Genomic DNA, 57,671 nt, shown 5'->3' with positions numbered 1-57,671 from the left:
GCGTTAGCATTATTGACATCTCCCGAATCCGAGGTTTCCGAGAGTCGTTGAATGGAAGGGGAGTCATGAGAAGCGATCGCATTATTGACATCTCCCGAATCGGAAGTTTCTGGGAGTCTTTGAATGGAAGGGGAGTCATGAGAAGCGATCGCATTTACATCCACCGAATCGGAAGTTTCCGAGAGTCTCTGAATTGGAGATGAATCGGAAGTTTCCGAAAGTCGTTGAATGGAAGGGGAATCATTAGAGGCGATCGCATTATTGACATCTCCCGAATCCGAGGTTTCCGAGACTCGTTGAATTGAGGAGTCATGAAAAGCGTTAGCATTTACATCCACCGAATCGGAAGTTTCCGAGAGTCTCTGAATTGGAGATGAATCGGAAGTTTCCGAAAGTCGTTGAATGGAAGGGGAAACATCAGAGGCGATCGCATTATTGACATCTCCCGAATCCGAGGTTTCCGAGAGTCGTTGAATTGAGGAGTCATGAGAAGCGATCGCATTATTGACATCTCCCGAATCCGAGGTTTCCGAGAGTCGTTGAATGGAAGGGGAGTCATGAAAAGCGATCGCATTTACATCCACCGAATCGGAAGTTTCTGGGAGTCTCTGAATAGGAGATGAATCGGAAGTTTCCGAGAGTCGTTGAATGGAAGGGGAATCATTAGAGGCGATCGCATTATTAACATCTCCCGAATCCGAGGTTTCCGAGACTCGTTGAATGGAAGGGGAGTCATCAGAAGCGATCGCATTATTAACATCTCCCGAATCCGAGGTTTCCGAGAGTCGTTGAATTGAGGAGTCATGAGAAGCGTTAGCATTATTAACATCTCCCGAATCCGAGGTTTCCGAGAGTCGTTGAATTGAGGAGTCATGAAAAGCGTTAGCATTTACATCCACCGAATCGGAAGTTTCCGAGAGTCTCTGAATTGGAGATGAATCGGAAGTTTCCGAAAGTCGTTGAATGGAAGGGGAAACATCAGAGGCGATCGCATTATTGACATCTCCCGAATCCGAGGTTTCCGAGAGTCGTTGAATTGAGGAGTCATGAGAAGCGATCGCATTATTGACATCTCCCGAATCCGAGGTTTCCGAGAGTCGTTGAATGGAAGGGGAGTCATGAAAAGCGATCGCATTTACATCCACCGAATCGGAAGTTTCTGGGAGTCTCTGAATAGGAGATGAATCGGAAGTTTCCGAGAGTCGTTGAATGGAAGGGGAATCATTAGAGGCGATCGCATTATTAACATCTCCCGAATCCGAGGTTTCCGAGACTCGTTGAATGGAAGGGGAGTCATCAGAAGCGATCGCATTATTAACATCTCCCGAATCCGAGGTTTCCGAGAGTCGTTGAATTGAGGAGTCATGAGAAGCGTTAGCATTATTAACATCTCCCGAATCCGAGGTTTCCGAGAGTCGTTGAATTGAGGAGTCATGAGAAGCGATCGCATTTACATCCACCGAATCGGAAGTTTCCGAGAGTCTCTGAATTGGAGATGAATCGGAAGTTTCCGAAAGTCGTTGAATGGAAGGGGAGTCATGAGAAGCGATCGCATTTACATCCACCGAATCCGAGGTTTCCGAGAGTCGTTGAATTGAGGAGTCATGAAAAGCGTTAGCATTATTGACATCTCCCGAATCCGAGGTTTCCGAGAGTCGTTGAATGGAAGGGGAGTCATGAGAAGCGATCGCATTTACATCCACCGAATCGGAAGTTTCTGGGAGTCTCTGAATTGAGGAGTCATGAAAAGCGATCGCATTTACATCCACCGAATCGGAAGTTTCTGGGAGTCTCTGAATAGGAGATGAATCGGAAGTTTCCGAGAGTCGTTGAATGGAAGGGGAATCATTAGAGGCGATCGCATTTACATCCACCGAATCGGAAGTTTCTGGGAGTCTCTGAATTGAGGAGTCATGAAAAGCGTTAGCATTATTGACATCTCCCGAATCCGAGGTTTCCGAGACTCGTTGAATGGAAGGGGAGTCATGAGAAGCGATCGCATTATTGATATCCACCGAATCGGAAGTTTCTGGGAGTCGCTGAATTGGGGATATGTCGGAAATAGGTTCAGAATTTGAAGATTTGTATTGTCTTTGTATGGACTCAGGATGAGGGGATTTCGATCCTTCTGTGATTTTGGGGTATTTGGGAGGATAAAATTTGTTTGATTTTGGAGATATATTATCGCCTAATATGCTTCTAAATATGGTTGACTTTGATGGTGGTGATTTTTGATGATTAACTTTTTTTTGGTCTTGATTAAGATTGTCTAATTCCTCATATGGTGAATCTAATTCCCGGCTAATTTCAGGTGCTTCTGATGTAAAAATAGGAGATGTTTCTGTAGATTGCGGAATCGATGTTGTCTCTGCATTTGGGGTAAAATCGACAGAATTAAGTGGCTTTTCTTGGATAATATTTTGATTACCAAAGTTAGGCTTTGACTCTAAGAAAAAAGGACTATCCCACTCATCAAAACTTTGTAATTGTACTCCTTCACCCGCAAATAAAGATAAATCTAAAACTGATATGGAACGCGCACCGAGAGGTTGTAAAAATTTTTGACCTAATGGCGTAGGAGACATCAAAGGATTTTTTACCCCTAAATGTGGTTGTGAAGGGGTATCTTTGGATGTCACTTGATCGGGGTTTTTAGACATATAAATTAAGTCAATTTAACACTTGCTATTATATTTGATAATTGTGGTTTTAAAAGTATCCATGATTATCCCGCCTTCTATTAATTGCTGCACCTCCTGCACCTTGAGGTTTTATGTTCACTTTTAACCCTTCATAAGCTAGGGTTAATTCTTCGATCGCTACTGAACTTCCTTCAGCTTGAAATCCTGGTGCTTTCCAGGAAATGGGAATAGCGCCAATCAAAGTCCATGCTTGCATAATTTCCCCCGCTTGATTGAACATCAAAATATTGATATTCCGACGATTATATATGGGATTACTGATGGTAGTTAGCATCCAATCCCAGAAAATTGTGCTATTCGTCATTCCCCGCTTTAAGGTGATGTCGTCAAACTCTGCATGACCAATAAATACTCGCTGTTGGTCATTGACTCCACCTTCTAAATATGCTTCTTTTTGTAAGGTTACTCCGAAGCCAGAACATTCGGAAAATGAGGCGGAAATGGTACTTTCCATTTCTACATAAAAGCGATTGGTTGTGATATAATTATACCTGGATTCTAAGGTATTATTAGCATCTGTGGGTAGCATAATTTACCTGGATATTTGTTAACACAATTTAAACCGAAAATTAATGTCGTTCACGGATTAAATTGAGGTCAGAAATTAACATTTCGTAAACTCTTTGTTCAACTTGTTTTTTTAGCATCGGGTCGGCGCGAACTTTTTGGGCGATTTTATACATCAAATCTCCGGGATTATCGCACTGTATTTTCGTGGGTGCGACTAAGCCAATGGGGTGGCTAGGTTGTCCGGGTGGCCGGTGTGGTCTTGGGGGTTGATGGTTAGGTTTCATGATTCAGTGATTAAGGATTTGGGTTGAGATTTTGTAAAGGAACTAATCCGGTTTTGATCAGCAGATTTTGTGCTTCTTCTGTTTTGAGAATTTCGGCAAATTTCTGCCCGACTGGGGATAAGCTGTTATCAAAGGAATAAACAACAGCCAGAGAATAGGCTAAAGGATATTGTCCGGTTTGAAATTGCTCAACGGATGGATAGTAACTACCTTTATCATTGCACAAATCGGTTCCGGGTGTAATAGGTTGATTGTGATGTTGACTTATGGGTTGTACCGCTGGTCTTAACCCTTCGGCGATCGCCAGAGGGTAGACCGAACACTGTTGAAAAACCTGACTGAGTGGGCCAAAAGATAGGCTGCCAATTTCTCGTTCTTCAAAATCCTGAAGAACTCTTCTCATGGCTTGAAAAGTGGGGATTTGGCGAATTATATTGACATTGGTTTCAGTTGTGATAAAATTATCTGAGGGAGGGCTTTGCCACAGTCGCCGAAATTGGTCGATCGCTCGCTCAGTTTGTAGGACTCGTTCTTCAAAAATGCGGATCGCTTCTGCATCGGTGGGGATGTAAAGTTGCACCGGTAAATCCGGTCCTCCTAACTGTTTCCAGTTGTTAATTTCCCCGGTGTATAGTTGTCGCAATTGTTTAATTGATATTTGTCCGTTTAAATTATGAGGTAAGGAATTCTGGCGGCGCTGGTAACTAAAGGCGACAAACACGACCAAACCATCATAAGCAAAGGGAATAGCATTTAAATCTCTGTCTAAGTCTTGGATTAAACTGGTAATGGCAAAATCTGCCTCTTGGTTGCGAACTTTAGCCAGTGTTTTTTCCGTGGTCGGTTGGGGTTTATAAACCAATTTCATCTGGGGAATGCGCTGTTGTAATTCCTCCTCTAATGTTTTCCCTTTTTCTACTAAGTTGCGCTGTCGGATTGCATAATTCCAAACCCCATTTTCATTAGCGGTGTAGCTAAATCTTCCTTTGGGAATAGCAGCAATATCTTTGATGCAACAGGGAGAAAAACGGTGGTCAGCTAGGACCATAGATGGGCGATATAATAACCGCCAGATACCAATTACTCCTAAAAAAGCCAGTAGAAGCAGCAGCAAAATCCATAGCCGAGGAAAAGGGCGTTTTGTGTCTTCTTTTTCTAATGCGATCGCTTGATAATTGTGGTCAATTTCCGGTATTTGGGGGAGTGCTTCCCGGGCGGCTTTGGCGTTTTCAAAGGGTATATTGAATCCCAGGAGTCGCAATATAAACTGTTGCAGGGGGGGATAGGTTTCTGGCCAGTCTTCGGGGAATTGGTAACGGAAGGTTTGCCCTCGGGTATCGACGGGGGAGGTTAAATCATGTTGCCAATTTCCTTTTAAAAGGTCAAAGGCGATCGCACCTAAAGCCCTTAAATCGAGGCTAGGATCAGCCTGGCTAACCGTGGTTAACCCGGGCTGAAATGGCTTTTCTGTGAGGGTCAAATCGGCTATGTAGACGAGAAATTGGGGGCGATGAAACTGATGCTGTTCGATGGGTAAAATCAGAATCGTGTCCAGGCTGAGGTTCCCGTGGGCTACAAGTGAGTGAATTTGACCGGAGGGGAGGCGGTATTTCTGAGTGTGGAGGACTTCGAGGCTTTGCAAAACCTGATCAAGGAGGTGCCGCGCTTGTTGGGGGGTCATGGCACCAAATTGGCGGAGGTAGCTTCGCACGCTGGGATAGCTGTTGGAGAGGGAGTGGGTGACCGTGTAGCAGCGGGGTTGGTGGCGGTCGGCGATCGCTTCTGAGGGGACCAGCAGCCGAAAGTCCTGCACCCGACCATCAGCGGGGACTAATCCTGCCACATTTTCAAATACTGTTTTGGTCTGCTGTTCTTCCTGGGGGTTAAAGTGGCGTTGGGGGAGCAGATATTCTTTAATAATGACTGTTTTATTGTTGTTGGTTTGCACTGCTTGATAAAGGCGACCCAGACCCCGACTACCGATGAAATTGACGATGCGATATCGGCCTTGGTTGCCGATAATTTCCGATTTGGTGGGGAGTATCGCGGGAAATCCGCATTGTAGACAGGTTAAAGCCTGTGGTTCTGCTGCCGTGGAGGATGAGTTAGCCAGGGGGCAGAATAGGGGGTTGCCGTGGGTACAGCGATATTTAGGATAGGGGTTGAGGACACCGGGGCTGACTTCCGCAAGTTGTGGAGGGGTATCGAGGGTTTCGATGTCTGTGTCTTGGGGAATTTCTTCGCCTCGTTTCCGCCGTCGGAGGAGATCTCGGACATCTTCGCGAATGAAGGGTAAAAGCCGAACTACCCACAGGGGGAGAAATCGATAGACTGGAGCGAAGGCATTATAACCTACCCGTCGGACGCGGTGTTGGGCGGTAGCAATGGTGCTTTCTCTGATGGCTTTTGCGGTTCGGGTTTTCGGAATTGGGCGCTGAGGGGGTCTTACCATTACATAAAGGCTCCCAAGAAGCAGGTGTTAGGTAGTCAATTAGGGGGTGAGAAAATAGGGTATTTATTCAGCCTCAACTTGGGCGATCGCATCATCGGGGGATGTCCCATTGAGTACAGCAATAATACCTGGGAGGTATTGATCCATCATGGTCACGTTGGTATAAACGAGGGATTCTATTAAAGTCGGGGTGAGGCGATCGCCTTCTACATCGATACTGGTTTTATAACACACCTCCCCATCAGAATAGTCTAACTCGAAGTTGCCCAGAATTAAACCAGAATTAGCTTTTGTTAATAATTCAGCAATAGCCGATCGCTTTTCCGCAGGAATTGTCAGGGGACAAATCGAGTAAAACAGGAATTGTTGTTCTTCGTCTCTCGCCTGTGCGGAACAACTCCAACGGCCATTGTCGCCAATAAATGCCATTTCTAGGGTAGCCCCCTCCTCTAAGCTAACGTAGTCCCAATCATCTTGGTTAAAAAAGGCAGCCATGATTTGGGAAATGGGGGCAGAAATTGGGGATTCCGAGTCTCCAGTTGGCGGCGCGCCCAATTCCCGGCTAATTTCTTCGATGGCTTGGGTTCCGTTTAACAAAGCCGTTTGAATTTGCGTCCCTAACTGCTGAAAAGCGTCTTTTCCCGTAGCAACCAGTTGAGCGAGGGTGTCAGGATTTGCCCAATCCCAAAGGGTACGATAGGCGATCGTTTTGTCTAATTGTTCTTGTCGCACTCCCAAACAAAACCAGTTTTCCGTAAATTGGTGAGGTAGGGGTTCTGGTCCGGGTAGTTGTTGTAGGTGGTTGATGAGAGTAGCCGTCGTGGTTCCGTCCTGGGTGAGTTGAGGCAGCAAACCCGGTTTCAGCATCAATTCTAACGTTAAATTGGTGCAAGGGTCAAATTGGCGATCGATTAAGGGACTACAAACCTCTGGTTTCAAGTTAAACAATTGTTCCTGTTCAATCAATTGATAGGTATCAAAGGATACTTCTAGGGTGAGATAAAAATCAATATCCTCACCATCATGCTCTCTGAAAATACCATTTAAAGCCAGTATTTCAATGGTTGATTTTGAGGGCAAAACAAAGGTAAATATTTGCTTCAAGGAAATCTCTTTGTTCATGTTAATTATTAATTATTAATTATTAATTATTAAACCCAGCCTTTAACTTCACTATCCATCAAAGGTTTTTCCAATTTCATATATTCACTTTGGGCGGCAGCGAGTAGATGTTTCATCATTACCGGTTCCCCGGCATCAGCAGCCAGAAAAGCCGCATTAAGGGCGATATTGCGGATATTACCCCCAGAAACACTCAAGCGCGCCAATTTCTCAACCGTGAGCCCATCAGTGGGAGTTTCCGAGGGGAAGATACGCCGCCAGATTTCGGCGCGCTGTTTAGCATCAGGAAAGGGGAACTGGACCACAAAACGGATGCGACGGAGAAAAGCGGGGTCGAGGGCACCCTTCATGTTGGTGGTAAGAATAGCCAAACCTCGGTAGGCCTCCATGCGTTGCAGGAGATAACTAACCTCGATGTTAGCATGGCGATCGTGGGAGTCTTTGACCTCGCTGCGCTTACCAAATAGCGCATCAGCCTCATCGAATAGCAAAATTGCGCCCCCACTTTCCGCAGCATCAAAGACCCGGCGAAGGTTTTTCTCGGTTTCGCCGATATATTTGCTAATCACGGAACTGAGGTCAATTTTGTATAAATCGAGTCGCAAGGCTTGGGCTAAAACTTCCGCCGCCGTGGTTTTCCCCGTCCCACTGGGTCCAGCGAATAGGGCGCTGATACCTAAACCCCGATCGCTTTTTTTACCGAAACCCCAATTTTCATAAACTTGGGAACGTTGGCGGAGGTGAGCCGCCATGGTTTCCAGAACTTGCATTTGAGCTTCTGGGAGAACCAAATCCGCCCAAGTCGCTTTAACTTCGATGCGCTGGGCCATATCTTCCATGCGGGGGCGAGCAAGGACGCGACAAGTATCCCAAAGATGGTCAATAAAGGTTTCGGTATCGTGGGGGGAAATTCCCTGGCTGGCGGTGGTTGTACAAACGGAGAGAATGGCGGGGGAGGGGAGGTTAAATTGGGCGGTAACTCGTTGTAGGTGGCCGTTAAGGTGTGTAACATCTCCGAGGTGTTCTTCCCAATACTGGTACTGTTCCGCAGCGCTGGGGCGGGTAACCTCGAAGTTGAGGAGGGGTCGGGTTCGTTGAGGAAGGCGATCGCGGACGGTAATAATCAGGGGGCTACCGATGCGCTCAATCAGTTGCCAGATACCGTCTCCGTGGCGACTCATTTCCACCTGTTCACAGTCGAGGAGGAGCGCATAGCCTCCTAAAACGGACTCCCGCTCCCATAGTTTTAACATAAGGTTGAACTCTGCGGTGGTCGAGGGGATGCGATCGCCATCACTATGATAGAGTTCTAGGTCTAACTGTTGACAGGCCACCTGTGCGATAGCTTGTCGAGTCGCCATATCTTCCCCGGAAAGCTGGACAACCGGTAACTGAGACTGTTCGCTAAAGCTCGACCAGGTTTGGGCAATTTTTAGGGCGAGTTGTTGATGGGAGGGGACTAACAGGGAGGCTTCCCCAAGGGATTCCACAATGCCGAATAAGCGTTCATCGAGATGCTGTATACCGATGAGATAGTGGAGGATACGTTCGTCAATGCGAATGGGACTGAGGGTCAAAACCGCACCGCCTCCCACTTCGAGTAAACGCCAGCGACGTAGGGGAGCATTGGGTGTTAGGGCGCTCCAATGGGGGCGATCGAGGATATTAAGGGCGAGGCTAAAGGTAGGATAAGGCTTTTGGGGGTCGCCGTGGGCTTCCGCGCAGAGTAGGGGAAATTCCCCATCGAGTTCCATTCCCGCGCACAACAGCAGCAAATCTTGTTCAAAGCTAGACAGCCCAAAGGTCTCGCACAGTTGATCTAGGACAGGGGGGACGATGAATGGCTCGGTTGTTTCGGATCTGGTTTGCCCATTGGATGCCGCCCGGAGGGCATCCTTAATCCGGGTTAAGGCGAGTATGAGAGTTTGTTGATTCGGTAGTGAATGCCAGTTTGAGTCAGTCATGGGGAATGGAGAGTCGCGTGCTGTTTAATTTATCGCTACTTTGGGTTGAATGTATTGCTCAAAAGTTGGACTGTCGGGGTTGTCGTCTACACTCAGGATACTTTCTGCCCCATCAATTTGGACTCGCACCAGGTATTCTCCCGGTTTGACTTCCCGAATGGGGATGGAGACGGTAGCCGTGGCGCGAGTAATGGGTGGGGCGGTGAATAGGTAGCCGATGGGATTATTGCTATTGGGGCTGCATTCGTTCATCATCACCACAATTCGCTGACCTGGAGCGATCGCCAAGTTAAGGCTAATGCTGAGGGTTCCCGACCGTGGCTCGTCGTCAAATCCATCTAAGTCTAGGACTGTGACTGTTTCAATAGTAGGCCGCAAGACGAAGGGGGCGACGTTAGATTCCACTTGGGGAACACGAGCAGGAGTGTTACGGTTAGTGGTGGCTGTACTCCCCCTTCTGCTAGATCGGGACCCGTTACGGGGGGGTACGGGTGGGGCTTGTAGGTGAATTACCTGTAGGCTTTGAACCCCAGCCCGTAGTTGGTCTGTTTCAATTAGGCTCAAGGGGAGCCGTAGTTCTCCGTTGTTGATGACTTGGGGGGTGATTTCTAGTTGACCGATGCGGATTTGGGTTAAGACACCAGAGAGATGCTGGCCACGAATCGAGAGGATGCTGTTACTGAAAATGGGTTGATTTTTACCTCCCACCGCCACCACTTGGGTGATGATGGGTTGTTTGGGAAAGACTGTACCGCCTAAAATGCGATCGCGCACAGGTAGGGCGGAACGTCCGGCGATGTCGCTTTCGATGATGATGACAGTCACTTTGTACACCAGGGACAGGGCGTAGGGGGTTTGGAAGAACACAGACCAGATTTTGGAGAGTTCGTCCGTGGAGACAGAGATAAATTCCGAGCGGATTTGTTCCACTTGTTCCGCTAGGTCGGAGTCCGCGAGGTAGGTAAAGGTGGGGTCGGCGATCGTGGCGCGGATGGTGTCCGCACTCAATACTAACTGGTCTTCCAGGGTTTGGACGACGCTACCCAGTAGGCGCTGGGGTTCGAGATCGCCATCGTTGCCGTAGAAGGATACCACATAGAATAGGTCGATCGCCGCTTGTCTACGACGGGTTATGTCCCCGCGCCGTTGGAAGTTGGGGGTGTCTTGGTTGGTGAGGGCCGGGTTGCGTTTGATATGATACAGGTATAGGTTCACACCTGTTTCGGGAATTGACCCGCTAGAACCGTCTGGGCGCACCGTGGTGACTCGCGCTCCGTCTACGTCTCTTTGAACGGCTCGCTGTAGGATGCGCTGTAAGGTCGCGGTGGCGGTGGCGACGGCTAGATGATTACTCATGGCTGACTGGGCCAGTTAAAGGGGTGGCAATGGTGAGGAGGGGTTTCTGGGGAACTTTGATGTTCATCTCTGATGCTCCTCCACTATTTAATACCACTTTGAGTCTATAGCGATCATTATGAACGGCAGATTATATATATTAACAATTACTTCATATATATTCACATAAGTATAATTAACTCAAAAAAACGTTATCAAAATAAGTATATTTAGTCGAGATTTCGGTGTAGTATTTTGAACAACTCCAAATTATTGCGTAAGCTTGGATGGATAAAGCACATCCTAGAAATGATAAATAGGTAAAAGACCCAGCATTAGCAGGTTTTGGATTATCCACGCTATGCTGATTTTTTTCAAAATTTATCCGTCCGGTTGATCAGAAAAAATGGGTTTAAAACCTCGTCCTTTTAGACATGAAACTGTAAGACCAAAACTAACGAGCGTTAGTGGAGGCAGGATTCAGCCCCAGAGTCCCCACGCCTTTAGGCTGGGGAGTGCCAAAACTGCCCACTCTCAGGGAGAAAGATTTTTATGGCTAGGCTTGACTATTTTGCACCTGGCGTTTACATTGAAGAGGTCGATCGCGGCTCTCGACCTCTTCAGGGTGTTCCCACCGCTGTAGCCGGATTTGTCGGTTTCACGGAAGATATCCGAGGTGGGGCTGAACCTTTTAAGCCGATGTTAGTCACCAGTTGGAAGCAGTATCTGGAATACTTCGGTCGAACCAACTCGGACGGTTTCACCGACTTCGGAGCCTATCTTCCCTTTTCAGTTTACGGTTGGTTTCTCAACGGCGGCGGTCGGTGCTGGATTACTAGCATGGGAACAGGACTCCCCGGTTCTCCTAAGCCGGAAGTGACGGAAACGGGAACCGAAATTGTCAACCGCGCTAATCGTCCTTCGTTAAGATTTTCGATCCGTGAGAGTTCCCAAGATGGTGCTTCGGAAAGTTCCCTAGCCGACAGTTCGCAAAACGGGTTCCTGGCTGTGAGCGATCGCTCTATCCGGGTGCAAATTACCGAAGGGTACCCGAAACCCCCCAGCGAAGAAACGGAAGCATCAGAAGCGATCGTTACTGCTAATACAGGGGAATTTTTCACCATAGTGATCCGCCAGGGAAGTGAGGAACTCGAACGGTTCCCGCACCTGAGTATGAATCGAGACATCGAAACAGCAGTAGCCGATTATGTGGTTAGCGCCCTGGAAGAATCCCAGTACATTATAGCCACAGATTTGGCTATCAGTGGTAGTCCCCTGGCTCGCCGCCCGTCTAACGGCATTTATGAAGTCAGCCCTCCGGCAATTATAGCAGAAACCGACAACTTAGCGCGCCATGTGGAAGGCGTGAGGGAGGATCGCACCGGGATTCGCGGCCTATTTGAAATTGACGAAATAACTATCGTCTGTTGTCCCGACTTAATGAAAGTCTACGAACAGGGATTGATTGATCAAGATCAACTCCACGGACTAATGGACTTGATGGTGAGTATGTGCGAGGGAGCCGCAGACGGAGACATCCCCAACGCCCCCAACCGGATGATCATCCTTGACCCGCCGCCTGATCGGGTGAAACCGCAGGATATCAGCCGTTGGTTGAGCCAAGAATTTAACCGGCGATCGCAATTTGCCGCCCTGTACTACCCGTGGATTTTAGTTCCGAACCCCCGCAACGCCGGACGGCCCATAGCTATTCCCCCCAGCGGCCACATGGCAGGAGTATGGGCGCGGGTGGACGAAACCCGGGGGGTTTACAAAGCCCCTGCTAACGAAGTACCAAGAGGTGTGATCGGTCTGACTCACCCGTGCAACTTCCGAGAACAGGAACTGCTGAACCCTATTGGCATCAACTGTATCCGGCCCTTTGATAACCGGGGTATCAGGATCTGGGGCGCTCGTACCTTGGTCGAACCCGACAAAACCGAATGGCGCTATATCAACGTTCGCCGTCTGATGAGCTACATCGAGAAGTCCATCGAAAACGGTACCCAGTGGGTGGTGTTTGAACCCAACGACGAAGACCTATGGCAGCGGGTCAAACGCACTATTAGCAGCTTCCTGACTGAATTATGGCGATCGGGAGCGCTGACGGGTGGCAGTCCCAGCGAGGCTTTTTATGTCAAGTGCGATGCTGAACTAAATAGCCCCCAAAGCATAATGCTGGGTCGCCTGTTTGTGGAAGTGGGTGTTTGTCCAGTGCGTCCGGCTGAATTTGTGGTGTTCCGCATCAGTCAGTGGACCGCTGAGGGTGAAGGCGAATAAGCCAACTCTCTTAAATCTCTGCCTCCAAAACCAACCCATTGGAGGCAGTTGAGATTTTTTTGATATTTACACTTAAACAAGGGAATTGAATCATGAGTAGTGCTGCTCCGGTTTTTACCACTACCGCCACCCGGTATCAAATTGATTTTCGCAATGATACTGTCGGGAATATTGTCCAAAATGCTTATATCAAAAGTATGGCAGCCCTGACCTATGAGGGAAAAGTAGCCGGAGGTGATAAAGCCTTGGGTTCTGGTCGCAAAGGTCGCCGGGTTCGCCAAACTACGATCGCCGGTTACGAAACCAACCCATCAATGACAATCGAAACCTACATCAGTGACGACCCCAACGATGCCAGCCGCCAGCTATTTGCTTGGTTCAAAGCCTGTCTACCACCCGAAGAGGGAGGAGAAGGGAAATGGTCTCAATACCGGGCTAGTGGTTCTGTGGTGCTGTATTCTCCTGACGGAGAAGAGGTTTTACGCTGGAACCTGGAACGTGCTTGGCCGAAAAAATATTCCATTGCTGATATGGACTCGACCTCGGGAGATTTGGCGGTTGAAACCTACGAAATCGTTGCTGAAATGATTACCAAAGAGGTGGCTCTGGGGGGTCAAGTTGCCAGTATGAGGAGTGGGGCTGCGGTTTAATTTATGGGTAGGTTCGGGTGCATCAGTATCGGGCGCGGCTGCAGAATTGGCTGGTTTTCCCGTCCCCTCAAAGAAGGGCGGGTGCAGAATTGGCTGGTTTTCCCGTCCCCTGAAAGAAGGGCGGGTGCAGAATTGGCTGGTTTTCCCGTCCCCTCAAAGAAGAAGTCCCCTCAAAGAAGGGCGGGTGCAGGTAGTTGGCTGGTTTTCCCGTCCCCTCAAAGAAGGGCGGGTGCAGAATTGGCTGGTTTTCCCGTCCCCTCAAAGAAGGGCGGGTGCAGAATTGGCTGGTTTTCCCGTCCCCTCAAAGAAGGGCGGGTGCAGAATTGGCTGGTTTTCCCGTCCCCTCAAAGAAGGGCGGGTGCAGGTAGTTGGCTGGTTTTCCCGTCCCCTCAAAGAAGGGCGGGTGCAGGTAGTTGGCTGGTTTTCCCGTCCCCTCAAAGAAGGGCGGGTGCAGGTAGTTGGCTGGTTTTCCCGTGGCGGATCTAGCACCCGCCCCTACTAGCACCCGCCCCTACCAAGCCTTCAGGGCGCTTATCGGTTAGGTTAGGAGAGATTTAAATTATGGCCTATGAATATTTGACTTCTGCGCGGTTTTACTTTGAATTTGGCAATAATACTCGTTTGCTAATTTCCAAAGTGAGTGGGATTTCTATTAGTATTGACCCAGCCGCAGAGGGGCAGTCGATCGGTTCGGGAAAAAACGTGAAAAGTGAAACTCAAATTACGCCCGCATCGGTAACCTTTGAAAATATGACTCTGGAGTTTGTGACTACCGCTGAAAATGATGCCCTGGTAAAATGGTATCTCGACTGTCATCCCCCGGCGATGATTGGTGGTAAAACTGACGCGATCGCCAAGGTGAGTGATGCTTCCTTGGTACTTTACAAACAGGATGGCTCCGAGGGGGCTCGTTGGAATCTCAAAGACTGCCTCCCCGCCAAGTACACGACGACCCAGGCCAGTTCGGACTCGACGGACCTGTTCAAGGAAACGATCGAAATCAGCCATTCCGGGTTGCAGAAAGTCCCGACTTTGGGGACGACGGTCTGACCGTTTGATGGCCGATCGCTCATAGCTATAAAAAGACCATGACTGGTGATTTGCTCGCACAAAAAAGCCACCTCTACGAGGTGCTGACCGCCTGCCGCTTTTATGTCGCCTTGCATTTGGACGGCAGCCGGGATGATGTCGATGGCTACTTTATGGAGTGCCGGGGATTCAAATATTCCCAGACCGTCATTACCCACAATGAAGTTTTCCCGAAAAAGTGGGGAAAGGCGACTCGAGGTCAGGTGATTTGCACTAAACTTCCGGGAAACAATAATGTTGATAACTTTTCCCTGCGTCGGGGACTAACGGCTTCAACTACACTGTGGGATTGGATAGCCACCGTCCATGATGGCGGTTGGTCATCTAAGTTTAAAAATGGTTTTTTGACCATTTACCGTCAGGATAGTTCCGAAGGGGCGCGGTTTGCTTTTAGCCGAGGCTGGCCGGTTAGTTATAGCATCACCGATAATATGGCATCGGGAAGCGATTTGGCGGTTGAGGAGTTGGAAATTGCTTGTGAAGGGTTTGAACGAGTCTTGTAGGTGGCGATTAAACCATGCAAACCGAGTTTGAGTTTACCTTACCCAAAGGCTATTTAGATCCCGATGGCAACGTTCACCAGCGGGGGGTGATGCGGCTGTCGCGGGCGATCGATGAGATTGTCCCCCTCCGCGATCCTCGCGTACAGATGAATCCCGCCTATGCAACTGTGATTATCCTCGCCAGGGTGATTACTGAACTGGGTAGTTTGGAGGAAGTGTCCCCGGCGGTGATTGAAAATATGTTTGCCGTAGACTTAGCCTATCTCCAGGACTTCTACCGCGAAATTAACGGCCTGGTCAAGTCCGAGTCGGATTGAAAGTCAAAAGTCGAACCTAAGAAACCGGGTTTCTATCTGATGTCGGATGGGAATTCCAGACCCTCTTAGAAACCGGGTTTCTCAAACTCCCTACTCCCTACTCCCCCATCTAATGTCACCCGAAAACTTACCTTTGAGACAATTTCCCTTTACCCTCCCGGTCGGATTGTTGGACGAGGAGGGAACTTGGCATCGAGAGGGAATCATGCGATCGCTGACAGGGTGGGATGAACTGTTCCGGGAAAGGGATCTGCGGGTTTTGGACAATCCCGCCTACGGGATTTTAGTCATGCTGTCCCGGGCAATTGTCCGCTTGGGGGAGATTTCCCCCGTGACGCCGGATGTATTGGAGGGATTGTTTTTACCAGATCTGGACTATTTGCAAGCCGTATACAACCAGATCAATCCACCCGAAGCAAGGATTTCTCGGACGGGGGAGTGGCGGGCTACCCCCTGGAGGATTTGTATAGGGAGGTAGCCTTCATCGCCTTTTATTTCCACTGGTCTAGGGCCGAAATTCTCGATTTAGACCATCGGGAACGGCAGCGCTGGATCGGAGAAATCGCCAACTTGGTTCAGCGAGAATTGGGTGAATAATGTCGAATCCGGTTAAATAACCACTTTCGTCAAAGCCAATTCCCGCTCCCCCTTTTTAAGGGGGGCTGGGGGGGATCTAGGGGCTGGTAAATAACCGGATCTGATCTGAAAAACCCAATTTTCGACTTTTTTTTTACACAAAAATTTACATAAATCATCACCTTTTTGATTTACAATTAAGGTGCGGTTATAGCTTTTCGTTCCGACTATTATCAATGGAAGCGGCAATTGGGAGGGTGTTCTAATGAAAATACAACGCCGGAAGAAGCGCCAAAACGAAAGCCCTGCAGCCCCCCCCGTGCAGGCACAATTTCAGTCTCGGCCGTTCCAGGACGCCAACTTTGCCCCCCCAGACAAACAAGCCGCCCCCCCGGAAAGCGAATCCCAGCCGGAAGCGTTCGGGTTCGATTTTGGCAGCATTCCCCTTTTTAGCAATGGTAATAGTACGCCAACCCAGCCCATCCAGCGCAGTGAAGAAGAAGACGTGCAGATGCAGGCGGAACCCAACTCGCCCATGCACCGCCAATTTCAGAATTTAGCCCGAAGAGATAACCCGCAAAATTCCGCACCCCCGCCACCCATTCAAGCCAAACTCACCGTGGGGGCAGTAGGGGACAAATACGAACAAGAAGCGGACCGGGTGGCGGATGCGGTAGTCGATAACATCCAATCTCCCCCCGCGACGACAGAGGTTCAGAAACAGGAAGAAGAAACCCTGCAAGAACAACCCCAATTATCGACTCCGCCGACGATTTCTAAATTGCAGAAAAAAGAGCAGCCAGAAACGGTACAGCGGGAGTCTGAAGAAGAAGGTGATGAAGATATACAAATGAAGCCATTGTTACAGCGGGAGTCCGATGCGGAGGAAGAGGAAGAGGTACAAATGAAACCTCAGACCGCCGAAGCCGGGGGAGAAGTTTCTGCCGATTTCGAGTCGTCCCTTCGGCGAGAAAAGGGCGGCGGACAACCGTTGAATGAGAACTTGCAGTCCCAAATGGGGCGGGCAATGGGGGCAGATTTTGGCGGGGTGCGGATTCATCATAATTCCCCAGCCAATCAACTGAATCAATCAATCCAAGCCAAGGCATTTACGACGGGCAAAGACATCTTTTTTAAACAGGGAGAGTATCGGCCGGAGAGTCTGGGCGGACAAAAGCTCATCGCCCACGAGTTGACCCATGTGGTGCAGCAAGGTGGTGTCAATAATAGTGGTTCTGTTCAGCGTTTTAACAGTAGTAAAGAAGAACGAAAGCATCTCCAGATTCTTTTGTCTGAACAAAAGGCGAAAGGCAGAGATAAAATGACCCAAGAGTTTAAGGATTTCTCGGCTAATCTCAAGTTGCCTGCTACCTCAAAAAATATGGACAAATGGGGAGGAGAAAGACCGAGAAGTAATGCGATTGATGATAATAATACCGGGAACAAACCTGTAGATAAACTGGATGATTGGGTGAATAGCGATACTGCAGATGTGACGGGTAATACAGCCAGTGTGATTGAAGGGTTAACAGGAATTACTGGGGAAATAGGTACTGAAGGTTTGGGAAATTCCGGGGATACGGAAACTGGGATTTTTCAGAAATATTTTGAAAAAGCTGGTGCCAATATGTCGGGTGATCAGAAAAATGTACTGAGCGGACGCAGTGATATGGCGGGGGCTGTAGCGGGTGGTGTTGGCAATATATTGGGGGGCTTCCAAGCTTTTAATGATTATAGACAGGCTGAGGACAATTATGATCGCAGTAAAGCAGTATTACAAGGAGGATCAAGTCTCGCGGGTTTAGCATCAAATGTGGCTAAATTTGGGGGTGGTTATCTGACTCAGAAAGATGGTGGTGCTGCTAACTTAGATCCAAGTTGGATTTCCAAGGATCTTAATACCAGTGATAGTTGGAAGTTTGTTGGCGATGGGATTGGTGCGGTTTCTGGTGGTTTGGGTTTTGGGGCTCAGGCGGTAGGGGGAGTTAAAGACTTTAAGAGTTGGCTAAACGAGAGGAAGAAAGGTATCTACGGCGATACTAAATCGGGGGGTAAAGGTAGCGGTGCCTATTTACGTTCGCTGGGAAGGGGGGTTAAAAGTGCTGCTAATTTGGGTCAAGCCGGGGTGACAACGACCTTGGGGGTTGGTAAATTGATTGCCCAATTTGGGGCTGAGGGAGGCAAAATTGGTGCTGATGCCCTCAAGTTGGGTTCCCAAGGAGCGATCGCACCCTTAGCTAATTTGGCGGCTGCATCAGGGGGTTTGGGAATTGCTACGGGGGCGATGGATCTTGCCAGTGGCGGTTTCAAGGCGTTTAAAGCTACGAAGCGTAAGGGTTTAATTAAAGGCTTACAACAGGGAAATAAACAGTTTAGTAGTGTGAGTGAGTCGGAGCGTAATGCTGCTCTGGAACATCTCAAGGAAATTCAGACCAAAAAGCAAAAACGCGGCGGCTTAGGGATGGCTGAAGGTGCGCTGGCGGTGACGGCAGGGGCTTTGGCTTTAACTGGAGCCGGGGCGGTAGTTGGTGCGGGTCTGGCGGCGATCGGTGGTATCGCGAAGTTGGGACGCTTTGCATTCAACAAAATTAAACAGAATCGCCGAGATAAGGCGGATCGAAAAGATAAGCAATGGCAAGCTGATATGGAGACGGCGGGGCTGAGTGAAGAACAAATCAATAATGTATTTTTAGCCCGACAAGAACGGGAAGATCAACAATATGAGCAAGCTAAAAGTAAAGGAGGTTTCTCCAAATTTAAGGCTTGGTTTAAGAAGAAAATGAAAGCGGATAAAACCAAGAGTACGGATGCTAAAGACCAGCGTTACGAAACCACGGCTAAAACCTTAATCAAAATGAATGATGCTGAACCAGGTATCATGCTGAAGTTAGTGAATTTACCTGAAAAACAAATGGAGGGAATGAGCGGGGAAGAGAAACTGGAGTTAGTCAAAAAAGCTCTGAAAAAACGCTAGTTAAATTTGAGGAAGTTACATGAATTTACAGAGTATTCAGTCGATTATAGATGGTGAGAATTTCACGACTTCTTGGGAACCAGCGACACCAGAACATCCAATGGATAGGCTCTTGGTTTTGCTGAGTGAAGAGAAACAACTTCTGGCGGAGTTGCTATTTATTCCGGTAGAGGAAGAGGTGGAGAATGTGCATTTGCTGCAATTTTATGTAGGTCTACCAGGAGGGGTGGTAGCGGAGGCGATGTCTGAACTCAGAGCATTTATTTTGAGGCTAAATACTACTATGCCTATTGGTAGTTTTGGGATTCAAGAACAGCAGGAATTGCTCTATTTTCGCTATGTTTTAGTGATACCTCAAGAAGAAAAACCCAGTGCGGAAATCGCGATTATACAATCTATGTGGCTGGTGTTTTATTTGGTGGAGTCCTTTGCTGACACAATTCAGGCAGTGGCGAAGGGAGAAAGATTACCGTCGGAAGTTTAAGGGAAATTTTAGTTTTGAGGAGCGATCGCACCCCGGTTAATCCACCTATTTGGTGGTAGAATTGTCGTGGGAGTGTGATCGATGCCAAATTAGGGGGGGATCCTGATGAAAATACAACGCCGGAAAAAACGCCAAAACGAAAGCCCAGCAGCCCCTGTGCAGGCACAATTTCAGTCTCGACCGTTCCAGGACGCCAACTTTGCCCCCCCGGACAAACAAGCCGCCCCGCAGGAACGCGAATCACAGCCGGAAGCGTCCGGGTTCGATTTGGGCAGCATTCCCCTTTTTAGCAATGGTAATAGTACCCCAACCCAGCCCATCCAGCGCAGCGAAGAAGAAGACGTGCAGATGCAGGCGGAACCCAACTCGCCCCTGCACGGCAGATTTCAGGCTTTAGCCCAAAGGGATAACCCGAAAAATTGGACACCGCAGCAGCCGATTCAAGCTAAATTGACTGTGGGTGCGGTGGGGGATCAATACGAACAGGAGGCCGATCGCGTTGCGGATGTAGTTGTCGATCGCATCCAATCTCCCCCCAGCAGCCCGGAAGTTCAGAAGCAGGAAGAAGAAACACGGCAACCAAAACCGCAGTTAGGGATTTCTCAATTGCAGAAAAAACCATTATCGGGAAGGGTACAGCGGCAAGACGAGATCGCCTCCCCAGAAACAAGATCCAGAAGCAATGCGATCGCCACTTCCGAGAACCGACTGAGAAGCAATGCTATGATAAAAACCCCCACAAAAGCCAGAAGCAATGCCATTATTAGAGCTACAAAACCCGAATCCATAAATTATTATAAAAAGATCGTTGATAAATTATTCGAGAAAAAAACCTGGGAGAAAAATGGCGAGAAAAAGAAAGGCAAAGAATACCAAAGACGAGATAAATTTGCCTATGAATTATTGACCGACACTGAGGTTGAAGCAATTGAAAAATTGAGCCAGACACCAGAAGGTAGAAAATATTTATTGGGTTTAGAAAGCAGCTCATCGAAAGGCAGAAAAAGACAGGAGTTTGCCAAAGCGGCTGGTGAAAACACTTATGATATAGCCGAGTATTATAAAAAGAAAGCCGAAGAACTAGATCAAAACCAAAATTCTCCTTTGACTGGAGATTGGCTGGCAACGGGAAGTAATGTTAGCTCTTTGGAGTTTTGGTCGAAGAGAAAATTTACCAGTATGGAGCGTTTATTAATTGCCACCTATCAAGCCAAATTAGGCCAGAAAAATCCCGATTATCAGAAGACTCCAGGGTATTTGCGCTATGAAGCCTTGAAAGCCAAAGAGGGTAGTGAGGAACACAAGGAAGCAATTTATAAAAAAGATACGGATGCTTGGGAGAAATTGTTAAATATCAATGAGAGCAATAAAGACACAATCCTGAAGCAACTGGTTGGAAAATCCAAAAAAGATGGCAAACCAATTACTCCAGATGAAGCGAAAGGTTACGTCGAACAATCTCTGGCTATAGCCAATATAATGAGACGAGTTTTTACTGTGTTGCAGTATAACTTGGAATATTCCAATGATAAAAATAACAAAGGAGAAGATCAAAAAGATAAACCGATGTATGCAAGGGATTGGAACCAGTGGACGAAGCAAGTGGCGGTCGCCCTCTCTCACGGAGGGCGGGTAAATATCGTTTTACCGCCAATTGGTGCAGAACAACATGGTAAAAAACATGGTACAGTCATGAATGCTTTGAGTTCTACCAATAAAAAGGAAACTCAAGAATATTATAACAAACGTGACCATTTCGTGAATTGGCTTTTTGGAGTTTCCGAAGGTCATCATGCCCATAAGCGTAGCAAAGAGGATTTGGCTGATACAGATTATAAAAAGGCTGAAGTTGATACCCGCTTTGTTTCCACCCATGATGTGGAAATTAAGGAAAATTCGTTTAAAGAGAAAAAAGGCAACAATACCAGTACCGGGCAAAGTGAGGTTCACTATGGAATCAATCCCGCTCTCGGGGGATTGGGTGAAACAGACTTGGCGGGTAATTTAATTTTACCGGATGGCAGTCACGGTCATATTTATATTTTCTATAAACCGCCAACCCCTAAATTAAAAGGAGCCGTTTTAATTGGAGGCGAAACCTCTGAGATGGGTAAACGAGATGTTTTTGGAAAGCTACATAATGCCTCCGGTACGAGTGCAGAATTTTCTCCAACTGGGACGGGTAAAGCGGCGAGAATAGGGAGTGAAATTGGTGGGATGAGAGTCGATCTATCAGGATTTGAGTCTCAAGCTGATATTGTTGGTATGTTTGAAACAGCGATCGCAAGAGGTGTAGAACCTGGACAACTTGTTGACGAGTCCAAGCCAGAAGTTCGCGAGGCTTTGTTTGATATCAGAAAAAGATCATCCGCGATAAGGGAGAATTAGAGCAGTGTTCCCGAAAACCCATAAATTTAAGGTAGTCGTGGGATAGCGAGGGTATAAATGATTTTAGGCTTCCTGTACCAAAACAAAAGGTTGGATAATTAGGGCATTAAATCGTTTAGTCTGATCGCCATTCCAATCGGAGATTTGCTGGGGAGAGGGTTTATAAATCTGTTGTTCACTGATCCAGCGCTGAACGTCAGTCACATGATCCTCGCTAATAGCGACACCGACATCTAATAAATCTAATTGGCGATCGACTACGACGACTGCATCCCTTTGTACATGGGGAATTAACCATTCCCACTCGGCTTGATCAATGTTAGAGGCTAATTGTGCTTTTAATTCTTCCATGATTTGATTAATTGTTGTACTGCCAAAACTCACCGCCCTAAATCGTGCATAGTATTAATGATTTCGGCGCAATTATGAGCGATCGCCTCTAGTTCCTCCCGCTTACTGGACTTGGGGGGGTCCATAGGTTCACCAATTCTGACGGTGACGGGAACTGGTCTGGGTATAGCAGAGCCTTTGTTAAAAATAGCATGAGTTCCCCACAGACACACAGGAATTAGGGGAACCTGTGCTTTGGCTGCAATTAATGACGCGCCCAATTTCGGGTCTGTGATGCGACCGTCGGGGGTGCGAGTTCCCTGCAAAAATACACCAGTGGCCCAACCTTGTTCTAGGGAATTGAGAGCGGCTCGGATCGCATTGCGATCGCCAGCACCCCGTTTAACTGGATAAGCGCCATATAGGGAAATCGCCTGTTTCAGGACGGGAACCTTAAAGAGTTCCTCTTTAGCCATAAATGCTACGGGTCGCTTGACGCAGTTGGACAGCATTGGGGGGTCAAAATCACTAGCATGATTACTAACTACCACAATGGGTCCGGTTTGGGGCATCCGTTCAGCATTATAAATGCGACCACGAAAATAGACATGGAGCATGGGGCTAACCACAGACCACTTAAACAGGTGGTAGAGGACTAAACTTTCGAGTGGTTCACGGTTTTTGACCACGGAAACTTGAGTTGGTAAGGGTGGAAACTGTGATCTAGCCTATCAGGTTTTGGCAGCAGTGGGGTGAAAAGTTATTCGCGAGCCATGACCTCTGCGAGGGTTTCTTCCAGCGTTGACAGGTCTACAGCCCCAGATAGGGTTTCCCCATTCATGATAAAAAACGGGGTCCCAGAAATCCCTAGAACGCTGGCTAATTGCAGATCCTGTTCAATGGCTGCGATCGCTCCATCACTGTTGCGATCGCGGTTAAATTGTTCTAAATCTAAACCTAGGGAAATGGCGATCGCTTCATATAGCGCCTCTCCTAAGTCATCCTGACCTTCAAAAAGGGCGTTTTGATATTCCCAGAATTTACCTTGTTGTTGCGCCGCCCAGGACGCTTTCGCCGCCGGTAACGCTTCCGAGTGAATTTGACTGAGGGGGAGATGCTTAAACACTAGAGTAACTTGGTCTTGGTGTCTGTTCATAAACTCTTTAATGGTTCCCTGGACGCGACGACAGAAGGGACACTGAAAATCGGAAAACTCTACCAAAACAATTTCAGCATCCGCTGCGCCCAACGTGGGAGAATCACCAATAATCGCCCGTGGTTGGGTTTTCATTTGTTGTAAAAAAGATGATCGCGCTTGGCTGAGTTGGTTTTGTTGCTGTTCCTGATAGGCTTGTACCGACTCTAATATCACTTCAGGATTATTGCGAATTACTTGTAAAACCTGTTGTTCAAAATCTGAAGATGGGGTGGATGAACAGCCGTTTACTAAAATTCCTAGGGTGCAGAACATAGTCACCATGAGGGTAGGTAATCGGCGTTTAAAAGGGTTGAGCATGAGTCAAGTTTTGCTGTTTTGATGATGTCTATTATAGCAAGTTTTATGGAAAATATCGTAATTAAGCAAAGTTTAATCAAGTCCCTCGGTTCTGGATTAAGGGGGCTAGATCCTGATTTTATCGGTTCGGTTGATATTCCTCTGGCTCGTGTTCCTAATGGTAGCCGGATTCGTTATATATCGGCGATCGCTATGAAATTGGCGGCTATCAATTCTCAATCTCCCGCCGAAATTGCTACTTTAATTGTCGCTAATCAAGCTGATAAAATCGTGGATGATGGTATAATTACCACCGTGCTACCATCGGGAATGATTCAATTTGATATTACTGATTGGGGCGTGGTAAATTGGTTGGAAAATATCCGGCTCCATGGTTTACCAATAACTGCTAATTCTCCCGATAATCAGAGTTTGGATTCCGGTTTGTTTCCGGTTCAATATATCCATGCTCGTTGCTGTTCCTTATTGCGAATGGCTCATCGCGATCGCTTAATTTCTCTGGTGGAAACAGAACCAAATTTTACCCCTTTTCTGTGGAGGTTAGCCACCCCTAGGGATTTGCCTTGGTTAGATGATTCCGGGAATTTGCGGTTAGTTAATGATGCCGAAAAAAGGCTGATTGGCGAGTTAATTGATGGGGTCGATTTCTGGCATTATCCACCTCGGAAGATTGATGATAAAAAGGTGGCGATGAAAATAACTGAACAATGCGATCGCTTTCTGCGCCAATGTCCGATTTGGGGAGAGGTAAAACTTCATCACCCCCAATTATCCCAAGCTAGACTAGGATTAATTATCGTCACACAGTCTATTTTGCGATTTGCACTTCAAGAAAAGTTGGGTATCATTGCACCTATGGAGTTATAAAGATTCCCTGGTCATCTCTCAGGAAATATGCTATAGTTGTTAACTGTCCTCCACTGTGATAAATTGATGCTATATCATGTAATTTACGATGGGAACTGTAACCTGTGCAGTAACTTGGTGCAACTGTTGGAAAATCTCGATCGCGGTGAACGTTTTAGCTATATTCCTATGCAAGATGAGGCAAAATTAGCACAGTTAAATATTACTCCCGAAGACTGTTTAATGGGAATGATTTTGATTGACGTAAACCAGCCACAACGACGATGGCAAGGTAGTGATGCCGCCGAAGAAATCGGTAATATTTTACCAGGTGGGGAGCTATTTGTCAAGGCTTATCGAGGAATGCCAGGGCTGAAATGGGCAGGCGATCGCATTTATGAACAGGTGCGGGATAACCGCTATCAATTGTTTGGAAAACGCCACCAAACCTATGAATCTAATTATCCCAGTTGTTTCGGGAATAACCAATGCTAATCATGAGATTCCAAGAAAGTATTAACCCGACCGCTGGGGTCTAAAACCACCCTAATTTTCGCCGTCTTTCCATCTTCCATAGGCGAGACAAACGGCTGATTAGCTGATGGAAATTTAATCTGTTTTAACCAGTTAACCGAGGCTTCACCCAAGGGAGTAATACTGTCAATCGCGCCCTGGGAATTTAGTTGTAAACGATACTGCAATATTCTGTTTAAATTCTTGGGAGGATGCCAATTTTTTACAAAATAACTCCGTACTTCCGCCACCTGGGGAATTTCATCAAATACCGTATTATTCAGGGAACGAATAGAGGCTATCCGAGGTTCTCGCTTAGTTAGCTGTGCAATTGGTTCCGCATTTTCGCTGTCTTCTGGGATATCCTGAACTGCATAATTTTCCGGGGTATCCGTTTCGGGAACTCTAGCATTTTGCAGGGGGGGAAGGCTAATATTTTCTGGTACTGTTCCTATATCAAATAGGGAAGTGGGAGGCGGCGCTAACGGTGTGGGAGGGGGAGGAGTTTCTGTGCGGTTAACCGTCCCGTTAACAGGGGTTCTATTAACGGGTTCTGTCGGAATGATAATTATCCCATCTGTTTCCGGTGCTCCCGTAGTAATATTAGGGATTAATTCAGGGGAAAGGGGAGGTTGATCAAATAGGGGTGGGGGAATAGTTAAAGGTGCTGTATCAACTAGGGGAAGGTCTGGTGCCACTTTTACTTCTATTTTAGGCGGCGCTGGGGGTTCATCCATGGGAAATTCTGGGAGTGGTGGCGGGATGATTTCTGCGGGGGGTGTATAAGTGGAAATTTGGGGAGTTTCTGGGGTGGAAATTAAATGGCGATCGCGACGATAATAATTGCTTAAATTGATAATTCCGCTAAATAGTCCCGTGGTAGTAATAATAATCATCAGAGTTCGTAGCCACGCGGGAGAGGTGCGTTTCGGCTGGCTTTCTGAGGTCAAAAAAGGTTCTATTTCGGTGATGCAATTCCGCAAGGCGGCGGCGACATCAAATAACTGTAATGCGCTTAAATGAACCAATGATTCCGAAGGACTAGGCGCTAAGTTTCCCAAAAATAAATCATGGTACAATAAACCATCAGGCTTTATCTGGAAGTCTGAACAGGTCGTTAAGGGATTTTCCGCGTCGGGAGACTCTTCGGAAATGGGGTCAATTTCCGACAAGGGGGAAGCCGTCAGAAAGTCGTTAATATACCTGTTGAGGCTTTCATAGAGGTTGGTTAAGTTATGGCGATCGCCTTCTATGGCGATATATTTATCTTCAGAAATACGGGGGTCATCAAAGGAAAGTTTGAACCGAAAGTTATCCCAACTCTCATGTTTCCAGCTACTGAGAAAGGAAGTATTGGCGCTAACCTCTAGTGTACAGGTAGGGGGGGTATATTGTCGGGTTACTAACATAATCTCCGGGATTTTATGGCTGGCTTCTATTAATATTATAACCACGTTGTCTAGCTTGCGATCGCATTAGCAGGGTTGACCAAAACCTCCCGAAACCATCAGGACTACTATAAAATAGTAAATCAATTAGCAGTTTTTGCGCGAAGGGGATGATATCTTCTTCCGGAATGGGTCGGTTAACCGGAAACTGCTGATCATAGCCTTGGATGAATTTATCCAGGTAGTCCCGCATCAAAGAAATCTCTCGGATATCCTGATTTTGTGCTTCTAATTGTTCAATCAAAGCAATGGCGCGACGCAGCAGGGCTTGATTTTGTCTAGCTAGATAGGATATAACTAAAACTAGCGATCGCCCCCCTTCTAGCGTCAATTTTTGGGATTGCCATTTTTGGATATATTCCACATCTAAACTCAGGGTTTGTGCCGCCTTTCTTAAAGTCTCTGGTGTCACTTCAGCCAAAGACTCTAAAGCTAATATAACTAGACGCAATTCCACTGCCATACGGTCTAGTTGTGTGGCTGTTAATTCCGGCGTTTTAGGTGAATGCCAATGGGAAGGAATGCGATCGGACATAGAGTTAATATATAGTTAAAATTCCCCGTTTCAGGTGGGGTGAAGCAGGTTTATTAATATCCTCGTCGGGAATTGATAATTGACAGCAGAACCCGCCCCTACAATTCTCAATTATTACACATATCGTAGGGTGCGTCAGAGGGATAACCTATCGGGTAAACGGCAAATTTGGTTCAACTGACGCACCACCTCCATATCGTCGTCAAGAAATCGTCGTCAAGAAACCCGGTTTCTTTGAGAAACCGGGTTTCTCAGCCGAAAGGGTGGGTCCCCGACAATTATTAATTAATAATTATTAATTAATAATTATAGCCGGTTTTCTCAGCCGAAAGGGTGAGGGCTGGTTTATTTTTACTTCAAATAAGCAATAGTCACCCCCGCCCCACCATCTGGATTTGATGCCAGTTCAAACCTTTCAACTTGGGGATGTTCTTTGAGTAACTCGTGAACCCCTCGCCGCAGTTGTCCGGTTCCCTTACCGTGAATAATCCACAGCGCGCCAAAGTCGAGAATTTGCCCCAAAGTGCGATCGATTTCTGTTTCCGCCTCTGATACCCTTTTACCCCTCAAATCCAGCGTATTTTTATCCGTGCGAACCCTCGGAAGTTGGGAGGGTTCCGGTTTATTCGTAATGGGTTTAGGAGTCTTGTCAGCCTTGGGAGTTGGGGAAGTTTTAGGAAGTTCTACCTTTTGACCATCTAAGGACTCAATTTCCCCTAATCCTACAGTCATTTTCATAATCCCAAACCGGACTGTTAGTTGATTATTATCATCAGGTCCGCTGAGTATCTCTGCTGTTTGACCAATGCGGGGAATACGAATCCGATCGCCTACTTTCGGCATAAAATTAGGCGATCGCACTGGTGTAGCCTGCCGAGATGGTAGATAATTTTCAGCGATCGCATCTAACCTAGCCGTAGCCTTTTGTGCGTCAGCCGCCGTAGCTTTCCCCTGTTGTAGGCGACGGATCACCTTAGCTATTTCCGCCTTAGCCTGTAGTAAAGTTTCCTTAATTTCCTGTTCCTGGGCTTGTTTAAGCTGCCTTTCTCTTTCCTGAAGAGATATAGCCCTTTCCGCCAATTCTCCGTGTAGGCGTTCAGTCTCTTGGAGTAGTTGACTAGCAGCGATCGCCTTAGTTTCCTGCTGTCGTCGCTGTGCTTCCAACCCCGCGATCACCTGGTTAACATCCTCATCACCGCCGCCAACATAGGACCCCGCCAGTTCCACTATATCATGATCTAACCCCAACCGTTCCGCAATTTTCAGAGCATTAGAACGCCCAGGAATCCCCCACAATAGGCGATAGGTAGGTTGCAGGGAAGCATCATCAAACTCCACCGAAGCATTTTCAAACCGAGTGTCTTTGTATTTTAACGCTTTCAGGTCGCCAAAGTGGGTAGTCGCCACCGTAAGACGGGTGCGGTCCGCGAACTTTTGCAATAGGGCGATCGCCAAAGCCGTCCCCTCCGTCGGGTCAGTCCCCGCCCCTATTTCATCTAACAATACTAGAGATGGACAGATGCGATCGGACTCCCCCGCCTCCGTTACCCTCATCGGTTCCCCAATAGCCTGTAGAATGCGAGTAATGCGGCGAATATGACCAGAGAACGTAGACAAACTCTGCTCAATAGACTGTTCATCCCCAATGTCTGCTAACACCTGTCCAAACCAAGGCATTTCCACAGGTTCCCGCGCCGGAATAAATAGCCCCACCTTAGCCATGATCGCCGCCAAACCAATAGTTTTTAGCGTCACAGTTTTACCCCCTGTATTCGGTCCGGTAATTGCTACCACCCGGATCTGAGGGTTAATCGTGATATCAATCGGAACCACCTCCGGTCCCTGTTCATACTCTTGTTGCCATATTAGGAGGGGATGGCGCAGTTGTCGCAGATTGATAGTTTCTGACGTATCCCCAGGGTCAATAAACCTAGGTGGGTTCGCTTGTAGCCAGTAGCTATAACGGGCTTTAGCCAGGGCTAGATCGATAGTTGTCACGATCGCTAAAAGTTTTTCCAGATCCGGTACTACCGCCGCCACCTGTTCCGTCAGACTACGGCGGATCGCTTCCGCTTCCGTTTGTTCAGCCCGCTGAATTTGTCGCAGTTCGTTGTTTAGTGCTACAATAGAGTGAGGTTCCACATAGACTGTCGCCCCCGTAGTCGAAGCATCATGGACGATACCCGGAATCGCATCTTTTTGGGGAGCTTTCACTGGAATCACAAACCTACCCTCTCGCTGGGTGATTATTTGTTGTTGCACTGCTTGGGCTTTCCGTTGCAGGATGCCTTGTAGAACTTGATAAATGCGATCGCGGGTTGATTGCAGCCGGGCGCGAATAGCCCCCATTTTCACACTGGCGCGATCGGTTACCTCTCCCCGTTCATCAATACACCGATGAATTTCCTGTTCTAGTTCCGGATAGGTCCGTAGTTCTTCCACTAAGCTAGTTAATACCGGTACATCTTCCTGGTCATCAATTACCCGGCGCAGTTGTCTCGCCCCCGCTAACGTAGTGGCGATCGCTAATAACTCCTCACCAAATAAAATACCTTGGCGATCGGCCCTTTCCAGAGAAGCCCCAATATCCTGAATACCATCAAGAGACAAACCCTGAACTAGCTTCAGTTCCAGTTGATAAGCCTCTTTCGTTTGTGCTAACAGGCGATCGGTTTCTTCTTTCGTCTCTGGAATAGCCAACTGACGGGCCGCGAAAGCACCCAACTTAGTGGCTGTAAAGGTTGCCAGATGTTTACACAGCCGATGCCATTCCAGTAGTTCCAGCGTTTCTGCTTGAATCAAAGCCTAAAGTTTTGATAATACAAATGTTTATCCTCCATGGTATCATATTTTTTGATTTTTACCAGCGATCGCCTTGAACTTGGGAAATTTTGGTAAGTCAAATGTTTTCAACTTATCGCTTTAGGCTGGGGAGTTGTCAAAGGTTTGACTTATGCCGATATCTTCCCTGGTATTCGAGGATTTATAATCGGGCTATAACCAACTGGATTAAAATGTATTTATGCGTTATAAATTAATCAGTATTGTCGCCAAGCATACTTTCAGAATTTTGGGGACTACCCAGAAGCAGATATCCCTCAAGTTTATTTCACTAGCCTTCCCAAAGTTAATCTAATCACCCCTGGTTTTCCCTGTCAGCCTTTTAGTATTTGAGAATCCCTCTAGGCAATATTTTGACTTTCATTATCCATTGTCCATAGATCGCCCCAATTTTGTCCCTTCAACATTCTTATCTTTTCACCAAATTTTCCCCAGACATTCCACAAACTTTCCACAGGGTAAGGCGAGTTTTTCCACAGATTTATCAGATTTTTCCACAGCAAAGCACTCCTAGAATGATAGTCTGCCGTTTAATTGGGGATTTTGGCAAGCCTAGTATCGACAGCCTTAACTACCCAGAATTTTGTAAAGTTATGTAAAAAAAAATGGCTTTCAACCCTGATTCTGTCGTCAAGTCCCCATCACCCAGACCGAGGTTGTAACATTTAGCAACATTGACAACCCTCCCCCCCCATAGCACACAATAAATATAACGACTCAATGAGTTTCCACTGTTCTCTGTTTTAAGATACCCTTTTCCCTTCAAGCATCATTGGCTCAGTCGTTTAGTCTGGCCACATAAAAAATGGCTCCTTCCCAACTCCTGAGAGGTTTATATGAACACAAGTGTTAGTATTTTGACCGAAATTCCCGAAACACTGCACGAGTCCCTTCAGGGCTACCTGGAAACTCACCCCGACTGGGATCACGATCGCGTGTTTTCCGCCGCCCTGTCCCTGTTTTTGTTACAAAATGGCAAAAACAACACACCAGAAGCCCTCGATAGCTGTAGAGTAGCCGCCAGAGTATACCTAGAAACTCTGTTTCAGTCCAATACATAGGTGAAGCGTGAGAATAACAGAGTAGGGTGCCCCGCATGCTGATAATTTCCATAGATACGATAAATCTTCTGATGCGGGACACCTTCCCAACCTGAGACTCCACTTGAGACTTGAGACTCGACAGCAATCAACAGTACAATCACTCTAATCTGCTTTGTAATTTCCACAATGACAAACCTAGTTGATAGCCTTATTGTTGGTGCTGGTATTAGTGGGCTGAGTTTAGCCTATAGTCTTAACCGTGAAAAAAGTGTGCGCGAACCTCTAAAGGTTTTGGTTACAGAAAGCCAGAACCGAGTCGGGGGAAATATTACAACCGGACGGGCTGATGATTTTTTATGGGAAGAAGGCCCTAACAGTTTTGCCCCCACCCCTGAATTACTCGGACTAGCCGTAGATTTAGGGCTCAAAGAAGAATTGATTTTTGCCGATCACAAACTACCCCGTTATGTGTACTGGAACCTAATGTTACATCCAGTACCCATGAACCCCCCCGCCCTACTCTCCTCCGAACTCATCAGCCCCAGAGGTAAACTGCGCGCCGCATTAGGAGCCATAGGATTTGTGCCACCCCCAGTAGGCGCTCACCTCTCTCAACAGGGAGGAGAAGAAACTATCACCCAGTTTTTCGATCGCCATTTAGGTTCAGAAGTCCTAGAACGCCTAGTTCAGCCCTTTGTTTCAGGGGTTTATGCTGGCGACCCTCAACAGTTAGCAGTCCGTTCCGCTTTTAGTCGGTTAGTCGCCGCCGAAGACGCAGGGGGGGGGCTACTACCTGGATTTGTGCGATCGCGTCTGAATAAAAAAGCCCCCGTCTCTACCCCCGACCCCAACATTCCCAAAACTCGCCCCGGTGAATTAGGGTCCTTCCGTTATGGTCTGCAAACCCTACCAGAAACCTTAGCCAGCAAATTAGGCGATCGAGTTAAGTTAAATTGGACTATCGACCGTTTTTATCCCACCGATCATCAAACCTATATTGCTGAATTTTCCACCCCAGACGGTCCTCAGCAAGTAGAAGCCCGAACCCTTGCCTTAATGACCCCCGCCCATGTTAGCGCTCGCCTGTTGCAACCCCTACACTCTCCCATCGCTACCGCATTAAGCCAAATTCCCTATCCCCCCGTCGCTTGTGTAGTCCTCGCCTATCCCAAATCAGCCTTAAAACAACAACTCAAAGGCTTTGGTAATTTAATTCCCCGCCATCAAGGAATCCGTACCCTTGGCACTATTTGGACCTCAAGTTTATTTCCCGGTCGCGCCCCAGAATCTTGGCAAGTCCTCAGCAATTATATTGGGGGTGCAACAGACCCGGAAATTGGCGAAATGGATGATGATCAAATTGTCGCCGCCGTTCATCAAGACCTACGCCAAATTCTGCTGGCTGAAGATGTCCCCCCCAAGGTCTTAGCTGTTCATCTTTGGCGGCGCGCTATCCCACAATATACTCTCGGTCATCAGAACCGCCTAAATTGCATCGATGCTGGATTGCGATCGCTTCCCGGACTTTATCTGTGTAGCAACTATATTGATGGGGTTTCCGTCGGAGACTGTGTGAGGCGCGGTCAGCAATGGGCATCTAAAATTCAGTCCCATCTTCATGACTGCCAAACAGCCAACTAATCACCAGTAGGGAGTCTTGGCCCTCCCTCTGGTCTATGTTAACTTTTGTAACGAAATGTTAATAATTGTTGCGAAAAAATTTTTCTGGGGGAGGTTCCTTGCTTTTTGGTGGCGCTTCTGGTACAATTTTAGATAATGGGAATATGTGCAAAATTATTCATATAGTCAAAGTCTTAATTGTAATTAAGATGTCAAAATATTACCATTATTCCCAGTCGCCTGTCAACCCCCAACCCTTAAAATGTGTAAGTTTAGTCCCTGGGTTCCTCATGACCACGGCGATCGAACATATATCCCACCCCGCGAATGGTTTTAATCAACACAGGTTTATCTGTGTCCGGCTCAATCTTTTTACGAATTTGACCAATATGAACATCAACCACCCGCTGTTCACCCTCATATTCATAATCCCAGACCTCCTGTAGCAGTTCTGAGCGTCGCCAAGCTCTACCAGGCTTTTTGGCTAAACAGTACAGTAGATCAAACTCTAGGGCGCTGAGGGAGATTTGGCGATCGCGAATATAGACCTCACGGCGGACCGGATCTATCACCAGATCCCCATAGGTCAAGCTCCGCATTTCCGTATCCTCTACAGAACGCTGTCGCTTCAAAATGGCGCGCACACGAGCGCCTAGTTCCGCCAAACCAAAGGGCTTAGTAATATAGTCATCAGCCCCCAAATCAAAACCCTTAATCTTATCAGCCTCTCCAGTCAAACTGGTGAGAAGCAAAACAAATACCCGCGTCCGGTTCTGCATTTCCTGGCACAGGGCAAAACCAGTGGTATCAGGTAGGTTAACGTCGAGAATCACCAGATCGGGATTAAATTCGTCAAACAATTGCAGCGCCGTCTCACCATCTTTTGCCGACTCAACCTCATAGTTTTGTTGAGTCAGATACCGAGAAATTAAATTGCGGATTGCCGGGTCGTCATCAACCACAAGAATCTTTTGAGAGGCCATAACCACAAGAAGATCGTGAGCATGGGGCAAAAATACAAGCCTAGCCTTGCCAATATAGCGGGAGTCTTGATTTGGGCATTTTCAAGATAAGCAACGCCATATTTCCGGGAGGAGATGACCGGGAATCTTAGATAGGGCTTGGTTTTGACCTTGCCAACCAGATTCCTGGTACAAAGCGCGTAGGGTTCGGACCAGATGATTGAACGCCAAACGATGACGTTCTGACTCTAGGGCGTTGGCACTTCCTTTCTGAGAACATGGTTGTTCTTCACAACCTGCCATCAGGTGATGGTCCAGTGCTTTCTCTAGGTGAGAAACCCTTTGTTCTCCACTGAGACAGAGTGCTTGATCTGTTGCCAAACGATAATGAGCAAGTCCTAAGTTATTGTGAGTTGCCAAGGTATCGAATGTCAACTGCGTGGGACTGAGTTGTTGGGCTAGGGCTAAGGTTTTTTCATAAGCTGCGATCGCCTCATTCAATGATTTACTGCGGTCTTCTGGTTCTTCCTGATACATTGCTAAATGCCAACAGGCTGTCCCCAGGTTATTTTGAGTAGTTGCACAGGCGAGAGGATCGGCTTGGGATGTGCGATATTTTAATGCTTCTCGGTAGCTATAAATCGCCTTTTGCAGCCACCTTTTTGAAGGCTGATGCTGTGCCAGATTCCAGTAAGCTGTTCCCAGGTTAGCCTGAATCATAGCATAGCGTTGAGGCTCCTTATTCTCGGAATAGCCCCGCAACGCCTCCCGATAAGCTGCGATCGCCGCCTTTAAATTAACAACTGGTTCAATATGTTGGGCGCGTGTCCAGTAAGCCGTTCCTAAATTATTTTGGATGGCCCGATAATCCAGCGCTATACGGGCGGGTTCTAAAGAATCTGCTGGAGATAGAGGCTGATTACAGAACCCGCCCCCACCTAGACCGCCCTGGTCTTTAACAGATTTAAGACAGTTGATAGCCTCTTCATAAACAGTAATCGACTGTTGTAAATTCTCTAATGGCTCTCTAATTGTCCCTAAATCTGTATAAGCTGCACCCAGGTTCTTCAGCAGTCTAACATAAATATAGCCTCTCGAGGTGGGGTCAACTTTCATTAACCCCGTTTGATAACAGATGATACTGATCTCCAGATTAACCAACGCCTGGCTACCCTGATTGATAGATTTTCGAGTCTGCTGAAACAGCATCCAGTGGAAAGTACCAAGATCGTTATAGATATTAACCGGATCTAAATCTTTCCGTAAAGCACTATTTGACTCTAACAGCATTTCCCACTCATTTAATTGCTCCACCACCTGGTTATAGGCTTCTATGGCATCTTGAAGTAGTGGCACCGTGGGGGGACCCTTAGATATGCGATCGCGATACATATAAGCCCGTTTTAAACAGGTCTGTAGATATTCCTGTGAATATACCACCCTCGATGGTGAACTATTTATTGGCAAATCTGGATCACCTGTGTACGAGTTCGGATCATCTACAGACCAGATCACCCTTGAGGATTTATGTATCCCCGGCGAATTCTGCCCTGATAAAGCCGGATCATACACCGGACTAGGGTCGCCCACAAATTTAAATATACCCCTATGCAAGCGCCAAAATTCCGGCGCTGACTGTTGAATACAACACAGCCAAGGCGATGATATCCACAGCAGCACACTTAACTCAAATTCGATTAACTTAGATTCAGCCTCCCGCAAATAGTTCAAAAATGACCATTGAATTGCGGCAGGTTGTCTAGTCAACTGTTCAACCCCTAAAATCTGGAAAGCTAGGGGAGATCCAGCATTTTGACTTTTCCATTCGCACATTTGAGCAATAGGGTTTGGGTCAGTCAATTCCAAATGCAGCGTCACCAACTTAGAACTAACCGGCTTTGGGGTTGTGAGATCTTCCTTACCAGACCGCGCGCCAACTGTACTCAGAATCTCCTCAGAACCTAGTTCCGTTTCCAAACTACTCGCCATTTGATGCAACAGACTCAGGTGATCACATACTGCAATAAAAACCTGTTGTCCCAAACCTAATCTTAAAGCCCGCTTCAACTGAGTATAAAGCTGCTTATTTGTGGCGTAACTACTAGAGAAGGTTGTATTAGTTGCGGTCATTCCATGCAGAACAGATAACATTGATACTGGCTTGATACTATTTCATTCAAGCCAGCACCATCACTACAGGAATTTCTGGACTGATTTTAAGATGCAGCTACCGCAATAGCTAACACACCACCCACCAAAACCACAGCAAGCACTCCCCAAATTATGTAGTTACGCTTCTGAGTTTTATTGGGAGGTTCGGCTGTATAAACTTTTGGTTCTACAGCAAAGTTATTGATGAGTCCATCTTCTTCGGTTGTATAAGGCATTCGTATATAGTCCTAATATCATCTGATACATTTACGCGACATTTTTCCGGTTCCGGATAATGCAACGATAGCACCATTACCTGTTAAGGTAATGGAGGCGGTATCCCGCAAAGCTTTTAGAAAGATGATCCAAAAGCACTGTTTACCTTGGTAGCCTTAGACCTAATTTTTCGCTTCACCTTGGCAACCATGTTGGAAGTCTCAAAGATGAGCCCAAAAATTAGGCTGTGTTATGGGATGGTCAGGGATGCGACCCAATCAACCAATGGGCTGGAGTCCCCACCAGGGGGTTATTTCGGGCATTGCAGCCTTATTTCGTGCCTGAACGTCTCGCACTGACAGGATCATTGTAGCACATGGGTGCGGACTATGGCAGAAAAAGATTGGCCAGTGAGACTTTTGCCTACAGAAATTAGACAGATGTGATTGTACCGGTGAGAGGGGAAGAAGCGATCGCATAATCCTTAACCGGAATACGTCCCGCCAAATAAGCCATACGTCCCGCTTTCGCCGCCATTCCCATAGCATCCGCCATCATAGATGGTTTACTCGCCAAAGCGATCGCCGAATTAATCAGCAAAGCATCAGCCCCCATTTCCATAGCCATAGCCGCCTCACTGGGAGTACCAATTCCGGCATCTACCACCACCGGAACCTTAGCATTATCAATAATAATCTGAATATTGGCTGCATTTCTAATCCCTTGACCCGACCCGATAGGAGATCCCAAAGGCATGACCGTCGCACAACCCGCCTCTTCCAAATGTTTGGCTAACAGAGGATCAGCATTAATATAAGGCAAAACCGCAAACCCTTCTTTTACCAATTGTTCCGCCGCCTTCAGAGTTCCTATGGGGTCAGGTAATAAATATTTAGAATCAGGAATCACCTCTAACTTGACAAAATTATTGTCTTCCTGACCCAATAACTTAGCCATTTCCCGACCCAGACGCGCCACCCGCACAGCATCTTCCGCCGTTTGACAGCCAGCAGTATTAGGTAACATCCAAATTTTTGACCAGTCGATCGCCTCCGCCAGCCCCTCATGTCCAGGAGCCTGAGTTTGCACCCGTCTAACCGCCACGGTAACTATTTCACAGCCACTAGAAACAATACTTTCCTGCATTTGTTCTAAACTGCGATATTTACCAGTTCCGGTCATCAAACGCGATGTAAATGACCTACCAGCGATCGTTAGCGGAGAATCAACAGGTTGTGATACTGGTTTTTCAACAGTTTGCATAGCATCATCCTTGAACTTGACACAAAGGGGATAGTACAGACAAGACAGATCTTATCCCTACCCTGGCGGGACATCAAATACCTGAGCCATCACTAATCATCCATTATCCGGCTTCCCGCCGCACCGATAATCACTACAGGCGGGAAGCGCTAGTTAGAGAAGGCTATCAAAACCCAGGTATCAGACGGTTGCCGTTTGCAGCAATTCCCGCTTGAGTAATTCCACCTTATCAGTTTTTTCCCAAGGTAGATCGAGATCCGTGCGTCCCATGTGACCATAGGCTGCCACATCTTGGAAGAAACGGCCTCCCCGTAGGGCTGGTAAATCCCGCAGGTTAAACTCTTGAATCATACCCGCCGGACGCAACTCAAAGTTTTCTTGCACCACTTTCAGCAGTTGTTGCTCATCTACCTTACCGGTGCCAAAAGTCTCAATAAATAGACTAACAGGACGAGCTACCCCGATCGCATAACTTACTTGAACTTCGCACTTATCCGCTAAACCAGCAGCCACAATATTTTTAGCAATATAGCGGCAAGCATAAGCAGCACTGCGGTCTACTTTGGTGGGGTCTTTCCCAGAAAAAGCGCCGCCGCCATGTCTGGAATAACCGCCATAGGTATCAATAATAATCTTACGACCGGTTAAACCCGAATCCCCTTGCGGTCCACCGACGACGAATTTACCAGTAGGGTTAACTAAAAAGCGAGTATTTTCGTCAGGTTTGATATCAATGCCTTCCAAAGCTGGAGTGATCACCTTAGCCAACAAATCTTCTTTGATGCGATCTTGGACCGCTTGGGGGTCAGTAATATCGCCAATAGTTGCTGTATGTTGGGTTGAGATCAAAATGGTGTCTATTCTGACCGGGCGATCGTTTTCGTAAGCAATAGTAACTTGAGTTTTGCCATCAGGTCGCAAGTAAGGCAAAGTCCCATCTTTGCGAACAGCGGTCAACTGCCTAGACATCCGGTGAGCTAAACTGATGGGCATAGGCATCAGTTCCGGGGTTTCATTGCAAGCAAAACCGAACATCAATCCCTGATCACCAGCACCGATAGAGTCTAGGGCAGCTTCACTCAGTTTTTCCCGATTTTCCTGGGCTTGGTCAACACCTTGGGCAATATCTGGGGACTGTTCATCAAGGGCAACTAATACTGAACAGCTATCTGCTGAAAAGCCATTTTCGGCGTGTATATAGCCAATTTCGGCAATTTTTTTACGGGCTAGTTCGATATAATTAACTTGGGCTTTAGTGGTAATCTCCCCGGTAATTAGAACTAAGCCTGTGTTGACAACTACTTCGGCAGCGACCCGACTTTTAGGATCTTGAGCCAAGAGAGCATCTAAAATGGCATCAGAAATTTGGTCGCAGATTTTATCAGGATGACCCTCTGTGACTGATTCAGAGGTAAACAGATATTGACGATTAGACAAGGCTTTTCTCCTGTTGGATGATTGATTTGTTCCCAGTACGCACTATCCCGTCCAATATACCAAACTGCTGCTCCCTACAACGGATCATGAAAGTTTGAGGACTCAATGGGGTTCTAATGGGTTGGTTATCACGAATTTGATGGAGATAGAGGCTGATTGGAGGCTCCCCCGGTAATAATTGCGATCGCATCAAGTGCCGAGATTACCACATCAGCCATTTGTAAATCATGGCTTGATGGTTGCCAGCAAATACCGATCGCCCCAGCCGCTCCGGCTTGTTTCGCCATTTGCATATCCCCAGCAGAGTCTCCCACCATTAAGGTTTTCCCTGGTTCTACCCCTAGTTCCTGGCAACTCTGAACAAATAGGGCTGGGTTAGGTTTCGCTAAATTTTCACTAGCCCCCTTCTGTAGTTGTATATATGGATCTAACTTATGGCGGGTGACAAATGCTTGCACCTGTTCCGTCGTAGCTGCCGACAAAATCCCTAGTTTAATACCCCCGTCATATAGCGATTTCAGCACATCTAAGCCGCCTACGAATAGGGGTGATGGCGGATGGTTTTTAAAGCTGTTGTCGGCTTCTATAAAGGCTTTCTGAGCAATGTTTTTCGACTCTATCCATCCCCGTCCGGTTTCCGCGATATAGGCGGCGGTGGCAATTTCATTTTCTTGGCGTGTTCCTGTTGCCATTAAACCTGTAGGGTCTAGGGTATCGTTTTCTATACCAAAAGCCATCAGTAGGGGTTCGCCAATGCCGGGAATTTGGGCATCAACTAAACGCGATCGCACCTGTCCCAATTTTCGCAAGAATTCCTGGGAGTCTTCGAGAGTGCCATCTTTATCGAAAATGATAGCTTCTATGCGATCGAATGTAATGTTATTAACTCGAATACTGGGCAAGGTTCAGACCTCATATTTTCTAGCACCTTCCGTTTTAAATCTCTACCCTACCAAATCAGAAAAAAAAAGAGGGTTATCCCTCTTTTTTCCCGGCTCATTCAGCAATTAGGATTCCGTTGCTATGGTAATCTCTTCTTCTGAATCTTCCACAGCCTCAGTTTCGGCTACCGGTTCTGCGATCGCTTCTGATTCTGAAATCGGTTGCTCCTCAGTCTGATCAGCCAATTCCGCTTCCGTTTCCACATCAGCAGCAGTTGGGATATCGGCCGTAGATTCTGCTACCTCAGCCGTCTCTGCTGTCTCTGCTGTCTCCGCCGTCTCTGCTGTCTCTGCTGTCTCTGCTGTCTCTGCTGCCGTTTCAACTACCGGGATACCTTGCTGTTCAGCCTGCATTTTTTCCCGGAACTTAGCAGCCATTTCCTCAGCTTTCTCATAAACCATCTCAGGATTTTTCACCATCGCCCCCGGTTCCGGTTCTAACTGCTTAGTAGACAGTGAAATCCGACCCCGATCAGCATCAAGATCAATAATCATGACTTTCACTTCATCATTAACATTGAAGACGCTGTGGGGGGTATCAATATGATCATGAGATATTTCTGAGATGTGCAGCAAACCGCTGACACCACCGATATCAATGAATGCACCGTAAGGTTTAATTCCTCGCACCGTACCGATGACCACTTCACCTACTTCTAGGCGGTTCATCTTACGCTCAACTAAGGCGCGACGGTGGCTGAGAACCAAACGGTTGCGGTCTTCATCAACTTCTAAAAATTTCAGTGGTAGTTCTTCCGCTACCAATTCTTCTTTAGGTTTCCGGGTGCTGATATGGGAACCAGGAATAAAACCACGCAATCCCTCAATGCGGACTAAAGCCCCACCTCGGTTAGTGGCAAAAACCTGAGAACGAACTGTAGCATCTTCTGCTTGCAGTTGGCGAACCCGCTCCCAAGCCCTCATGTATTCTATGCGACGGATTGACAATGTAAGTTGTCCATCCTCGTTTTCATCCGTGAGAATAAAAAATTCCCTGGTTTCATTGGACTGCAATACTTCTTCCGGGCTCTCCACCCGGTTGATCGACATTTCCTGTAGCGGAATGTATGCTGCTGTCTTAGCACCAATATCAATCAGAGCGCCCCGGGGTTCTAAACTGAAAACTGTGCCCGGCACCACATCTCCGGGGCTGAAGTGATAATCATACTTATCCAACAGGGCGGCAAAATCTTCGTGGGTAAAGCCCACATCTCTACTTGTTAGTGTCTGATTGATCATGCGAGTCGTTTCCTAGAATTTCTCCCCTTAATTGTGTTTACATTGGACAGAGGGCAGCGGTTTTGGGTTTCCGGGGGGGTGGATCTGCTCTATTCTAGTGACCCAAATTTGTTAATTTGGACCCCAGTTAGGTGCATTTTACCTCAATCGGTGGCCTCTGGTTATAATCTGGTTGACTACTCACCCTAATTTAATTACGGGCAATTTTCAGCAGTTGTCACACAATGGTATCAATACCCTTGGCTCCATGCCTAGTAGCTCTTACTCTTAATATCAGACCCCGTTAAGCTCGACGCTATAACCGGGGACTCCTATTGAGTTTTTTCTTAGTTGGCTGAGTGATTTTACTCAACTGCCATCTCTAAGTATGTATCCATGTTGCCTGCTTGTCTGTGCCTTAGTCTTTAAAGTTAAGACCAGGACTCTGACCTAGCTTTGATCCTGACTCTTACCAAAGGGCAACAGAGCCGGACTGCTGGCTCGGATTCGTTAAAAATATTTTTAGTTTAACTCAGAGCCTATCCATTATGCCATACTTTAGCAAAAGTTTAGCAAATTTTTATCCTAGCATTTTCAGTACCGAGATTGTCAAGGGGCTGAGACTGGTAGAAGTACCCACCTCCATCAAACGGTGGGAGAGTCTCTTCCGTATAGCCCAATAATCTAGCCTCAGAGGGAGTTAATTAAGCCCAAAAGCCGATAAAATTAGGTTAATGGCGGAATTGATTAAAGATAACCGCACTATCAGAAAATTTGGAGTAATTAATTTATGACTAGCACCACTACCAAAACTAGATTGTACTCAAGCCGTATAGATTTACCGGAAGACACCCGCTCTCAAATTATCACGATCCTCAATCAAAGTTTAGCAACTACTCTCGACCTGAAAACCCAGGTTAAGCAGGCTCATTGGAACGTTAAGGGGCTGAACTTCTACTCCCTACATCTGTTGTTTGATGAACTAGCAGGGGAATTAGAGGGATATGTGGATATGATTGCTGAACGAGTTACCGCCCTGGGAGGTTATGCGATGGGAACGGCTCGTCGGGCAGCGTCTGAATCGATTTTACCAGAATATCCACTAAATATTGATAATGGCACAGATCATATTGTGGCTTTGGCCGATCGCTTTGGTGTGTATGCTAAGTCCCTGCGAGAGGCGATCGACAAAACTGATAATCTGGGTGATGCAGACACAGCAGACCTATATACAGAAATTTCCCGCACTGCTGATATGCGCCTGTGGTTCTTAGAAGCCCACCTACAGGGTAATGCTAATCAGCCATTAGCCAGCCACTAGACTCTTGCATAAAATCCGATAATTTCCGGAAGGAGCCGGAAATTACTCCTCAAAGGAGAACTAAGATGCAGGTCCAGGATTAGACCTACGTTAAGGGGGTGATGACACCTACAGGTGAACGCCAGCCTGTGGCTCTGTCGTCTATCTTTAAGGAACGAGATGAGTGGATTTGTAAGCTCCAGTGAGCTAGACGTAAAAAGCCCCTTTAACATGACCGAGGCCAACATTACCCCATCTGGGAGATGGCTTAAATGCCAAATTACCAAAATTACGTTTTTGTGGTTGACACACTGGGGCAACCGTTAAGTCCCACTCATCCGGTTGTATAAATTTTCCTGAGTTTTGCGGTCATTACCAGGTTATAGACTTGCTGATAACCACCATCTGGGCTAGGCTACATTTATCAGCAAGGTTGTCTAGCCATGAACGGGTCGCCATCATCATCTGACTATACCCCGCAGTTACAAAAACTTATGCGGCGGGCGGGGTTTTCCAGTATACGAGAGTTAAGCCGATATTCAGGGGTCGAGGAGAGACAGTTCTTTCGGCTATGTCAGGGTTTGGTCATGCAGACCCGGGTGGATGTTTTAATGAAAATTGCGGAGGGGCTGGGAATTTCTCTGATGGAACTGTTGAGCATTTTCGCCCCGGGGGAGAGTAGCTTCGCCTATTCGGGGTTTAATTCGGCTTTCCGTCAGGAATATGAACGGCTACAAGCTGAGATGGAACAATTGCGGGAGTCTGTAGGTCGGGAATTTGAACAAGCTAGTTTAGATGTTTTGGAATCTTGGTTGTTGAATTGGCCCAAAGTTACCGAAAAAGTTGAGGAAAATCCCCAAATTCCTGCCAAAAATATATTGCCTCTGGTGAAACCAGTGGAGCGACTTGTGCAACAATGGGGAGTGGAGATAATTGCACCGATCGCCTCTGAGGTTCCCTACAATCCGCATCTACACCAGTTAGTCCAGGGAACTGCACAGCCGGGGGATAGGGTGACTGTCACCTCTGCTGGCTACCGAAAGGGCGATCGTCTTCTCTGGCGCGCCCAAGTAAAAGTCCCAACCGATGATAATTTGAGGATTCAGGGAGGTTAGGGAAACCCACATCATGGGCTGCCCTTTGTGTCTGATCTAGGAGATGTGAAATTCTGTCTCTGAGAGCCTTAATTGGGCTGTAAGCCTCTATAATTGTTGTTTGGGTAGGAGAATTTGGCTTGAGGGCGCATTCACAGGCTATACTAGCGGAATATGGCGAGTCATTTCTATGCTTCAATCTCAAAAGAATATGAGTTCTGATGTTCAAATCCTACAGCCCCAAGGTATTTTAGACGGTACTAAAGCTAGCCAATTCCGTCAGGATATTTCTAGGTTAGTTGAAAAGGGAGCTAAAACCATCTTGATTGATTTTCAGGATGTCACATTTATGGATAGCTCTGGTCTGGGGGCTCTGGTACTGGCTCTGAAAACGGTTCGAGCGGCAGATAGTAAATTGGTAATTTGTTCGATTAATGAACAGATTAGAATTCTGTTTGAACTAACCAGTATGGATCGAGTGTTTCAACCAATTTTTGAAAATCGACAGGAGTTTGAGAAAAAACAAAGTTCCCTCGGCTAGTTATGCCAATCATCCTCTTAATTTTTAATCAGGGTTTTGGGAAATCAAAAACTGGTTTTGGGATAGATATTTGGGTCTGTGTAATTGATGTTGATATTATGCAGGCTCAACTGTTTTTATTTGAAATTTTTAGCCATCATAAATATGATATTTTGTTAATGCCAAATAATCACATATTTTCTAGGGTAAACTAACTTTTAGAAGGGAGAAATCATCCTCAAAGGGATGGTCAAAATTGATGGTTTTGACGGCTTCTAAGATGCTATTTAAACTCCCGGATTTAAAGTTATTGTTTCTCATTAAAAGTTTAATAAAGGCATCCATTCCCCAAATATTACCACCAGGTTGATGAATTTCATAGACTCCATCACTAAAAATATAAAGGTTGCTGTTTTTTTCGACGTGACAAGAAGCGTCAATATAGGCAGCTTCTAGGAACATACCCACTGGCATTCCGGGGGTTTTTAACTGCTGAACTTGTAGATTATTGGGGTTTTTTCCAGATAGTAGAATCGCGGGAGGGTGGCCAGCACTAGAGTAAGTTAATTGTCGGGAAATGCGGTTATAAACGCCATACCAAATGGTGAAATATTTATCATTTTGATAGGTCATTTGGAAGGTAGTATTAAGCGATCGCAATACGTCACTAGGCTGATAATAGTTAATATTAGGGATAGCACGGGATCGCAATAAATTCAACACGGAAACCGAGGGCAATGCCGCCCTAAGTCCATGACCAGAAGTATCTAATAAATAGATAGATAAATGGTCGGCATCGAGCCAACAATAATCAAAACAGTCTCCCCCCAATTGCCGAGAGGGGATAAATTGTGCTTCAATACGCACAGGTTCTTCCAGGGGTTCAGGAAGTAGTGATCGCACATATTCGGCGGCTTCGGATAACTCAGTTTCCAATAACTGTTTTTGAGTTTGTAAATCTTGGCTAAGTTGATGAAGTCGCAGACCGGCCCTCACCCTAGCATATAACTCATTCATCTCAATAGGTTTAGACAGAAAATCATCAGCCCCGGCATCTAAACCCTTAACGCGATCGTCAACAGCGGTCAGAGAAGTAAGTAAAAAAAACTGAGTAGTTGATAATTCCGGCATAGCCTTAACTTGTCGGCATACCTCAATTCCGGTCAGTCGAGGCATAATCCAATCACAAATCATCAAAGCCGGACGCAATTCTTTAGCCTTTTCTATACCTTCCTCGCCATTACTAGCTACCACCACATCATAACCCTGCTTTTTGAGTGTTCTTTTGAGCAGTTCCCGAATTATGGTATCATCATCAATCACTAAAATTTTAAACATGGGCGCTTAGTTTAAACAATTAGAGGGACGGTCAAGCAAAGTTATCATTAACCATTAGGATCACCCAGAGCATCTCACCGGGGATGGCTATATTAGATGACAATGAACTAATCCTATACAGAACATTCAAGATAGAGTATAGTCTAATTACAAGATGGCTCGACGATCGCACCTATCGAAAAGTGATTAAATCTGAAGGTTCCCAACCTATCCCTTCTACATTCTGCCTGCAAACGGAAACCAGTTTGGATATGTTGGCAGATGTTTTAACATGGTTTGGCAAATTACAGCCACCATCAATTCCTAAGTCAGTCTGGCTGCGCTGTCAACTGGCATTAGCAGAAGGATTTACCAATGCTGTGCGACACGCGCACAAGGGACTGGCTGTAGATGTTCCTATTGAGATCGAGGTCAGTCTGTCTAACAATAGTATTGAAATCTGCATTTTTGATCGCGGTCAACCGTTTGATTTAGAGAAAAAACTGCTAGAGATGTCATCGAAAACCCATCAAGGTTCACCGGGAGGACGGGGGTTGATGCTAATGCGAGATATTGCGGACGAGTTTAGTTATCGGCGGTGTGACCCTCACAGAAATTCTTTAGTGATCCTCAAATATTTTTCACCGGACCGAGAGGGTTAAGCCATTGTAGGACTTCCCGTCTAAGTTGGTATAGGTCTTTATAGACTTCGTGTTTAAACCATTGTCCGATCGCATCTAGGGGGCTAAATGATTCTCCTCGTGGCCAACTGATATCCTGGGCTAGGGGGGTTTGATGATCGCCTCGCAACTGCTGAAGTGTCACCAGTCCAGGAAATCTGTGGTTGAGAATTTGATAGAGTCCGCTACTTTGGTCGATGTTATCTTTACTGAATTGGATCAACAGGTTACGCCGGACTTGATAGCGATCGCCAACTAGGGAATTGGTCTGCTGTGGGGTCGGGGTAAATTCCACATCAATCACGGATGATAACTGTTCTACCAAAGGAATTGACTGTCGGGCGGCATAGTTATTAAAAGAGATCAAAATATTTCCCGCCCTTTCGACTTCAAACAAGGACCCGATCAGTAGATGCAGCTTGCACCCCATACTATGACCAATGCCATAAATTGGCAACCCCCGCCGCCGCAGTTTCTGGGCTGCAAATAGGTCTTCTAAGCCGTCCTCAAAGGTCCATAATACCTCACGCGCCATATTTCCATGATCAAGGGTATTAATAAATGGTGTAGCGATGATGGCATATCCCTGCAACCCTAGTTGTTCTAATAACCAACGATAGGTGATATGGGGGGCTGATGCTACAAACGCCCCACCGAGAAAATGTACGATCGCTTTGGGTTTTGGGGGAATTAACACCCAATTATCGGAAAATTCCAGCCAGTCCATGAGTTACCTTTTCCTACCGCTGTCAATTATAATCAAATGTGGGGGTCTGGTTAATGGCGATTTCGGATTGACCCGTGTTTTTTTTGATTAACCCGCCCCTGGTATTATAAATATCTACCAAAATATTGTTACACAAAGGCTTGCCCGTGTCTTCTAACTCTCCGGTTTTAATCCTCATTGACGGCCATTCCTTGGCTTTTCGCGCTTACTATGCTTTCGGGAAAAGTCGCAGCGGGGGACTGCGAACTTCTACAGGAATTCCTACCAGTGTCTGTTTTGGCTTTCTTAAATCTCTACTGGAAGTTATCGACATCTATAAACCGGAATTAGTGGCGATCGCTTTTGACCGGGCTGAACCCACTTTTCGCCATGAAGCTGATGCTAACTATAAGGCGGATCGCGCGGAAACCCCGGCAGATTTTATTGAGGATATCAATAACCTCCAACAATTATTAGAAGCCTTCCGTATACCGATTTTTTCGGTGGCTGGCTACGAGGCTGATGATGTTTTGGGAACTTTGGCAAATCGGGGAAGCGCCGCCGGATATCAGGTCAAAATTTTATCTGGTGATCAAGATTTATTTCAACTAATTGATGAGCAAAAACAGATTACGGTTTTACATTTAAGCTATGGGAAGGGTAGCAGTCCCCAGGAATTTGCCGCCCCCCAGGTTTATGAAAAATTAAGTATTAAACCAGAACAGGTGGTTGATTATAAAGCACTGTGTGGCGATCAGTCTGATTGTATTCCGGGTGTCCGAGGGATTGGGGAAAAAACGGCGGTTAAATTATTGGCGGAATATGGTTCTTTAGATAGTATTTATGAATCAGTAAATCAAATCAAAGGGGCGATCGCCAATAAACTTAAACAGGGTCAAGAATTGGCTTATCATTCTCAAAACATGGCGAGGATTATCTGTGATGTCCCCCTAGATATTAATTGGGAAGATTGCCAACTACAGGGGTTTGATAGCCAGGAAATTATCCCTTTACTACAGCATTTAGAGTTTCAAGTATTTATTAATCAAATAAATCAGCTTCAATCCCAATTTAAGGGATTAGTTGATGTAGAGATTAACCCAAGCAATTCTGAAGTAAGCCATCCCACAGAGTTAGATATTTCCGAGAATAATGATGATGAGGATTTATGGTTTTTTAGTGCTGAGGATACCGCCTTAGAAACTAAAGCGATCGCCAATTCTATTCATCCTCAAATCATCCAAACTCCCGAAGCCTTAGCCCTATTAGTTAATCGCCTAAAAACCCATACTAACCCGGATAAACCAGTCGCCTGGGATACAGAAACTACATCCTTAGAACCGAGGGATGCGAACTTAGTAGGAATTGGCTGTTGTTGGGGTTCGGAATTATCCGACCTGGCTTATATTCCCCTAAATCATACCCAGGGGGAAATGTTAAATATAGAGGAAGTTTTGCCGGCTTTGCGTCCGATTTTAGAGTCGGAAAACTACCCGAAAACCTTGCAAAATGCCAAATTCGATCGCTTAATCTTACGGAGTCAAGGAATTACCTTAAAAGGGGTAGTTTTTGACACGATGTTAGCCAGTTATGTAATCAATCCTGAATCATCCCACAATTTGACAGATTTATCATTAAGATATTTACCGGATTTAGGAATAGTCGCCCAGAGTTATAGTCAGTTAGTCCCCAAAGGCAAAACTATTGCAGATTTAGATATTAACACCGTCGCCAATTACTGCGGCTTAGATGTTTTTACCACCTTTCAAATCACCCAAAAAATGCAGGATATCCTCAAAGATGTACCACCATTAAATCATTTATTGAGACAGGTAGAACAACCCCTAGAACCGATTTTAGCCGGGATGGAGTTTCAGGGGATTAGGATTGATACAGACTACCTTAATCAACTATCAAAGCAGTTAGGTGAGACCTTGGAAAGTCTCGAAAAAGCATCTCATCAAGCCGCCGGAGAAGTGTTTAACTTAGGGTCGCCCAAACAATTGAGTGAGTTGTTATTTGATCGGCTACAATTAGACCGTAAAAAAAGCCGGAAGACTAAAACCGGATATTCTACAGATGCGACGGTTTTAGAAAAGTTAAAACATGACCATCCCGTGATTAATTATATCCTGGAATATCGGACGTTATCCAAATTAAAATCTACCTATGTGGATGCTTTACCCGAGTTGGTGCGAAGTGATACGGGTCGCATTCATACAGACTTTAATCAGGCGATTACATCAACAGGTCGTCTGTCTTCTTCCCACCCGAATTTACAGAATATACCTATCCGCACCGAGTTTTCTCGCCAAATTAGAAAAGCATTTATTCCTGAGTCTGGCTGGCTGTTAGTGTCGGCGGATTATTCTCAAATTGAGTTACGGATTTTAGCGCATTTAAGCCAGGAAAAGACGTTAATAGAGGCTTATAATACTAATCAAGATGTGCATAGTTTGACAGCTAAGTTACTGTTTGATAGGGATGAAATTACCCCCGAAGAAAGGCGCTTAGGAAAGATTATAAATTTTGGGGTTATTTATGGTATGGGTTCCCAAAGATTTGCGCGGGAAGTGGGGGTAAGTGCTACGGCTGGCAAACAGTTTATTGATAGGTTTAACTCTCAATATCCGGGAGTGTTTGAGTATTTGGAATCGCAAAAGTTGGCGGCTATTAATCAGGGTTATGTGGAAACTATTTTAGGGAGGCGGCGCTATTTTGAAAGTTTAAAAGGACGCGATCGCGATCGCCTTAACTACCAAGATGAACAAATGTTGCGCGCCGCCGCTAATGCACCTATTCAGGGTTCAAGTGCTGATATTATTAAAATAGCGATGATTAAACTGGCTGAAATTCTCAAAAACTACCAAGCCAGACTATTATTACAAGTTCACGATGAACTGGTCTTTGAGGTTCCCTTATCAGAATGGGAGGAACTCCAACATCAAATTAAATCCACCATGGAAAATTGTCTATTTTTATCAGTTCCGTTGGTGGTAGATATTCACGCCGGGACAAATTGGATGGAAGCCAAATAATGGAGAATTAACAATTCTGGAAATTCTCTAATGTAGCTTGCATTAGTGCTTGAGTTTGACCGGAAACGGTAAATAATAGGGCTTCCCGATAAACCCGCGAGGCGGGATGATCAATTAAATTAGCCGCGCCGCTGGATACTGTCACCGCAGCATGGGCGCATTTTACCGCTAAAGCGATCGCCTTTCCTCGTAACTGTACCTGTTCAGAAAAGCTATAATTCCCGTCGGTAATTGCTGCCAATATTTCCCCCCGACAGCCTCCCAACTCTTCTGTGAGGGACTCCAGCGCCGACTCAATAAAAGCAAATTGTTTTTGCTCAAAAACCCTCTCAACAATGTCTAAACCCGCCCTAGCGCATCCCAGAGCGAAAAAACTTGGCTGTAATACCTTCTTTAGATCATTCTCGTGTATCCACCCCACAGGCTGTATAGACACCGGTTAGAATGGCTGTAACCCCTATTCTATCGTCACTCTAATGCACTCAATGGCGATCGCACATTTAGGAGTTAGTGTAAAATGAGTGTAAGTACAAACAGTGCACATAGTGGTACATATCAAGGCTTTGAGGATATTCTTGAATTTTTCAACCTATCCCGCAAACAATGTCCCAAAGGTGTGAGGATTAAGCGTAACCGGGGGACGATTCAGCTAGATATTACCACTGACCCAGAAACTGGGGAACGTAAGCAACGGGGATGTAATTGTCAGTTCACTTCTGAGGGTATCCGTAAGGCTGTTGACAAAGCCTGGTTAGTTCATAAATCCCTTGATGGACAATTTCAGTCAGTGTCTGAATGGCTGGACTGGTACAAGGCTACTATCCTTGATGAAAACAAAACCCCCCTAGAAAATGACTTAATCACTTACCGCCAAGTGTTCAAAGAGATGGAAGATGATTACTTTAACGGGGTACACAAGAATACTAAACGGAAACGTTCCCGTAGTATAGCTAGTGACCAAAGTTCGTTTAATTGCTGCTTTTTGGATGTGTTTAACAAAGTCACAGATTGGGACGCTTACGTTAGCTGGGAGGGAATAAAAGAAGCGCTATATAGCCCGTTAAAGAATGGTGATAGTCCGGTAGGTAGCAAAACCTTTAAGGATAGATACTACCGGCTAAAACAAGTAGCAGAACGCGCTAGCTGTAAAAAAGCACTGGAGAAATTAGAAAAGATTGACCCAACCCAGACGGTGTTTATGAAGTTTCAAAGTGTAGATTTGGACACCCTGCTAAACTTACTAGACAAAGAGCGCGCTACTGATTATCGTACAGTTACAGACAATAATGCTCGCGATGGTTGGTGTTGGGTATCAGCAATGTGCGCTTTATATGGATTGAGACCATCAGAGATTGCAGCGGGGCAAAACTTAACCAAGGATATCACGGTTGACGGCATCACTTTCCCAGCCATATCTGACCCTAACAACCTTGAGTTAGTGCTAGTTGTTGGTGAGTTTACTTACTTTGGTAGTAGCACCAAAACAGGTCAAAGGTTAGCAATACCAATGTCAAAAGACAAGGCTTTGATTAACCGTCTAGGGATTCATAGCGTCTGCTTACCTATCACAACATCTAAAGACCCTAATAGTTTTAACAATAACCACAGGTTATGGCTTAAAAATCACAATTGGGAAATCACCCAAGCCTATGCTTTCCGACACCTAGGGAATCAACTGGGAGAGATGAACGGGATTCCACAGGAAATCAGAGCACGTTCGTTTGGTCACAGTGTGGCAGTCAATGACAGCAAGTACAAAAAACGCCGCAACCTTGCCACAGAGTTAGGTATCCTGACACGACATCACAAACAGCCATTACCGCTAGAAATGGCAAAGCAAACATTACTCAATCACGGTATTGACCCAGAATCCCCAGAAATGAAAGCAGGTCTTAGGTTAATCTATCAGCTTGACGATTAATTTCCTGATAAACCCACAATACAACACCCCCTAGGCTAAATACTTAGGGGGTTTCATTTTACACTAACTCCTAAATGTGCGATCGCCATTGAGTGCATTAGAGTGACGATAGAATAGGGGTTACAGCCATTCTAACCGGTGTCTATCCTGTCAGGGTTACTAACTCGATACCCCTACCCTAACTGCGATTACCGGGATTTACTTAACCCGATAGTCGCACCGTTACACTTAATATGCACTCCATTCAGTCTTAGCACACGGGACGATTAGCGCATATCCCCTAGCAACAAAACTTAATTATTGACGGGTTAATCAATAAGCACAACTTAATTAATCTGTCAAATAGCCACATCACTCCCCCCAACCGGACACGCGATAGGGTAGTTCCTTTGTGATACCCGTCAATGGCAAGCCTATCGGTTCCTAACGTCACCATTGACTGCTATCACGTCAGTCACTTCCCTCAAGATGTCTGTTCCGGTTGGGGGGAGGATTGTTTCTCAAAATCAAGACGATAGCCGTAGTAGATAATCCCTCAATCTATCTTTGTACATTGATAGTTAGGTTATTTTTCGCGGACTAGACCTATAGGTAAACCTATGTGCGATCGCTGTAGTGATTGTCTATGGGGTCAAGCCATGATTGTTACTGGGGAGATTCTTGGGAGTGCGATCGCAAAACCTGAATCATCTCCTACCGGAACTAACCCGATACCCCTAAACAAATTTACCGCTGGAGGAGACTATCGAGATGTGAACCGATACCCACATAATCCTCAGCAAGTCTCCATTCTATGTTGGCAATCATATCGGGCGGAAACCGATACCAACATAATCACCTTACCCAAAAACCTTAGCCGTCTATTGTAGGTAATTTAGTTATGGGTATTATGTGGACATGATAGGGTAGGCATTCATATAATCTTCACTCACGCCTGAGAACTCACGCCTGAGACGGGAAAATATGCAGACACCCCTACAGTCAGAAACCATAGGGCGTCATTTTAGGATATTGGATTATGGGTTAGGCGCTAGGTAGGCTACTAGGGTTTGCCTTGCTACCGGGATTGCACCGATAAAACATAGCCATAGCGGCTTGCTGGATTTTTTCGGTTGTCACTTGGTCAGATTTTCCGATATAGATGTGATGGTTAACCGTGCCATCCCAACCTTTTAGATTCCAGTATGCAAAGCCATTGATTGATGTTTTTTTGCATGCTGTAAATCGCTTGCCATTCAAATCGACCGAAAATGATTTGTTTTTTCTCAGGTATTCAAACCATTCTACAGTTTCTAATTCAATGCAAATTCCATTAGGACCCTGTAGATAATTACTGAAATTTCCAGTATGTAGGGTAATTACGGGCAATAACCTAGGCATTGAATTCGCCTCCCATAAAAATGTCGCTACTGTATCCATTGCCAGTGAAATCGGGCATAAATGGCACCGGTTGAATAATCGCTTCATGAGATGATACCCATTGTTGATGTACCGTCATAAAGTCAATAGCAGCATTGTGTGCAACCTCAGCTAACTTGATTCTGGTATCTTGGTTGCTGTAGGGAATATCTCGCGACATTAACTGGATATAAATATCACGCGCCAATTCCGCAATAACCGCCATTTTTGCCTGTTCTTCATTCATGACTAAAACTCCTGTTAATCGTTGATACGTTCGTTTGGATTGTTTAAGGTTTTAACGTCAATACAGTGATTCTGTAGTGTACTGCAAAATGCTTTGGACTGAGTTAGGGTAGTTTTGTTGATTTCTTTCAATGAACTGTTCAGCTTATCCTCAGAAATTAGACCAGCGTCAAACGCTACCATCAACCCGTTAATATAGTTAAGGGTTAACTCCAATTGTGATTTATGGTTAGCAATCAGTGTAGTCAAAAATCGCAGTAACCTTGAATCTGTCATCCTTGGCTCAATATTCATTGATTGTACTCCTAAAGTTGGTTGCTGTTTTTTACCGTAGTTTATCGTCATTGCGGACGGGTATTTACTGAACTTTATCTATTAGATGTTGTGTGTAATTTAGCTGTTTAATCAGTAATTGCCTTTTGAGTTCTGTGGCAGCTAATTCTGTTTCACAATCATCTAAAATTGATTTTAATGTTGCCAAACCTTCCTCCTTGTTGCTATTGTAAACTAAACTATCTACCATAGTCTTAAACTTTACAAACATCTGATTTGTGATATCTTGCATCATTTTTGTTCTCCTAAATTAATAAACTAACTGGAAATCAAGTTATTTGTTTCCATACATTTTTACCGTTAACATTAATCATGCTATATCCCCTATTTTTCATTAGATTTGTTAATTCATTTACGGTAACCCGTGAGTCTAAGTAACCATCATTTTTAGCGGTTTCTATGGCTATTTTTAGTGTCTTGGGGTCAATATCTGTTACCGGTTCGATTAATTCGGGACAGCCTGCTTTTATCGCTTGCTCATTTTGTTTAGTTTTATTCTCGATACTTTGAGTAATAAAGCTATCTAAGAATTGTTCTGTACCGCTAGATACTGTAAATATTTTATCTTCCGCTAACTCCCAATATCGATTAAATACTTTAATTGAACTATCTATCGATGTTTTGTATATCATTGAATGCGTAGCGATTACATCAATGGATAGCCTGTAATTAATTATGTCTTGTTTCCTTTTTTGCATCATCCGTTTAGTTTTGGCGTAATTAGTACAATTATTTATATCTCTCCAGAACATTTCTAAGCGAGATGATATTTTACTAAGGCTTATGTCTTCAATATCAGAGAGTTCCGCTAACTCAAAACCGTTTCCTTTATATTCCTCACTTGTCATTGATTGCCGTTTTTTAAACCATATAGGAAATATACGGCGTTTTAACTCATTTAGTTCCCAGAATGTCCAGATTGGATGTATTGAATTTATAACCTTTAATGCAAATGCATTAAAAATCATGTTTTGACCAGGCGTTTGACTACTAATTGTTATTCGGCTATTTTTCCTATTTAAGACTTTAAATAGAGATAACATATTTTCGTTTTCAATCAATAGGTTGGGTGTGATATCTTCCCAGACTAATAAGAAATTACGTTCAAACTCACTCCGTAACGGGTCATAATATCTTTCCTGTTGGATTTTGTTTCTCAGTGACGCAAATGTACTGTTAGCCAACACTGTATCGGTGTTATATAGTGAAGCTGCAATAGTAGCTATCTGGCTTTTTCCCGTGCCACTAGAACCCCAAAGGAATAAACAGCCTGCGGTTGACATTAGCGTTACGGGTGAGCAAATAAAGCTAGTAATAATTGGGAACTGAATATCCGGGTAGGGTAGAATAGCACAGGCTCTACATATTGACTCTATTTGCTCACCCAATACACCATCAACGATTATTTCTTCTAGTTCGTCTGCCAATGAGTCGCGTATTAGTCTATAATCTAAATAATTGTCATCGGACATGGTAGTAATCTCCTAGTATGTTGGCTTGCTGTATGGTAGTTATCCCCCCAATATTGGGGGGATTTTTGTTGTGATTAACTGAGTTTCATCAGCTCAAGTAACGCCATTAAAACGTTAGGGTCTAATTTTTTAACCTTGCTGTAGAGGCTGTCAAAGTCAGGTTCACAATCAAGAATTTTTGCTGTCCCCTCAACTCGTTCTTCCCAGGTTTTGTACTTAGCTTTACCACCAAAGCTACCATTTTTTTTGTTAGTTTTTGAATCAACAAAATCAATAGCTTCCTGTACAGTGTAACCCGCAACGGTAGATTCAAAGGTATCTAATCCCGTTTTGTATTCCAGGATAAATTGCGCTAAATCATGTTTATTTTTAGCTGATTCAAAATCACTAGAATTCTCACTATTTACCTCAAGTAAACGTTCCGCTACCCGAACAGATGATGGTCCCAGATTTACACTTCCTGTAAACATCATTTTTCCGTTGGTCAGCATAGCGTCACTCTCGACTAAATGCAGTAACGCCAATTCTACTGGAGTAGGCTTGTATTCCCGTTTTTTATCTTGATATTCGCTAGAATATTCAGCAATACAGAAGCGTACTGCTATCAACTGTTCCTCAAACTTCCAAGCCCTATCATTGAAGTTTTGAAACTCACCAGACAGCCCATAACCGATAAGCCATAGGTGAGGAGGTTTGACAACAAACATGGCGCTCGTAACCTCCAAATATGTACCGGATTCTCCCGGTTTAACTGCGCTACAGAATGCGAATTTGTCACCATCTTTTTTGCCGTAATAACCGATACTCATGACTATTCTTCCTCAATTAATTGTTGGTTTACAAAGTCTACGAAATCCATTTGGGTTGTCTCTGGTTTTGCCGCGCTAGAGTTAGATAATTTAGCCCTAGCGTTGAACTCAACTTTTGCGGCAATTTCACGACACCCATACCAAAACAACGGGTTGCCAGACAATTCAACTTTTAATTTTGATTGTTTATTTACCTCATTTATTTGGGCTCGTTTGACAAGTTTGATTTTTGCGTAACCTTGGCGGTCACCACGGGGTCTGTAACTACCCATAACCTGATAGGCAATATTCTTAACCTCGGGGAGACGATGTTCCTCAATATGTGTGAGAATTTGATAAGCTACAATGATTGTGGTTTTATCGAATTCGTGTGGGTTGTAGTGAGTTTGTATCAACTCACCATCAAGGCTAAATATGCCTTTATAGTGTAGATTTCTCATGGTTGACACTCTCCCGTTAACTCAAACTCTTGTGCTTTTAAATATCGCTGGAATTCATCAATGTTCATTAAGTAGATACCTTGCCAGCGATAAGACCGATTGCATGTAACAAACCAGATATCATCAATCATTCCGGGATTGAGATAATTAAGTAACTGCATCTTGAACTTGAACTCGGTTGTTAGCGCTCCCTTTACTTCGACGTATTGATTGAACACTGGACTATAAAAGTCAGGTTTCCAAGTAATTGGTCGCCAAGGTTTTTCGCCATTAACTAAAGTTAATTGCGGGTGAACTAACAGCCTATCGTCATATTTTTTAAGCAAATGATACACTTTGGCTTCTAGTGTTGATCCAAAGTAATATCCGTCGTAGTATTGACCCTTAGCGTGATACTTATTCATCATCATTCACATCTCCGAAATAAGTTTCATTGTCGGGCTCTCTGTCGCCGCCAGATTCGGCTTGATAAATATTCCATTCCGCTCGATAATATTCGAGTGCTTCAGTGAGAATTTCCTCAATTTTGTCTGGGTGTAATGGGATTAATTTTTTGATTATTTCCCCCATGTAATAAGCCAGAAATTCTTTATCAAACGTGACTGCAGTCAGTGAATAGGAAAATCCTTTATTGTCTGTGCGACTAGGAATCTTTGAAACAAAGGATGTCCCTATATACATCAACGGGTCAATCTTGATATTCCTAAGATTTAGCTGCACTTCTTTCCAGTGCTTTGATATCATGGTAACAGTCCTCAATGTTTGGCGTATAGGCTACCTATCGCGGGTAGCCTTTTTTGTTAGTTGATTAGGCGTTAGTGTGAAGCCAATCTGAGAACGGGTCAACAGCATCAGGTTCACTGATAACCGTCTCATTATCACCATCAGACAAGTAGAAGAAATGATTTTCTAGGGCTACGATGTCATCAGCAATAGCACCGGATGCCTTACGCGGTGTTTTGACACCACAAGTCTTGAGTAAGGTCAAAATAGCTTTTATGCTATTTTTTAGTACAACAATTTCTGAGTAGGTTAACTCTAGTTCAGGTTTTGCTGTTTCTGTAGTTTTAGCTAGCAGCAACTTTTCTTTTAGTGTGCAGATAGGCGATGTTTTGGGATATGGCAAAAATGGTATTACCTGCTCAAAAAACCCGATAAATTTACTGAACCTTTTTAGTATTATTAGGTATTCAGTAGGTGAGAGTTGATTTTTTGCATCAACTTGATAAATGGCAGTATTTTGGTCTAGTGATGTATCTTTGTTTTTAGGCATCTTGCCAGTGATTTCAAACTCATTGACAAAATCAATTTTTAAAAATACGATTGGGTTGTTGAGTTTGAAATCACTGTTATTTATGTTTTTTGTTATTTATGATTATTGCTTTAGAATTAATCAATACTTATGAATAAGTAATAAATATATAAGCAAAAACGATAAAACAATTATTGACTTTATACGATAATTGTGCAATATTTAAATTATCGCCACAGACAACTCAAACAAAAAACCACTATCTAAAAAAATAGTGGTTAGTTTACTTTTTTTACTTTTTGGCGATTTAGCTTTTCGTGCTCTGTTTAGCCCCGGGATTGCCCGCTGGCGCGCTTGCCGGAATTTCGCCTGTTTCTTGACTTGCAGCTTCACTCTTGCCAGCGGTTAATTCACCTAGGTTATCTAAAGTGAATGTTTCTTTGTCTGGTATGACAAACATACTATTGTGGGTTTTAAGTGCTGCTGGCTGTTTAGTGAAATAGTGAGCTAAGACATACAGCATTGAGTTGATCCCTACTATAGGGGGAGCTTTAACACTGATATAACGCAACGTTTTTGGTTTGGTTTTGGGCGTATATTTTAACCAATGACCTGGGTCTAACGGGGCTTTAATG

Annotated in this window: 57 protein-coding genes and 1 pseudogene (2 of these 58 cut by a window edge); 23 read left to right on the top strand and 35 right to left on the bottom strand. The window is 45.5% G+C overall.

What is annotated here, in order from left to right; all coding sequences use genetic code 11:
• The 7 genes from NLZ44_RS23825 to NLZ44_RS23795 form a co-directional block, all read right to left on the bottom strand.
• Positions 1–2,660 carry the 5' end (the start) of a hypothetical protein gene (locus NLZ44_RS23825; RefSeq protein WP_493751388.1) on the bottom strand. The gene continues 10,090 nt to the left of window position 1, outside the view, so the window shows 2,660 of its 12,750 coding nt (coding positions 1–2,660); it begins with the start codon at positions 2,658–2,660; its stop codon lies beyond the left edge, outside the window.
• A gap of 49 nt (positions 2,661–2,709) precedes the next feature.
• A complete protein-coding gene (locus tag NLZ44_RS23820; protein ID WP_493751387.1) occupies positions 2,710–3,231 on the bottom strand; it encodes a phage tail protein in 522 nt (173 codons plus the stop codon).
• 40 nt (positions 3,232–3,271) lie between these two features.
• Positions 3,272–3,496, bottom strand: coding sequence for a hypothetical protein (locus NLZ44_RS23815; RefSeq protein WP_493751386.1), 225 nt, complete (start codon positions 3,494–3,496; stop codon positions 3,272–3,274).
• A 10-nt stretch (positions 3,497–3,506) separates the two neighbouring features.
• Positions 3,507–5,948, bottom strand: coding sequence for a substrate-binding domain-containing protein (locus tag NLZ44_RS23810; RefSeq protein ID WP_493751385.1), 2,442 nt, complete (start codon positions 5,946–5,948; stop codon positions 3,507–3,509).
• 63 nt (positions 5,949–6,011) lie between these two features.
• On the bottom strand, positions 6,012–7,070 hold the full coding sequence (locus NLZ44_RS23805; protein ID WP_493751384.1) for a type III secretion system chaperone family protein: 1,059 nt from the start codon (positions 7,068–7,070) through the stop codon (positions 6,012–6,014).
• A gap of 29 nt (positions 7,071–7,099) precedes the next feature.
• A complete protein-coding gene (locus NLZ44_RS23800) occupies positions 7,100–9,034 on the bottom strand; it encodes an ATP-binding protein (protein WP_493751383.1) in 1,935 nt (644 codons plus the stop codon).
• A gap of 24 nt (positions 9,035–9,058) precedes the next feature.
• The gene (locus NLZ44_RS23795) at positions 9,059–10,390 is read right to left on the bottom strand and encodes a Pvc16 family protein (protein WP_493751382.1); all 1,332 of its coding nucleotides are present in this window, start codon (positions 10,388–10,390) and stop codon (positions 9,059–9,061) included.
• 531 nt (positions 10,391–10,921) lie between these two features.
• On the opposite strand from NLZ44_RS23795, the gene NLZ44_RS23790 reads away from it, so the two are divergent.
• The 11 genes from NLZ44_RS23790 to NLZ44_RS23740 all read left to right on the top strand — a co-directional run bounded on the left by NLZ44_RS23790 (position 10,922) and on the right by NLZ44_RS23740 (position 21,630).
• Positions 10,922–12,649: a phage tail sheath family protein gene (locus NLZ44_RS23790; protein WP_493751381.1), complete on the top strand. Its 1,728-nt coding sequence runs from the start codon at positions 10,922–10,924 to the stop codon at positions 12,647–12,649.
• Positions 12,650–12,741: 92 nt separating this feature from the next.
• Positions 12,742–13,299, top strand: a complete 558-nt coding sequence (locus tag NLZ44_RS23785; RefSeq protein WP_111894651.1) for a phage tail protein — start codon at positions 12,742–12,744, stop codon at positions 13,297–13,299.
• The gene (locus tag NLZ44_RS23780) at positions 13,283–13,801 is read left to right on the top strand and encodes a hypothetical protein (RefSeq protein WP_493751380.1); all 519 of its coding nucleotides are present in this window, start codon (positions 13,283–13,285) and stop codon (positions 13,799–13,801) included. Before NLZ44_RS23785 ends, NLZ44_RS23780 begins: the two co-directional genes overlap by 17 nt.
• Before the next feature lie 59 nt (positions 13,802–13,860).
• On the top strand, positions 13,861–14,349 hold the full coding sequence (locus NLZ44_RS23775) for a phage tail protein (protein WP_111894655.1): 489 nt from the start codon (positions 13,861–13,863) through the stop codon (positions 14,347–14,349).
• 38 nt (positions 14,350–14,387) lie between these two features.
• Positions 14,388–14,891 carry a phage tail protein gene (locus NLZ44_RS23770; protein WP_111894815.1) on the top strand — a complete coding sequence of 168 codons (504 nt, stop codon included), beginning with the start codon at positions 14,388–14,390 and terminating at the stop codon, positions 14,889–14,891.
• A gap of 14 nt (positions 14,892–14,905) precedes the next feature.
• Entirely contained in the window at positions 14,906–15,208 is a 303-nt protein-coding gene (locus NLZ44_RS23765) for a hypothetical protein (protein ID WP_111894817.1), read from the top strand.
• 46 nt (positions 15,209–15,254) lie between these two features.
• Positions 15,255–15,686, top strand: coding sequence for a hypothetical protein (locus NLZ44_RS23760; protein ID WP_111894819.1), 432 nt, complete (start codon positions 15,255–15,257; stop codon positions 15,684–15,686).
• Complete coding sequence (locus NLZ44_RS23755; protein WP_493751379.1) at positions 15,647–15,805, top strand: DUF6760 family protein; 159 nt, start codon at positions 15,647–15,649, stop codon at positions 15,803–15,805. The genes NLZ44_RS23760 and NLZ44_RS23755 overlap by 40 nt, the downstream gene beginning before the upstream one ends.
• A 244-nt stretch (positions 15,806–16,049) precedes the next feature.
• Entirely contained in the window at positions 16,050–18,758 is a 2,709-nt protein-coding gene (locus tag NLZ44_RS23750) for an eCIS core domain-containing protein (RefSeq protein WP_493751378.1), read from the top strand.
• Between the two features lie 19 nt (positions 18,759–18,777).
• Positions 18,778–19,242: a YbjN domain-containing protein gene (locus tag NLZ44_RS23745; protein WP_006622177.1), complete on the top strand. Its 465-nt coding sequence runs from the start codon at positions 18,778–18,780 to the stop codon at positions 19,240–19,242.
• 105 nt (positions 19,243–19,347) lie between these two features.
• A complete protein-coding gene (locus NLZ44_RS23740; RefSeq protein WP_493751377.1) occupies positions 19,348–21,630 on the top strand; it encodes a hypothetical protein in 2,283 nt (760 codons plus the stop codon).
• Positions 21,631–21,693: 63 nt separating this feature from the next.
• Here the strand turns inward: NLZ44_RS23740 and NLZ44_RS23735 are convergent, their stop codons facing one another.
• The 3 genes from NLZ44_RS23735 to NLZ44_RS23725 form a co-directional block, all read right to left on the bottom strand.
• Positions 21,694–21,981 carry a DUF2288 domain-containing protein gene (locus NLZ44_RS23735; RefSeq protein WP_006622172.1) on the bottom strand — a complete coding sequence of 96 codons (288 nt, stop codon included), beginning with the start codon at positions 21,979–21,981 and terminating at the stop codon, positions 21,694–21,696.
• A 29-nt stretch (positions 21,982–22,010) separates the two neighbouring features.
• Positions 22,011–22,649 (bottom strand): lysophospholipid acyltransferase family protein, encoded by a 639-nt coding sequence (locus NLZ44_RS23730; protein WP_111893924.1) that lies wholly within the window; start codon positions 22,647–22,649, stop codon positions 22,011–22,013.
• A 71-nt stretch (positions 22,650–22,720) separates the two neighbouring features.
• On the bottom strand, positions 22,721–23,476 hold the full coding sequence (locus NLZ44_RS23725; protein WP_493751376.1) for a DsbA family protein: 756 nt from the start codon (positions 23,474–23,476) through the stop codon (positions 22,721–22,723).
• Positions 23,477–23,521: 45 nt separating this feature from the next.
• Here NLZ44_RS23725 and NLZ44_RS23720 point away from each other — a divergent pair, with 45 nt between their 5' ends.
• Positions 23,522–24,343 (top strand): arginyl-tRNA synthetase, encoded by an 822-nt coding sequence (locus tag NLZ44_RS23720; protein ID WP_493751375.1) that lies wholly within the window; start codon positions 23,522–23,524, stop codon positions 24,341–24,343.
• A 66-nt stretch (positions 24,344–24,409) separates the two neighbouring features.
• Complete coding sequence (locus tag NLZ44_RS23715; RefSeq protein WP_493751374.1) at positions 24,410–24,817, top strand: thiol-disulfide oxidoreductase DCC family protein; 408 nt, start codon at positions 24,410–24,412, stop codon at positions 24,815–24,817.
• Here NLZ44_RS23715 and NLZ44_RS23710 read toward each other — a convergent pair.
• From NLZ44_RS23710 to NLZ44_RS23700, 3 genes are all read right to left on the bottom strand, one after another.
• A complete protein-coding gene (locus tag NLZ44_RS23710) occupies positions 24,814–26,289 on the bottom strand; it encodes a DUF4335 domain-containing protein (protein WP_493751373.1) in 1,476 nt (491 codons plus the stop codon). The two genes, NLZ44_RS23715 and NLZ44_RS23710, sit on opposite strands and share 4 nt — an antisense overlap.
• A complete protein-coding gene (locus NLZ44_RS23705; protein ID WP_493751372.1) occupies positions 26,258–26,818 on the bottom strand; it encodes a DUF3038 domain-containing protein in 561 nt (186 codons plus the stop codon). Before NLZ44_RS23705 ends, NLZ44_RS23710 begins: the two co-directional genes overlap by 32 nt.
• A gap of 351 nt (positions 26,819–27,169) precedes the next feature.
• Positions 27,170–29,620, bottom strand: a complete 2,451-nt coding sequence (locus NLZ44_RS23700; protein ID WP_493751371.1) for an endonuclease MutS2 — start codon at positions 29,618–29,620, stop codon at positions 27,170–27,172.
• A gap of 231 nt (positions 29,621–29,851) precedes the next feature.
• Between NLZ44_RS23700 and NLZ44_RS23695 the strand changes: the two genes are divergently transcribed.
• The 3 genes from NLZ44_RS23695 to hemG all read left to right on the top strand — a co-directional run bounded on the left by NLZ44_RS23695 (position 29,852) and on the right by hemG (position 32,343).
• Positions 29,852–29,992 (top strand): DNA cytosine methyltransferase, encoded by a 141-nt coding sequence (locus tag NLZ44_RS23695; protein WP_108615257.1) that lies wholly within the window; start codon positions 29,852–29,854, stop codon positions 29,990–29,992.
• Positions 29,993–30,495: 503 nt separating this feature from the next.
• Positions 30,496–30,720, top strand: coding sequence for a DUF2811 domain-containing protein (locus NLZ44_RS23690; protein WP_006622156.1), 225 nt, complete (start codon positions 30,496–30,498; stop codon positions 30,718–30,720).
• Between the two features lie 168 nt (positions 30,721–30,888).
• Positions 30,889–32,343 carry a protoporphyrinogen oxidase gene (gene hemG, locus NLZ44_RS23685; protein WP_493751370.1) on the top strand — a complete coding sequence of 485 codons (1,455 nt, stop codon included), beginning with the start codon at positions 30,889–30,891 and terminating at the stop codon, positions 32,341–32,343.
• Positions 32,344–32,594: 251 nt separating this feature from the next.
• On the opposite strand, the gene NLZ44_RS23680 is transcribed toward hemG, so the two are convergent.
• The 8 genes and pseudogenes from NLZ44_RS23680 to NLZ44_RS23645 form a co-directional block, all read right to left on the bottom strand.
• Positions 32,595–33,305: a response regulator transcription factor gene (locus NLZ44_RS23680; protein ID WP_493751369.1), complete on the bottom strand. Its 711-nt coding sequence runs from the start codon at positions 33,303–33,305 to the stop codon at positions 32,595–32,597.
• 81 nt (positions 33,306–33,386) lie between these two features.
• The gene (locus tag NLZ44_RS23675) at positions 33,387–35,414 is read right to left on the bottom strand and encodes a tetratricopeptide repeat protein (RefSeq protein ID WP_493751368.1); all 2,028 of its coding nucleotides are present in this window, start codon (positions 35,412–35,414) and stop codon (positions 33,387–33,389) included.
• An 86-nt stretch (positions 35,415–35,500) separates the two neighbouring features.
• Complete coding sequence (gene psb34, locus NLZ44_RS23670) at positions 35,501–35,671, bottom strand: photosystem II assembly protein Psb34 (protein ID WP_006622152.1); 171 nt, start codon at positions 35,669–35,671, stop codon at positions 35,501–35,503.
• A gap of 18 nt (positions 35,672–35,689) precedes the next feature.
• A pseudogene (locus tag NLZ44_RS23665) lies at positions 35,690–35,901 on the bottom strand (hypothetical protein); the annotation flags it as partial.
• A gap of 182 nt (positions 35,902–36,083) precedes the next feature.
• Entirely contained in the window at positions 36,084–36,914 is an 831-nt protein-coding gene (locus NLZ44_RS23660) for a thiazole synthase (RefSeq protein ID WP_006622151.1), read from the bottom strand.
• Positions 36,915–37,094: 180 nt separating this feature from the next.
• Positions 37,095–38,351, bottom strand: coding sequence for a methionine adenosyltransferase (gene metK / locus NLZ44_RS23655; RefSeq protein WP_006668625.1), 1,257 nt, complete (start codon positions 38,349–38,351; stop codon positions 37,095–37,097).
• 128 nt (positions 38,352–38,479) lie between these two features.
• Positions 38,480–39,253: an HAD family hydrolase gene (locus NLZ44_RS23650; RefSeq protein WP_006622149.1), complete on the bottom strand. Its 774-nt coding sequence runs from the start codon at positions 39,251–39,253 to the stop codon at positions 38,480–38,482.
• A gap of 105 nt (positions 39,254–39,358) precedes the next feature.
• Positions 39,359–40,531 carry a 30S ribosomal protein S1 gene (locus tag NLZ44_RS23645; RefSeq protein ID WP_493751367.1) on the bottom strand — a complete coding sequence of 391 codons (1,173 nt, stop codon included), beginning with the start codon at positions 40,529–40,531 and terminating at the stop codon, positions 39,359–39,361.
• Positions 40,532–41,300: 769 nt separating this feature from the next.
• Here NLZ44_RS23645 and dps point away from each other — a divergent pair.
• From dps to NLZ44_RS23630, 3 genes are all read left to right on the top strand, one after another.
• A complete protein-coding gene (gene dps / locus NLZ44_RS23640) occupies positions 41,301–41,831 on the top strand; it encodes a DNA starvation/stationary phase protection protein Dps (RefSeq protein ID WP_006622146.1) in 531 nt (176 codons plus the stop codon).
• Between the two features lie 422 nt (positions 41,832–42,253).
• Positions 42,254–42,925 carry a nucleotide exchange factor GrpE gene (gene grpE, locus NLZ44_RS23635; RefSeq protein ID WP_493751366.1) on the top strand — a complete coding sequence of 224 codons (672 nt, stop codon included), beginning with the start codon at positions 42,254–42,256 and terminating at the stop codon, positions 42,923–42,925.
• Positions 42,926–43,115: 190 nt separating this feature from the next.
• Positions 43,116–43,445, top strand: coding sequence for an STAS domain-containing protein (locus tag NLZ44_RS23630; RefSeq protein ID WP_493751365.1), 330 nt, complete (start codon positions 43,116–43,118; stop codon positions 43,443–43,445).
• 180 nt (positions 43,446–43,625) lie between these two features.
• Here the strand turns inward: NLZ44_RS23630 and NLZ44_RS23625 are convergent, their stop codons facing one another.
• Entirely contained in the window at positions 43,626–44,762 is a 1,137-nt protein-coding gene (locus tag NLZ44_RS23625; RefSeq protein ID WP_493751364.1) for a PP2C family protein-serine/threonine phosphatase, read from the bottom strand.
• Positions 44,763–44,845: 83 nt separating this feature from the next.
• On the opposite strand from NLZ44_RS23625, the gene NLZ44_RS23620 reads away from it, so the two are divergent.
• Positions 44,846–45,403 carry an ATP-binding protein gene (locus NLZ44_RS23620; RefSeq protein WP_493751363.1) on the top strand — a complete coding sequence of 186 codons (558 nt, stop codon included), beginning with the start codon at positions 44,846–44,848 and terminating at the stop codon, positions 45,401–45,403.
• On the opposite strand, the gene NLZ44_RS23615 is transcribed toward NLZ44_RS23620, so the two are convergent.
• Positions 45,372–46,148, bottom strand: coding sequence for a DUF1350 family protein (locus NLZ44_RS23615; protein ID WP_493751362.1), 777 nt, complete (start codon positions 46,146–46,148; stop codon positions 45,372–45,374). The genes NLZ44_RS23620 and NLZ44_RS23615 overlap by 32 nt on opposite strands.
• Before the next feature lie 146 nt (positions 46,149–46,294).
• Here NLZ44_RS23615 and polA point away from each other — a divergent pair, with 146 nt between their 5' ends.
• Complete coding sequence (gene polA, locus NLZ44_RS23610) at positions 46,295–49,165, top strand: DNA polymerase I (protein WP_493751361.1); 2,871 nt, start codon at positions 46,295–46,297, stop codon at positions 49,163–49,165.
• Between the two features lie 7 nt (positions 49,166–49,172).
• Here the strand turns inward: polA and NLZ44_RS23605 are convergent, their stop codons facing one another.
• Positions 49,173–49,601, bottom strand: coding sequence for a hypothetical protein (locus tag NLZ44_RS23605; protein WP_493751360.1), 429 nt, complete (start codon positions 49,599–49,601; stop codon positions 49,173–49,175).
• Positions 49,602–49,682: 81 nt separating this feature from the next.
• Here NLZ44_RS23605 and NLZ44_RS23600 point away from each other — a divergent pair, with 81 nt between their 5' ends.
• Both NLZ44_RS23600 and NLZ44_RS23595 read left to right on the top strand, forming a co-directional pair.
• Positions 49,683–51,086: a site-specific integrase gene (locus NLZ44_RS23600; RefSeq protein WP_493751359.1), complete on the top strand. Its 1,404-nt coding sequence runs from the start codon at positions 49,683–49,685 to the stop codon at positions 51,084–51,086.
• A gap of 599 nt (positions 51,087–51,685) precedes the next feature.
• Positions 51,686–51,955, top strand: coding sequence for a hypothetical protein (locus NLZ44_RS23595; RefSeq protein ID WP_493751358.1), 270 nt, complete (start codon positions 51,686–51,688; stop codon positions 51,953–51,955).
• A 154-nt stretch (positions 51,956–52,109) separates the two neighbouring features.
• Here NLZ44_RS23595 and NLZ44_RS23590 read toward each other — a convergent pair whose 3' ends face one another.
• The 11 genes from NLZ44_RS23590 to NLZ44_RS23540 all read right to left on the bottom strand — a co-directional run.
• Positions 52,110–52,466 carry a hypothetical protein gene (locus NLZ44_RS23590; RefSeq protein ID WP_493751357.1) on the bottom strand — a complete coding sequence of 119 codons (357 nt, stop codon included), beginning with the start codon at positions 52,464–52,466 and terminating at the stop codon, positions 52,110–52,112.
• Complete coding sequence (locus tag NLZ44_RS23585) at positions 52,459–52,731, bottom strand: hypothetical protein (protein WP_493751356.1); 273 nt, start codon at positions 52,729–52,731, stop codon at positions 52,459–52,461. Before NLZ44_RS23585 ends, NLZ44_RS23590 begins: the two co-directional genes overlap by 8 nt.
• A 14-nt stretch (positions 52,732–52,745) precedes the next feature.
• A complete protein-coding gene (locus NLZ44_RS23580) occupies positions 52,746–53,075 on the bottom strand; it encodes a hypothetical protein (protein WP_493751355.1) in 330 nt (109 codons plus the stop codon).
• 13 nt (positions 53,076–53,088) lie between these two features.
• Positions 53,089–53,298: a hypothetical protein gene (locus NLZ44_RS23575; RefSeq protein WP_493751354.1), complete on the bottom strand. Its 210-nt coding sequence runs from the start codon at positions 53,296–53,298 to the stop codon at positions 53,089–53,091.
• A 34-nt stretch (positions 53,299–53,332) separates the two neighbouring features.
• Positions 53,333–54,535 (bottom strand): hypothetical protein, encoded by a 1,203-nt coding sequence (locus NLZ44_RS23570; RefSeq protein ID WP_493751353.1) that lies wholly within the window; start codon positions 54,533–54,535, stop codon positions 53,333–53,335.
• Between the two features lie 74 nt (positions 54,536–54,609).
• A complete protein-coding gene (locus NLZ44_RS23565) occupies positions 54,610–55,344 on the bottom strand; it encodes a hypothetical protein (protein ID WP_493751352.1) in 735 nt (244 codons plus the stop codon).
• Between the two features lie 2 nt (positions 55,345–55,346).
• Positions 55,347–55,784, bottom strand: coding sequence for a hypothetical protein (locus tag NLZ44_RS23560; RefSeq protein ID WP_493751351.1), 438 nt, complete (start codon positions 55,782–55,784; stop codon positions 55,347–55,349).
• Positions 55,781–56,194, bottom strand: coding sequence for a DUF1064 domain-containing protein (locus tag NLZ44_RS23555; protein WP_493751350.1), 414 nt, complete (start codon positions 56,192–56,194; stop codon positions 55,781–55,783). The genes NLZ44_RS23560 and NLZ44_RS23555 overlap by 4 nt, the downstream gene beginning before the upstream one ends.
• Entirely contained in the window at positions 56,181–56,528 is a 348-nt protein-coding gene (locus NLZ44_RS23550) for a hypothetical protein (RefSeq protein WP_493751349.1), read from the bottom strand. The genes NLZ44_RS23555 and NLZ44_RS23550 overlap by 14 nt, the downstream gene beginning before the upstream one ends.
• 64 nt (positions 56,529–56,592) lie before the next feature.
• Entirely contained in the window at positions 56,593–57,057 is a 465-nt protein-coding gene (locus tag NLZ44_RS23545; RefSeq protein WP_493751348.1) for a hypothetical protein, read from the bottom strand.
• A gap of 286 nt (positions 57,058–57,343) precedes the next feature.
• Positions 57,344–57,671, bottom strand: the 3' portion of a protein-coding gene (locus NLZ44_RS23540) for a hypothetical protein (RefSeq protein ID WP_493751347.1). It continues 323 nt past the right edge of the window; only the last 328 of its 651 coding nucleotides appear in the window; the start codon falls outside the window, past its right edge; it ends in the stop codon at positions 57,344–57,346.

Source organism: Arthrospira sp. PCC 9901, from assembly GCF_059013425.1.
Note: the sequence above shows the minus strand (reverse complement) of the source record. Positions and strands in the feature narration are given on the sequence as shown.

What these genes read in the sequence shown, in the direction of transcription:
- grpE (WP_493751366.1), top strand. Translation starts at nt 42,254, where the DNA reads ATGAACGGGTCGCCATCATCATCTGACTATACCCCGCAGTTACAAAAA.
- NLZ44_RS23800 (WP_493751383.1), bottom strand. Translation starts at nt 9,034, where the DNA reads ATGACTGACTCAAACTGGCATTCACTACCGAATCAACAAACTCTCATA.
- NLZ44_RS23645 (WP_493751367.1), bottom strand. Translation starts at nt 40,531, where the DNA reads ATGATCAATCAGACACTAACAAGTAGAGATGTGGGCTTTACCCACGAA.
- NLZ44_RS23765 (WP_111894817.1), top strand. Translation starts at nt 14,906, where the DNA reads ATGCAAACCGAGTTTGAGTTTACCTTACCCAAAGGCTATTTAGATCCC.
- NLZ44_RS23560 (WP_493751351.1), bottom strand. Translation starts at nt 55,784, where the DNA reads ATGAGAAATCTACACTATAAAGGCATATTTAGCCTTGATGGTGAGTTG.
- NLZ44_RS23550 (WP_493751349.1), bottom strand. Translation starts at nt 56,528, where the DNA reads ATGATATCAAAGCACTGGAAAGAAGTGCAGCTAAATCTTAGGAATATC.
- hemG (WP_493751370.1), top strand. Translation starts at nt 30,889, where the DNA reads ATGACAAACCTAGTTGATAGCCTTATTGTTGGTGCTGGTATTAGTGGG.
- NLZ44_RS23570 (WP_493751353.1), bottom strand. Translation starts at nt 54,535, where the DNA reads ATGTCCGATGACAATTATTTAGATTATAGACTAATACGCGACTCATTG.
- NLZ44_RS23720 (WP_493751375.1), top strand. Translation starts at nt 23,522, where the DNA reads ATGGAAAATATCGTAATTAAGCAAAGTTTAATCAAGTCCCTCGGTTCT.
- NLZ44_RS23745 (WP_006622177.1), top strand. Translation starts at nt 18,778, where the DNA reads ATGAATTTACAGAGTATTCAGTCGATTATAGATGGTGAGAATTTCACG.
- NLZ44_RS23750 (WP_493751378.1), top strand. Translation starts at nt 16,050, where the DNA reads ATGAAAATACAACGCCGGAAGAAGCGCCAAAACGAAAGCCCTGCAGCC.
- NLZ44_RS23740 (WP_493751377.1), top strand. Translation starts at nt 19,348, where the DNA reads ATGAAAATACAACGCCGGAAAAAACGCCAAAACGAAAGCCCAGCAGCC.
- NLZ44_RS23660 (WP_006622151.1), bottom strand. Translation starts at nt 36,914, where the DNA reads ATGCAAACTGTTGAAAAACCAGTATCACAACCTGTTGATTCTCCGCTA.
- NLZ44_RS23760 (WP_111894819.1), top strand. Translation starts at nt 15,255, where the DNA reads ATGGGAATTCCAGACCCTCTTAGAAACCGGGTTTCTCAAACTCCCTAC.
- NLZ44_RS23590 (WP_493751357.1), bottom strand. Translation starts at nt 52,466, where the DNA reads ATGCCTAGGTTATTGCCCGTAATTACCCTACATACTGGAAATTTCAGT.
- NLZ44_RS23820 (WP_493751387.1), bottom strand. Translation starts at nt 3,231, where the DNA reads ATGCTACCCACAGATGCTAATAATACCTTAGAATCCAGGTATAATTAT.
- NLZ44_RS23705 (WP_493751372.1), bottom strand. Translation starts at nt 26,818, where the DNA reads ATGTCCGATCGCATTCCTTCCCATTGGCATTCACCTAAAACGCCGGAA.
- NLZ44_RS23600 (WP_493751359.1), top strand. Translation starts at nt 49,683, where the DNA reads ATGAGTGTAAGTACAAACAGTGCACATAGTGGTACATATCAAGGCTTT.
- NLZ44_RS23735 (WP_006622172.1), bottom strand. Translation starts at nt 21,981, where the DNA reads ATGGAAGAATTAAAAGCACAATTAGCCTCTAACATTGATCAAGCCGAG.
- NLZ44_RS23815 (WP_493751386.1), bottom strand. Translation starts at nt 3,496, where the DNA reads ATGAAACCTAACCATCAACCCCCAAGACCACACCGGCCACCCGGACAA.
- NLZ44_RS23790 (WP_493751381.1), top strand. Translation starts at nt 10,922, where the DNA reads ATGGCTAGGCTTGACTATTTTGCACCTGGCGTTTACATTGAAGAGGTC.
- NLZ44_RS23625 (WP_493751364.1), bottom strand. Translation starts at nt 44,762, where the DNA reads ATGTTTAAAATTTTAGTGATTGATGATGATACCATAATTCGGGAACTG.
- NLZ44_RS23680 (WP_493751369.1), bottom strand. Translation starts at nt 33,305, where the DNA reads ATGGCCTCTCAAAAGATTCTTGTGGTTGATGACGACCCGGCAATCCGC.
- NLZ44_RS23565 (WP_493751352.1), bottom strand. Translation starts at nt 55,344, where the DNA reads ATGAGTATCGGTTATTACGGCAAAAAAGATGGTGACAAATTCGCATTC.
- NLZ44_RS23595 (WP_493751358.1), top strand. Translation starts at nt 51,686, where the DNA reads ATGTGCGATCGCTGTAGTGATTGTCTATGGGGTCAAGCCATGATTGTT.
- dps (WP_006622146.1), top strand. Translation starts at nt 41,301, where the DNA reads ATGACTAGCACCACTACCAAAACTAGATTGTACTCAAGCCGTATAGAT.
- NLZ44_RS23555 (WP_493751350.1), bottom strand. Translation starts at nt 56,194, where the DNA reads ATGATGATGAATAAGTATCACGCTAAGGGTCAATACTACGACGGATAT.
- NLZ44_RS23585 (WP_493751356.1), bottom strand. Translation starts at nt 52,731, where the DNA reads ATGAATGAAGAACAGGCAAAAATGGCGGTTATTGCGGAATTGGCGCGT.
- NLZ44_RS23715 (WP_493751374.1), top strand. Translation starts at nt 24,410, where the DNA reads ATGCTATATCATGTAATTTACGATGGGAACTGTAACCTGTGCAGTAAC.
- NLZ44_RS23580 (WP_493751355.1), bottom strand. Translation starts at nt 53,075, where the DNA reads ATGACGATAAACTACGGTAAAAAACAGCAACCAACTTTAGGAGTACAA.
- NLZ44_RS23785 (WP_111894651.1), top strand. Translation starts at nt 12,742, where the DNA reads ATGAGTAGTGCTGCTCCGGTTTTTACCACTACCGCCACCCGGTATCAA.
- NLZ44_RS23690 (WP_006622156.1), top strand. Translation starts at nt 30,496, where the DNA reads ATGAACACAAGTGTTAGTATTTTGACCGAAATTCCCGAAACACTGCAC.
- NLZ44_RS23805 (WP_493751384.1), bottom strand. Translation starts at nt 7,070, where the DNA reads ATGAACAAAGAGATTTCCTTGAAGCAAATATTTACCTTTGTTTTGCCC.
- NLZ44_RS23675 (WP_493751368.1), bottom strand. Translation starts at nt 35,414, where the DNA reads ATGACCGCAACTAATACAACCTTCTCTAGTAGTTACGCCACAAATAAG.
- NLZ44_RS23615 (WP_493751362.1), bottom strand. Translation starts at nt 46,148, where the DNA reads ATGGACTGGCTGGAATTTTCCGATAATTGGGTGTTAATTCCCCCAAAA.
- NLZ44_RS23725 (WP_493751376.1), bottom strand. Translation starts at nt 23,476, where the DNA reads ATGCTCAACCCTTTTAAACGCCGATTACCTACCCTCATGGTGACTATG.
- NLZ44_RS23775 (WP_111894655.1), top strand. Translation starts at nt 13,861, where the DNA reads ATGGCCTATGAATATTTGACTTCTGCGCGGTTTTACTTTGAATTTGGC.
- NLZ44_RS23770 (WP_111894815.1), top strand. Translation starts at nt 14,388, where the DNA reads ATGACTGGTGATTTGCTCGCACAAAAAAGCCACCTCTACGAGGTGCTG.
- NLZ44_RS23575 (WP_493751354.1), bottom strand. Translation starts at nt 53,298, where the DNA reads ATGATGCAAGATATCACAAATCAGATGTTTGTAAAGTTTAAGACTATG.
- NLZ44_RS23620 (WP_493751363.1), top strand. Translation starts at nt 44,846, where the DNA reads ATGGCTATATTAGATGACAATGAACTAATCCTATACAGAACATTCAAG.
- psb34 (WP_006622152.1), bottom strand. Translation starts at nt 35,671, where the DNA reads ATGCCTTATACAACCGAAGAAGATGGACTCATCAATAACTTTGCTGTA.
- NLZ44_RS23630 (WP_493751365.1), top strand. Translation starts at nt 43,116, where the DNA reads ATGAGTTCTGATGTTCAAATCCTACAGCCCCAAGGTATTTTAGACGGT.
- NLZ44_RS23810 (WP_493751385.1), bottom strand. Translation starts at nt 5,948, where the DNA reads ATGGTAAGACCCCCTCAGCGCCCAATTCCGAAAACCCGAACCGCAAAA.
- NLZ44_RS23545 (WP_493751348.1), bottom strand. Translation starts at nt 57,057, where the DNA reads ATGCCTAAAAACAAAGATACATCACTAGACCAAAATACTGCCATTTAT.
- NLZ44_RS23795 (WP_493751382.1), bottom strand. Translation starts at nt 10,390, where the DNA reads ATGAGTAATCATCTAGCCGTCGCCACCGCCACCGCGACCTTACAGCGC.